This window comes from Xanthobacter autotrophicus, from assembly GCF_005871085.1.
GTDB classification, from domain to species: Bacteria; Pseudomonadota; Alphaproteobacteria; order Rhizobiales; family Xanthobacteraceae; genus Xanthobacter; species Xanthobacter autotrophicus.
This window is the reverse complement of record NZ_VAUP01000015.1, coordinates 170,902-227,199: the sequence shown is the minus strand read 5'-3', so window position 1 is coordinate 227,199 and position 56,298 is coordinate 170,902. Positions and strand designations below refer to the sequence as shown.

The window sequence follows — 56,298 nt, the reverse complement described above, 5'->3', positions numbered from 1 at the left end:
ACGCCCAGAACATCGCCATGATGGCCGGGGCCGTGGGCGAGGAGGTCGACAAGGTGGCCCGCATCCTGGTGGAGCGGGCCAGCGTGCGCATGGATGTGGCCGCCAAGGTGCTCGAAGAGGTGCGCGGCGGCTGACGCCGCGCCCGCACGACCAACAAAAACACAACAGGGAGAAGACCATGCTCAGGAAGACCACGCTCGCGCTGCTCGCGGGCGCCGCCATCCTCGCTTCAGCGCTGGTGCCCGCGCGGGCGGAGATCCCCGGCAACACCATCCGTGTCGGCGTGCTCACCGACCTCTCGGGCTTCGCCTCCGATTCCACGGGTATCGGTTCGGTGACGGCGGCGCGGCTCGCGGCGGAGGATTTCAAGAAGGAGAAGCCCGGCATCGCCGTGGAGGTGATCAGCCTCGATCACCAGAACAAACCTGATATCGGCTCCGCCACCGCCCGCAAGTGGATCGCCGACGGCACCGTGGATGCCATCCTCGACGTGCCGTTCTCCTCCGTGGCGCTGGCGGTGCAGGAGGCGGTGCGCGGCTCCAAGGTGGCCTTCATCGCCTCCGGCCCCGGCACGGCGCTGCTCACCGGGGAGAAGTGCTCGCCCAACACGGTGCATTGGACCTACGACACCTGGGCACTGGCCCACGGCACCGCGCTCGCCCTGCTCAAGCAGAAGAAGGACAGCTGGTTCTTCATCACCGCCGACTATGCCTTCGGCCATGCGCTGGAGGCCGACGCCATGGCGGTGGTGAAGGCGGAGAACGGCAAGATCCTCGGCGCGGTGCGCCACCCCACCAATGCGTCGGACTTCTCGTCCTTCATCCTCCAGGCGCAGGCGAGCGGCGCCAAGGTGGTGGCTCTCGCCAATGCGGTGGGTGACACCATCAATTCGGTCAAGGCCGCCTCCGAGTTCGGCCTGACCTCCGGCGGGCAGAGCCTTGCCGCTTTGCTCATGCAGCTCACGGACGTGCACTCGCTGGGCCTTGCCACCGCCAAGGGCCTGTTCCTGACCGAAGGCTTCTACTGGAACATGAATGACGGCACCCGCGCCTTCGCCGACCGCTTCGCGGCGCAGCTGAACGGGCGCCGGCCCACCGCCAACCAGGCCGGCGTCTATGCCGGCACGCTGCATTACCTGCGCGCGGCGGCGGCGGCCGACACCACCGACGGCCAGCAGGTGGTGGCGAAGATGAAGGCGATGCCCTCCGACGATCCGCTGTTCGGCAAGGGCGAGGTGCGGGCCGATGGCCGGCACATCCACAACATGTACCTGTTTCAGGTGAAGACGCCGGACCAGTCCAAGGGACCGTGGGACTATTACAACCTGGTCGAGACCATCCCGGCGCAGGAAGCCTTCAGGCCCATGGCCGAGGGGCGCTGCCCGCTGGTCGCCAAGCCGTGAGCCGAGGGCAGGGCGGCTGAGCCGTCTGCGGGCCCGCGAGCCCCCCCGCAACGGGCGGCCACGGCCGCCCGTCACTGCGTGAGCCCCTCACCCGATGGTGCCGCCGGCGACGAAGCAGGTCTGGCCGGTGATGTAGCCGGCTTCTTCAGACGCGAAGAAGCAGATGGTGGCGGCCACTTCCTCCTGCGTGCCCATGCGGCGCAAAGGCGTGCCCGCGAGAATATCCTCGTACATCTCCTTGCCCCATTGCTTCTCCTGCTCGGACAGGGGCTTGGGATTGCGCGGGATGGCGCGGGTGCCGTTGTCGATGGCGCCGGGGGAAACCGCATTCACGCGGATGCCGTGCTCGGCCAGTTCCAGCGCCATGCAGGTGGTCATGGCATGCACGCCGCCCTTGGCCGCCGAATAGGGCACGCGATAGATGCCGCGGGTGGCGTTGGAGCCCACGTTCACGATGGATCCCGCCTTCTGGCGCATCATCACCGGGATCACGGCGCGGCAGCTCCACAGGGTCGGCCACAGAGAGCGGCGGATCTCCTTCTCCATCTCCTCCGGCTGGTATTCCCAGAAGGGCTTCGACCAGATGGTGCCGCCCACATTGTGGACCGCCACGTCGATCCGGCCATAGGCCTCCAGCGCTGCGGCGACGCTCGCCTGCGCGCCCTCGAAGGTCTCGAGGTCGGCGGACAGGGCATGGGCGGTGCCGCCGGCCGCCGCGATTTCTGCGCGGACGCTCTCGTTGTGCTCCGCCGAGCGGTCCACGATCAGGAGCCGCGCCCCCTCGCGCGCCAGCCGCAGCGCCGTGACGCGGCCGATGCCCTGCGCCGCGCCGGTCACCAGGGCAACCTTGTCGGCAAAGCGCTTGTCTCCCACCTGTCGTCTCCTCCTGAAAAAGGGGTGGCCGCCGAATCGCGCCGGCGGCCACTGGATCACCGTGCGATCAGTGCGCTGCGGACAGCGCGCCGTCCGGCTGCGCGGAGGGCCGCGCACGGATCAGTGCCACCGCCAGTGCCGCGATGGCCAGCGGCACGGCGATGCCGAGGTAATAGCCGGGCACGCCGCCCATCTGGAGGAACCAGCCACCCGCCGCCGAGCCGACGATGGCGCCGGTGCGGCCGATGCCGATGGCCCAGCCGGTGCCGGTGGCCCGCAGCTCGGTGGGGTAGATGCCCGAGATGAGGTAATTCAGCGCCAGTTGCTGGCCACCGACGCCGAAGCCGGCCGCTGCCACCAGGATGAACACCGCAGTCCAGTTGGTACCAGCCAGCGCCAGGCCGATGCAGATGGCGATTCCCAGGGCGAACATGCCGAGCAGCAGCAGCCGCGCATTTACCTTCGGCAGGACGAAGGAGAGCGGGATGGCGCAGATGATGAAGGCGGTGTTCACGGTCACCGTGCCGAAGGCGGCGGTGGCAGCGGGCAGGCCAGAGGTGGTGAGCACGGTGGGCAGCCACAAAAGCAGCATGAACCAGGCGATCCAGTTGAAGAGGTAGGTCGCCCAAACCGCGATGGTGCGGATGCGGTAGGCAGGGGCGAACAGCGCCGCCACCGAGCCCTTGGCCACCTTCTCGGCGGGCACGAACTGGGTGCCGGCCGGCACCGGTCGCTTCAGGATCTTCTCCACCAGCGACCGGCTCTTCTCCAGGTCGCCGGGCTTGCCGCGGGACACCAGAAGCTGCGGCGATTCTGGCAGGACGATGAGGCAGACCACCAGCATCACCAAGGGCAGCGAGCCGCCCACCAGATAGATGCCTTGCCAGCCGATCACCGGCATCCAGCCCGAGGCCAGAAGGCCGCCGAGTACGGCGCCGAGCGGCAGGCCCAGCAGCACGCCGGTGAGCACGGTGCCCCGGGCGCGGCCGGGGGCGTATTCGGCGGAGAGCGCCAGCAGCACCGGGGTCGCGCCGCCCATGCCGAGGCCGGTGAGGAAGCGCAGCACCACGATCTGCGTGGGCGAGGTGGCGAAGGCGATGGCGAGCGAGAACACCCCGAACAGGAGCATGGCGCCGAGGATGGCGGTGCGCCGGCCGATCTTGTCGCCGATGGAGCCCAGCGCCATGGCGCCGATGGCCATGCCGAGGGTGCCGGAGATGAAGATATAGGTCATGTCCGCCGGCGCCATGCCAAACGCCTTGGCGATGGCCGGGCCGGTATAAGCGATACACTGCGTGTCGAAGCCGTCGAGGGCCGCCACGAAGAAGCACATGAGAAAGACCAGCCACTGGCGCCCGCGTATGGGCTCGCCGTCGAGCAGGTCCTGGATGCTCTGCTTTCCACCCGCCATTGTGTCCTCCAAACTCATTTGATCTTGCTGTTGTGGGCTGTGTTGCGATGGTGCGCGCAGGCGCGGGGAGCACCGCGCCTGCGCGTCTGAAGCGGGCTTTGACCCCGTGGTCAGGCGGCTTCCGCGCGGGGGCGCTGCACCTCGGCCGAGGGCAGGGCTGCCGCCTCGGACCGCAACTCGAAATCGAAGGCGATGCGCGCGAACGGAGCATTCAGCCCAGCCTCGGCGATGGCGTCGGGGTCCTGGTTGCGCTCCACCGCCGGGATCAACCCATCGCGGGTGGCGAAGGCAAAATCGTCGTGGAGATAGGGATCGCCGTCGATGTTGATCTGGGTGGTGAGCTTGCGATAGCCCGGCGCGCTCACGAAGAAATGGATGTGCGCCGGCCGGTGGCCATGGCGGCCGAGCTGCTTCAGCAGGGTGTCGGTGGAGCCATCCGGCGGCACCGCATAGCCCGAGGGCATGGTGGTGCGGAAACGGTAGCGGCCCTCGGCGTCGGTCTCGATGGTTCGGCGCAGGTTGAAGGGGCTCTGGCTCTTGTCGAAGAAGGAGTAATTGCCGCGCGTGTTGGCGTGCCACACCTCCACATGGGCACCGGCCACCGGACGGCCGTCGGTGTCGCGTACCTGCCCGTGCATGATGAGGATCTCGCCCTCTTCCGAGCCGTCGTCGAGCCGCGCCTCGCCCTTGCACAAAGGCGCGCCGGCGACATAGAGCGGCCCCTCGATGGTGCGCGGCGTGCCGCCGGTGAGGCCGGCAGCCTCCTCCGCAGCATCGAGCCGCACGTCAAGGAAGCGCTCGAAGCCGAGGCCGGCGGCGATCAGGCCGTATTCGTCGTTGCGGCCGGCCTGCGTCAGGTAGTTCACCGCGCTCCAGAACTCGCTTGGCTCCACGTCATATTCGTCGATGACGTAGAACAGGTCGCGGACGATGCGGTCCACGATCGCCTTCACGCGGGGCGTGGGCTCGCCGCGGGTGGGCGCCTGCATCTCCTTCAAAAGGGCATCGATGGCGGCTTTTTCCATGGGCGTTCTCCTTATGGGGTGATTTTTGGTCGCCGTGCGCTGGTGGCATCGGTCGTCGAAAGGGCAGGGGGTCTCAGGCCCCCACGGACTGGCGGACGGGGCTGAGGCGCGGGGACGGACGGTCGCGGCGGAAAAAATCCACGCGGTCCATGTCCAGCTCCACGCCGAGGCCCGGCGCCGTCGGGACGATGAGGGCGAAATCCGCATAGGCGAGCGGCGTCGCCAGGATCTCCTCGGCCAATAGCAGGGGGCCGAACAACTCGGTGCCCCAGGCAAGCGTCGGCAGGGTGGCGCAGAGCTGGGCCGACGCCGCCGTGCCGATGCCGCCCTCCAGCATGGTGCCGCCATAAAGCTCGATGCCGGCAGCGTCGGCAATGGCCGCCACCCGCTGGGCCTCGAACAGCCCGCCGGACTGGGCGATCTTCAGCGCGAACACCCCGGCGGCGCGATCCCGCGCCAGATCCATGGCCTCAGCCGGGCCCTGAAGGGATTCGTCGGCCATGATGGCCACGTCGAACCGGCGGGTGAGGCGGGCGAGCGCGCCGCGCTGCTCCCGGCTCACCGGCTGCTCGATGAGATCGACCCCGGCCGCCTCCAGCCCGGCGATGCCCCGGCGGGCCTGATGCTCGCTCCAGGCCATGTTCACGTCCACCCGCACGCTGGCGCGGTCGCCCAGGGCGGCCTTGATGGCGGCCACATGGGCGACGTCCGCAGCCACCTCGCGCTTGCCGATCTTCAGCTTGAAGATGCGGTGGCGGCGCGCCGCCAGCATGGCCTCGGCCTCCTCGATGTCTTTCGCGGTATCCCCGCTGGCGAGGGTCCAGGCCACCTCCAGCGTATCGCGCTGACGGCCGCCGAAAAACTCCGACACCGGCACGCCGAGGCGGCGCCCGTGGGCATCGAGCAAAGCCGTCTCCACCGCGCAGCGGGCGAAGCGGTTGCCCTTCACGCCCCGCTTCACGCTGGCCATCAGCCCAGCCACCCGGGTGGCGTCGGCGCCGAGCAACAGCGGGGCAATATAGGTGTCGATGGTGAGCTTGATGCCTTCCGGGCTCTCCTCGCCATAGCTGAGGCCGCCGATGGTGGTGCCCTCGCCGACGCCGACCGTGCCGTCCGAGCACGACACCTTCACCAGCACCAGCGTCTGGCTGCGCAGGGTGTGCATGGACAGGTGATGGGCGCGTATGGTTGGGATATCGACGATAAAGGTCTCGATACGGTCGATACGCACTGCGACGCCGGTCTGCATCCGTGGAGTGTCCTTATGTTCGACATAAGGAAAATCACGCTGAGGGGGCGCGCGTCAAAGACAGTCTCGGTCGGTTTGTATGCCTAAAAGGTCTGGACATGGAACTGCGCCACCTCAGGTATTTCACAACCGTAGCCCGCGAGCGCAGCTTCACCCGCGCGGCGGAGAAGCTCCACATCGCCCAATCCCCCCTGAGCCGGCAGATGCGCGAGCTGGAGGAGGATCTGGGCGTCACCCTGTTCGAGCGACCGAGCCGCCCGGTGCGCCTCACGGCGGCCGGGCGCTTCTTCAACGAGCATGCGTTGCAGATCCTCCAGCGGGCGGAGGAGCTGCGCATCACCACCCGGCGCTTCGGCGAGGCGGGGCGGCGGCAGTTTCTGATCGGGTTCGTGGGCTCGGTGCTCTATGGCGGGCTGCCGGACGTGGTCCGGGGCTTTCGCGCCTGCTATGCCGGCCTTGAAGTGGCGCTCATCGAGATGAGCACGGTGGAGCAGATCGCCGCCCTGAAGGAGGGGCGCATCGACGTGGGCTTCGGGCGCATCCGCTTCGACGACCCCGCCATAAGGCGCGAGGTGATCGCGGAAGAGCCCCTGCTGGTGGCCCTGCCGCCCGACCATCGGCTGCTCGCGTCCGAGGGGGTGTCATTCCAGGACATCGCGGGGGAGCCGCTGGTGCTTTACCCCAAGTCACCAAGGCCGAGCTATGCCGACCAGGTGCTGTCCTATTTCAGCGACCGGGGCTGCACGCCGGTGATCGCCCAGGAGGTGCGCGAGCTTCAGACCGCGCTGGGCCTTGTAGCGGCGGGTATCGGCATCACTTTGGTGCCGGACTCGGTGCGTCACCTCCATCGCGACGACGTCACCTATCGCCCGCTGCTGGAGGCGGGGATCACGTCCCCTCTCATCATGAGCTGCCGGGCCAGCGATTCCTCCGCCGAGATCGGGCAGATCTTCGACCTCATCCGCAACATCTACCAGCTTAAGCAGGACCTCGGCCGGACGCCTGCATGAGGCGATCCGGACGAAACGGTCTCGCCCTGCTGAAAAGGGCGTGAATGAATTCCCTCCCCCCTGAACCGTCAGCGCGTCCTGCCTCCCCGGGCGGCCGGCTTCGGGGCAACGTCCTTGTCCTCGCCCTTTCGGAACATGTCCGACGCGGTGAGGATGATGAGCGACACCAGGGCCACGGCAGTGGCAGTCAGGGCATAGACGATCAGGAACGGATAACCGAAGAAATAAATCATCGCGATGAAGCAAACGGCAAGATTTGCCATAAAATAATATTTGGCGTCCGGCGCTCCGTGAATGGCATCCTTGAGGAACCACCCGAAGACGGGAACACGAAGGGCGACGCGCGCGGCTGTTTCCATGGTCGAACCCGAATATGCGTTGATCTGATCTACATTCCAAACCCGGAATTGATCTATCGCAAAAATGGCCGATCCAAGTGCCCGCATCAAGCGGCCTTACTGACGCAGCGGCGGTTCAGCGGTTCAGTTTGCGGGGGGTGAGGCGCGGCGAAAGGTCGTGCGTAAGGCTGGGGGCACTGAGGTTGCCGGTCTTCCAGGTTGATTGGATGGCTTCCTGCGGCCAAGCTGTCGCAGGGCCAATCACGGTCAATTCGCGCATCTGTGCGAAAGTGAGACGTTGGTAATGAGCCGAATCAAAGAAGTTGCAATCTGGCTTGCCGAGCCGATAGCCGTTTGGGCCCTTTTGGGAACAATACTCCTCTGGCTCCTGATTGGTCCATGGTGGTCAAACTGCCTGGAGCCGCGATTTAGAGTACTTGGCATTTTATTGCAGATCTACGGAATTTGGACCGTGTACCAAGGCATCAAGGACAAGCATAAGCTATTTTCTCAACCGAGCATGCTTTGTCGCTGTGCGAACTATTTTCGCCGCTTCCCGCTTCGGAAGCGACAGATTGTGATGGGCGTGGTGGGTGCTACTGATGGCGCGGACAGTGCTGCTGCCCGCCTCATCGTGAGAGCAGGTCCGGACGCATCACTCTCGGATCGCCTGTCGCGCCTTGAAGCCAACTTCGATGGGCTCTTCAACGAAGTAGGTGACATTTCAAGCCGAGTTAATGCCCAGACCAGATCCACCGTCGAGCGCTTGGCTGCCGAAGAGGGGGCTCGCAAGCACGACGTTGAGACCGTGAACCGTAAGCTCGAGGCGGCGACGGCGGGCGGACTCCATATCGATTTGCTAGGGTTGTGGCTTGGCGTCGTTCCCGGCACCGTCATAGGCGGCATCGCAGCGGAATTATCGGCGTTGTTTGGCGATGCGGAGTGCAAGCCAGTTCCTTGGCGGAGCATGTGGACGCTCCTTGCCGGGTAGCTCGCCCGTCACCAGTTTGACTGTACGCGGTGGCGTGCCTTGCGGAACGGCACGGCGGTGGCCTGAACTCCCTCAGCAACCTGAAACAGCAGAGGCCGGACGGGTTTAGCAACTTCTGGTCGCCGCTTTTTCGCACTCGACGAGGCCATGTTGCGCAGCCGGCTCTGTTCGCCTCAGCTCCTGAAATCCGCCGCTTAGGGTATCCGGTGGTTTCCGGATACGTTTAGGCAAACGACCCCATCACATATGTCTTTGATATCGTTGGTGAGCCCGTCGGGATTCGAACCCGAGACCCCATGATTAAAAGTCACACGTTGAACGTTTCCTGGTGTTGCCTGTGAGTGGAAAGCCTGTGCTGAAACTGGTTGACAATGCACAATTTTCGGCATTGGCAAACCCGCCGATCTTTCCCTAAAATGCCGATGGTTTCGGCCCACGGTGGTTACATTCGTGGTTACCGTAGTGGGGCAGGGGAGGCAAGCATGGGCGTTCGCATCAACAAACGGCTCGTGGATTCCCTCAAACCGAAGGGCGAAGAATTCTTCGAATGGGATTCGGAGCTGCACGGCTTCGGTATCCGCGTTCGTCCGTCAGGCGCCATGAGCTACGTCGCGAAATATCGCGTCGGGCGTGGGCGAGGCGCGCCCACGCGGAGAGTGACCATCGCCCCCGTCGGCAAGGTGACGCCGGAGGAGGCTCGCACGCTCGCCAAGCGCGTGATTGCCGACGCGGTGCGGGGGCACGACACGGGGGAGGAGCGCAAGAAGGCACGGGAGGCGCCCACGCTCTCCGAGGTGGCCGACCAGTTCCTTGCCCAGCACGTTCTGGCGAAGCGGAAGACGACAACCGCAATCAGCTATGCGGGCGTCATCAAACGGGACATCAAACCCGCCCTCGGAAGCCGGAAGGCGGATAGCATATCCCGGGCCGATGTAGCACGCCTCCACACGAACATGGCGGACCGTCCGATTCAGGCGAACCGCATGCTGGCGATTATGGGCAAGCTCTTCGCCTGGGCTGGAGGCCGCGGACTTGTCGCCGAGGGACTCAATCCGGCGCGCGGCATCGAGAAGTACAGGGAGAACGGTCGCGAGCGGTTCCTGACGACAGAGGAGCTCACGCGCCTGGGCGCGGCGTTGATCGAGGCGGAAACGGTCGGTATCCCGTACGAAGTCGACGAAACGTCCCCCAAGGCGAAGCACGCGCCGAAACCCGAAAACCGCCGCGTAGTGCTCGGCCCGCACGCAGTCGCAGCGATCCGCCTCCTGCTTTTCACCGGCGCCAGGTTGCGGGAAATCCTACACTTGCAGTGGAGCCAGGTCGATTTTGAGCGGGGCATTGCCTTCCTTCCGGACACGAAGACGGGGCAAAAACGCCTGATGCTGAGTACCGCCGCGCTTCGCGTGCTCGCGGACCTGCCCCGCGTGGGCAAGTTCGTGATCGTGGGGGCTTCCGCAGGCGCAGAGAGGGAGCGACCTCGGGCGGATCTGCAGCGCCCTTGGGCGCTCGTGGCCCGGCGTGCGGGCTTCATTGAACGGGCCGCGGAGGTCACGCCAGAGGGCAAGCCCGTCGCGGATGAGCACGGCGCGCCGGTGGTGGTCGAGCGGGCGACTGTCCGGCTGCACGACCTGCGCCACTCGTTTGCCAGCGTGGGCGCCGGCTCCGGCCTCGGATTGACAATCGTCGGCAAGCTGCTGGGGCATGCGCAGCCCGCCACGACAGCGCGCTACAGCCATCTCGACGCGGATCCGCTGCGCCGCGCCGCCGACTCCATCAGCGACAAGATATCAGCTGCTATGGAGGGGAGGGCCACCGCCCTTGTGATTCCCGCATTTGGGAGAGCGCCGCAGTGACGGACGATGATCGCCCGCAAGATGGCGCCGCCGAAAAAGCCCTACGGCGCGCCGAATGGTGGTCCCTGAACGCTGCTCTGATTTGGATAGAAACCGGCGACTGGGTGTTTACAGCCGTGGCTGAATCCACATCTGGAGAACATCGAACGCGCCGGGGGCGACGTGTCCCGGCCGGCCTCATCGGCGCCATGCGCGTCGGCCTCTTGGCGCATGCAAAGAATCCCGCTCGTTTGGTGCGTGGCGAGGTTGCTCCCCCGGAAACGCTCATTGCTGGCAGCGCTGACTTTGGAGCTCGGCAACTGCTCGCGCGCCTCGCCGAAGGTGTTTCGCTTCGGATGCGCGGGCAGCGCCAAAGCAAAATCCCTGAAATCATTGCCGTGTCGGATTGGCGCGCCGTAAAAATCGTCAATGAAGAGGCTGACCTTGGGCCGCATCTCTGCCTGCAATCCATCCCCAAGCTTTGCTGGACGGAGCCGCAAGTTCATGCCGGCGACCTTCGAAAATTGTGGCCCGCAAAGAGAGGGCCAAAGTTCTCGTCTGGCCGTAAGAACATGCAGGGCGCGATACAGGAGCACATCATTTCCTTAGTAGAAATGGGACCTCCTCCCCCTGATCGCGCGGGCCTGCGCGATGAGATCCTCCGCCGTTTCGGATTTGTCGAGGACGGGGGCGGGGAGGAAACGCTAAGCCGCGTGTGGAGGCGAGCGCTTCGGGCCGCCAAGGCCAAAGGGCTGCCGCACGCTGAGGCTTGGAGTGCCCGTGGGCGGCCCCGAGGCAGGAAGAACGTCCACTCGAATTAGGGCCTTGGTTTCCCACATCCGGAACCACGCACACTGCTTTGCACCCCAGGGTTATCCCTAGGAGGGAACGCAGGAGCGAACCGGATGCAGTCCCCTGACACCTATCTCCCCCCGAAAGATGCCGCGCAGCTGCTGGGCCTGACAGAGTCGAGCTTGGCGAAATTCCGTGTCTACGGCGGCGGGCCTCCCTTTCTCCGCCTCTCCCCCCGCCGCATCGTCTACCAGGTCCGCGACCTGCGGGAATGGGCTGCAGGTCGAAAGTTTCGCAGCACGAGCGAATACCCGAGGGGGTGCGCGGCATGAATGCCCACGTCCCCCCGCCGGAGCGGGAAGAGCCGCCGGAGCCCCCCATGTGGACGGGAGCCATGGCGATGTTTTCCCACTCGCAATTCGGCCCTGTCGCGAATCTTTACATCCTGCCGGGGGCAGGGCCGCTAACGCCCCTCATCCGACGCGCATTGGAGTCGACGCCGAACCTTCAGATCGTGGTATTCGGCGACGCTCCGGACGATGTCGCTCTGTTGCCCATGCACTTCGATTCGTCGGTGCTGGACTGGGCTTTCTCCGTCGCGGCCGAAGCAGAGCTGTGCGAGCCGGACCCCCCGTTTCTGCAAGCGATAGAAGCTGGTGTGCTGAACGGCGCCCGGCATCCGCGAAAGCTAACCATCCGAGCCCCTGAGCGCCTTCACCTGGAATGGAAGAAGCTTTTGCTCGAAAAGCTTGCGGGACGGGCAGCGCGTGAGATCGGGGGCACCTCCTCTTAGCTCATCAGCAACAAAAAGCCCGACACGCCGGGAGAGCGAGTCGGGCCAGAACGAGGTTGATGCTATGGATTATCTATCACAACTTATGCCGCCTGACGAGGGCGCGCGTGCGTTTTCTGCCCCAGCGCCTGGGGGACGGCGCGCAGTGATGGTTTATCTTGCGCCGGGGAGCGGTCTTCCTCGGCGGTCTCGCCGGATCACAGAGGCAAGCCATTGGGTGTCTTTGTGCGTTCGCGGCGAAGGCACGCGCGGTCGCGTCCCGAACCCCAACGACTTCGACCAGATGACGCTCAAATGGATGGTGCGGCTCGCCGGTGGCATCATTATTTGGTCGGCGCCGGGAATGCAGCGACGCGCTGAACTTGCAGCCCTCGTCTCCGGCAGCTCGAACCGCCGCGCGCTGACCATAGAGACGACGCCGGAGGTCGCGCCGCAGTGGCGCGCCTTCGCCGAGCAGTGGAAGCGCCCCGGTGTGGTTACGTCCGAGCTGGGGCCTCTCGCGGACAATGTAGGCGCATGATGGCGGCAGTAACTTCGTTCGAGGACATCTTTGCCCTTGCCCGCCAAATCGGCCGGGAAGAGCATGCCGACAACACCTCGCGGCAAGCCACTGCGGCGATTGTCCACTACTTGGCGAATGATGACGCACCGACAGTGCCGACAATCATCGCCGCTGGTCAATCCCGCGGCGACAGCGCGCACGAAATTGCGCGGGAGCCCGTACCCCCCATGCTCGACCATGCCATCGCCGCCGCCCGGAGGGGCATCCGCGTCCTTCCGATCCCGCCGAACAGCAAAGCGCCTGTGCTCGACAACTGGCAGCGCCTGGCAACGACCGACGAAGCCACCATCCGCCGTTGGGCGGAGGAGTTCCCCGGGTGCAATTGGGGCGGCATTTCCGGCTGCACGATCGACTTCGACGTGAAGCACGGAAAGCGCGGCGCGGAGTTGTTCGAGCTCTTCAACGCGCTGTTCCCGGAGACCTACACGCAGCGCTCCGCCTCCGGCGGCTACCATATGCTGTTCCACCTCCCTGACGGCGCCGCACCCATCTCCAACGCCAACGGCCGGATGCTGGCGAAGTTCGGGAGGGACTGCGGCATCGACGTGCGCGGCGCGGCCGGCCAGGTGGTGCTGGCGGGATCGACCGTCGACGGCGCGCCGTACACGGTGCTGGACGACCTGCCGATCGCCGAGGCGCCGCCCGACTTGTTGGCATTGTGCGGAGCCGCGCGGCCGGAGAACGAAGCGCGAGATGGGGTGTCGCCTGACCACCCGGCCGACATCGCACGGGCGGTCGAGTGGCTAAGACATGGAGCTCCGCCAGCGGCCCTCGGCTCACGGGGGATCACCACCTACGAGGTGGCTTGCCGGGTGCGCGACCTGGGCGTCAGCGAAGGCGAGTGCCTTTCTCTCGTACTGGAACACTGGATTGGGCGCTGCGATCCGCCTTTGGACGCGGACGACGCGAGCACCCTTGTCGGCAACGCCTACCGATATGCCACCGGCGTGGCGGGCGAGCACAGCGTCGCGGCGCAGTTCGGGCTGGAAGCGGGGGCTTCAGAAATGGAAGACGCCGTGGCACCCGACGCCCTTCCGCCCGGCGATCGCCCTTGGCCCGAGCCGGAAGACCTGTGGGCGGACTTGCAGCCGCCGCCCCGACTGCCGGCCGGCATCTTCCCCGAGGTCCTCGATCGGTGGGCACGAGATGCCGCCTTTCGCCTTGGCGACTACGACCCCGGCTGCCTTGCGGTGCCGGCGCTGGTGGTTCTCAGCGGCTTGGCGCCGGCGGGAATGACCGTGCAGGTAAAGCAGCGCGACACGGGTTATGTTGAACGCCCGATCCTTTGGGGCCTGCTTCACGGCGCGCCGGGCGCGAAGAAATCGCCGGCACTGTCCCTCGCTTGCGAGCCGCTGAACAAGATCCAGGCACAGCTGGATCGCGAGAATGCACACACTCAAGCCCGCTTCAGTGAGGCGCGCGCCAGTTGGGCAAAGACCCCGAAATCAGACCGCACGGCGCCCGAGCCGACGCGCCCTAGGCACCGAGCTGTGTTGGTCAACGATGTGACCGTTGAAGCACTTGCCCCCGTCCTTGCGGATAATCCGAACGGTCTCGCGTGCGTGCGCGATGAGCTGTCCGGCTGGATAGGGGGATTCGACGCATACCGGCCGCGGGGGGCGAGCAAGGACCGCGAATTCTGGCTTGGGGCAAAGCAGGGCCAGCCCTTCCGCGTAATTCGGCTGTCCCGCGAGCCCGTGACAGTACCCGCGTTGGCCGTAAGCATGCTCGGCGGAATTCAACCTGATGTGCTCCGCCAGCAATACGAGGGGATCGCGGCCGATGGCATGCTCCAGCGGTTCCTGATGGTCCACATGGAGCGGACCAGCACCGATGTGGATCGCCCTCCCGATGCGGCTGCCCTGGCGGCGCTGATGGCAGTGGCGCACGCGCTGCACGACCTGAGCAGCGTCGAGTTTCTTGAGGCGTTCCGGTTCGATGCCGGCGCCGACGCCGTGCGCCAGGCAGTGAAGACGTTTGCCGATGAACGCATGGGCATAGCCGACCTTCCGGCTGGGCTGCGGGGCTGGCTCGACAAGCTGGAAGGCGAATGGGCGCGCGTTGCGCTCCTCTTTCATGTGATCGAGTGGGCCGCGAGCGGGGCCGCGAACGATTTCCCATTCGATCCACCCGATCCGATTATTTCCACAATGACCGCTCGGGCGGCGGGTGAGTTCCTCCTGCGATACCAGTTTCCCCACCAGCTATTCGTTCACCGCAGCGCCGAAGGCACCCGCGGTGAGGATACAGATTCAGCATGGATCGCGGGTTTCATCCTCGCCCATCGGATCGCTGGGATCTCAAAAAGGGACCTGTACACCAATTTCCGCCCCATCCGCCGGCTGAAGGGTCCCGCCAAAGAGGAACGCATCCGGCGCATCATGGGCGAGCTCTGTTCGGCGGGATGGGCCGCGCCGCTGGCCAACTTTGACTCCCGCTGGGAGGTGAACCCCAACGTTCACGTGCTGTTTGCTGAAAGAGCCGCGGCAGAGCGTCAAAGGCGTGGTGCTGCTCGGGAAAGCATCCGCGCTGCTGGCGCCGAGCGCGGGGCGCAGCATTCGGCTGCGGAGGATGCGGAATGACCACGTTGCTGCCACTGCTGCTTGCGCGCGTTGGAACGAACAGCGGGCCGATGAAAATGAATGTCGGAAAATCCGGGAATATTATCGAAAGGGAAGAAATGGCTTTCTTTCACATGCAAGCAGCAGTGGCAGCAAAGCCTGGGCAGGCAGCCCCGGAAGGCCTTGTGCACTGCTGCCAGTGCTGCTTGCACGCGGAAGGGGACACGGAAGTCCGCGTAGGGAAATCCAAGAATAAATTCGAAAAGGAAATTGGCTTTCTTTCACATGCAAGCAGCAGCGGCAGCACGGTCCGTGGCGCGACCGCCATTCTTCTCTGCCCATTCCCCGCTCCGAATTGGAGGGCGGCATGAAACGGGTTTACAAAGGCCAGGAATTTCTCTGCGTGGCGGCCGAGCCGTATGTACGGCGCAGCGGATTGACCGGCCATCGGTACCGCTGGGCGTCCAGCTGCGTCCAATGTGGCCGGCCCTTCACCTTCGAAAGCACCCGGAAGTATTTCCGCTGGCCCACCCGGCGTTGCGCCACTCACCGCAGTGATCCGTGGCCTCCGCCGAAACGGGCAGCCCCCGGTCGGCGCAAAAGCCAACCAGCGAACGAGGCCGCCCTGCGCTGGGCTATCGCCGAGGTGATCGCGCACCGCCTCGATCGAGCCCGCTGGTATGCCTACGCCGAAATTGTCCAAGCCATGCCGGAGGCCGATCGCGAGGCGGTTGCGGCGCTGGGAAAGCGCGCCCGCCTTGCTGCTGCCTTCAGCGGGCCTTGCCGATCCACCGAGACGCGGTTTGGCCGTCTCCATTGGTTCGCCGGCGGCAGGTGGCGTTTCCGCCTTGAGGACTTCAAACGGCTCCCCGACGGCAGAGCGGCGGACCCGTCGATCGCATTCCCCTGGCTGAACTAGGCCCGGCCGCGCCGAAGAGAACGACCCCGATGCCGAGAAACAGCGATCTGAATTATTTCGACCCCGAGGACTGGCACGCGCTCATGGAAGAGCGCGCCCGGAACTACCGGAAGCATCGCAAGCCGCGAAAGGCAGCTGCGAAGCCCCGGCCAACGGCGAGGCGCAGCCCCCCGGCCGACCCGCCCGATAGCGCCGTGCCGGCCGCGCCGAAGCGCTCCGGGTGGAACGCCTGGCATGCGCGCAAGGAGGAAGAGGAGCAGCGTCGCGCCGGGCACGCCTACCGAGAGTTCAGGAAGGCCGAGGAAGCGCGCCGGGCGAAGACGCGGGACACGCGCAGGGCAGCCCGGGCGCACCCGTGGTGGCACTCGGTGTTGCTGGCGATGATGCCGGGCAGGTGGCACACCATGCCTGCGATCGCTGTTGCCCTAGGGTCGGAGAAGCCGCACGACACGATCTATATGCGAACCCATCTTGCTCTGCGCCGGCCCCTCATCGAGCCCCATGGGTACGTCGAACGCCACGATCTGATGCCGGACGGCTGGTCGCCGGATAAGGGCCAGCGCTACGTCTACCGACTGACCGAGGCCGGCGCGGCGCTTCAGGAGGCGCTTTCATGAATCAGCGGAACTGTTTTGCGCGGGGCGGGTACCGCCTCGGATTGCCCTTCAGCGCGCTTCCCTGTCGATTTAGGGGGGCGTTGCTTGAAGCCCAGTCTTTAGCGGAGCGCCGTACATAACCGGGAAAAGGGCGGGCAGGGTGCACTCCGGGCCCAAGGGGCATTGGAGTATCCACGCCTGCCCGGATCGAATATCAAGTACAACAGCTTTCGGGTGATCTTTATATCCAGTCATGGTTGAGACTTGGAAGCGCGGCGCAACGAAGTATTGCGCGAGGGCTATACCTAAAAGCCCGGCCAGGATAGCAACCGACAGGCGTGTCATGCGAGACCTACCCTCACAGAAAACAACCAGTTTCATTTAAATTGCACGGCGCAGCAGAAAAGAAAAGACGCGCCGATGTCTATCGATCAGACAGCAGGATGCATTCGCAGAGGATCCGCCTGTTTGTCGCACCGTTTAACCGGAAAAATTAATCGGTGAAGCCGGATACAGAACATTCACTGCCTGAGCGACGCAGTGCGTCGGTACTCCATTCGGGACGTTTTTCCATGCCCGGAAATCCTGTTGGCAAAATTCACCACTTCTGCCGAATTTCGTGATGCGGGCCGCGCATAAGCGCGTCCTGAAACATTCCGCTATCCCAACGCCATCGCAGCACCCGAGCGGCGCCTAGTCCTTCGCAAAAAATCCCTTCGCTCTACGCTCTCGCGAAATATTCCAGCCTCACCCGAGCCGGTCGCCCGGGCCGACAGCAGCCGCTAGTAAATCCCGCGCCGCGCCTGCGGAGCCGGTGGCAGCTCGTCCAGAAACGGCCGCTTCGGCTTCGCGCCGGGCGCATACGAGCCCTCGCGGTTCGCCCAGTTCAGATAATCCGGATCGCCGGGCTGCGGGTGCCGCGGGAGCGGCGGGGCGCCGCGCCGCCCACGGACGAAATCGAAAGCGGAGGCACCGAGCGCGATCGGCAAGCCAACCCCGACCACCAAGGCCCCGCGGAACAGCGCGACCAACAGGGCGACTCCGAGGACGGCCAGCAGGATCCAGCCGAAGGCGAACAGGGCCGGCACGAACAAGCCCGTCAACACCAGCAGCAGGAGAACGAAAACAACCAGAAGCCTCATAGGGCGCCCCCAAAGCGTTGCCGGCGCCGATTGTGGCACGCGATGCGAGTAACGGCTACGTGGGCGACGAACCCGCCCCGGAATTGTCGGTGTCGGGATCGTCCGCCAACGGGGCGATGGGGTCGGTTTCGGGGAACAGGCGCCGAGATGCCAGCCAGCGGCCGAATGACGCTGGGTCAAGCGTATGCTCGATCGATTGAAGGCACTCCTTCGACCAGGCTACGAGCCGCTGTACCTCAGGATCTTCCATATTCTCCGCCCAATCGATGAGCGCCCGGAGATGGGCGGCTCTCGTGCCCATGTCCACGATCTCGGTCAGCAAGGCTCCCCGCTGGTCCTCCCGCTTTTTTTCGGAGCTCAGCCCTACGGTTGTTCTCCGCCTCCCGCATCCGGATCCGCTGCTCGTGCTCCGCCTCAAGGCGCAATTGCCCTTTGAGCTCGATCCAACCCTCGATCCCTTCGATGATCGCCCCAACCTGCCGTTCCAGAATGCCGCGGCTATTGTCGATCCAGTTCATCTGGCGCCGGCCCTCCCGGTTGATCACGTCCAGGGACAGGGTCAGGATTCCGGTCGGCACGTAGTCGAAGCTGGGGTATGCTTCCGGCTTATGTGGCAAATCTCCAGAAAGCAAATTCCGCCGCCTGCGGTGATGCTCCTCCGCCACCAATTCCGCGACGCTGGGCTCATGCCGCGGAGTTTCGATGCGCTCGCTCAGGAAGAAGGGAACGACTTCTCCGTCACGGTGCGCCTCGATGCGGCCGCCCACGATGGTGCAGGTGAAATCGCGCTGCTCTAGCTCTCGGGCAAGCCCGTCGAAGATCACGACCGCTCGCTCGACGGAATGGACTCCAATCCGGACGGTAAGCAAACCTGCACCTTCGACGAGGACCACACCCTGGTTTGCCTTTGCCCGCCGAAGGGCGCCTGCGGTGGGCGCCACCAACGGGTGCGGTCTATCGACCCGAGGCCATGCGATGCTTTTGGGGTCGGGCGTGCGGACCTTGCCCCTTCGGGGAGGCGGCGGCTCCGGTCGCTTTACGACCAAAGGCGGCGGCTCAAGAAATCGCGGGAGCTTCGTGGACTCGATGGTGACCAGCTCCCTTTGGAGATCGCAAGCCGGGCTGAAGGGTGTTCGCAGCGGCGCCCCTCCTGCCGACAATCCCTGCCAGTAGGCAGCGGTTGGCACCGGAATCACTTGGCTGCGGCAGAGCTCCCGCAATCGGGCCTCTGAAATGCCGAGCTTGAGCGCTGCTTGCGGCCCCTGCTCGGTCCAGACGAGGTCATAGAGTTCACGGCGAGTGAGGCGCGTCGCCATCGCACGGTCTCCAGGATCAAAAATTCACGAGAGCAGTCGCGCTTTTTCTACCGCGGAGCCGGCCGGGCGCACACCCCACGCCCTCTTCGCACTCGTGACGGTGGGCGAGGGATCCACCTCCCTCCGCGGGTGGGTGGCCGGATGTTCGGTTGTCCAGCCAAAAGCTCTCTCAGGGCATCTCGCCGCAGCCCTTCATTTCGGCTGTGTTCGGCTCGGCTGTGGTGCGGTCCAGTCGCACCTAAGGAAAATAACAGCCCGATGGATCGAATCTCCGCCGACCTCTAAGGATTTCTCACCTGCGAGCCCAGCGAACCTGTGGCCGCCATCCATCCGAAGGCCATGCCTGTGGTGCTTACGGAACCGGCCGAGCTCGATGCATGGATGCTCGCGCCGTGGGATGAGGCGAAGGTGCTGCAGCGGCCGTTGCCCGACGGCGCGCTGGAGATCGTGGCGCGCGGTGAGAGGAAGGACCAGCCGCTGGGTGATCCCGTCTAACGAGCAGAGATGACTCGGATGCGACGCACACAACTTCAGCTTTCAATGCCACATTGACTCAGCCGGCCCGCAGGCGAAACTGCAAGCCCGAGGCTGGGGCCGACTAAGGGCTGAGGTCACCCCAATGATCCGAAGGGGACGCTCGGGGGCGGCTTGCTTTATCATCGTCGCAACAAGGCCCTTCAAAAAGGCGTCGGTTGGGAGGGATGCTTGGAATGAACGACGTTTCGGAAGCTACGGTCGACTTCAATAGCCCTGTCGGCACTGTCGATTTTGCCCAGGTTATGTCCGGAGCGTCGTCGTTCAAAGACGCGGGTATCGCGAACATCACGGACACCTATCAGGGGCAGATTCTCACTCGTGGCAAAGAGCTGAAGACGGCGATCCTGAAAGATTTGGCCCCCAGGGAACTGGCAAACGAAATTCTGGCCGCGAGCCTCGCGTCAGCGCTCGGTCTCCCCGTTCCCCCTGCCTTCATCGGGGTCACAGAGCCGGGAAACCCGTGTGCGACCCGCGCGATTATGCAGGATGGTCGCGGCCTTATGTTTGCCAGCGTCAACGTGAGCAGCCCGTCCATTGCTTCGCTTGTGATAAGGCCCACCGACGAAGAGATACTGGTGTTGCTTCGGCCAATAGTCGAGCTTCTGACCAAAGAGTCTTGGCTCGGCGAGCTGTATGGCTTCGACGCGTGGGTCGCGAACGTGGATCGGCATATCGGAAACGTACTGTTCGCAACCGGAACGGGCATCTGGATCATCGATCATGGTCGATGTTTCACGGGACCAACCTGGACCCAGGTCGACCTAGTGGCGGCCGGAATGTACAGACACCGGCTACGCGAATGGGTCACCGACCTGTTGCCCCCCGCAGAACGTAAGAGACTGGCCGACGAGGCCGCCAACATGCCGATCCAACTCCGTGAAGTTGACGTAAGAGAAGCGGGCGAAAAGAACAGCGTGATTAACCTGATCGGCGCGCCAGATTTCGAGGCGCTGATCTCGTTTCTGACCCAGAGAATTCCCCATGTCCCGCGCGCCGCAGGTGACGCGCTCAACGAGCCTGTGATGGCGTGAAATGATCTCGCTAGACGCTCCGACCTTCCTGGACTTCGATCGCCTACAACGGGCGATCTGGTCTCCCGTGCTCTTTCGGCCGATCATGGGATCGCCGGAGCAATTTGTTATCGGCATTGCTGTCGCCGGTGAGAATGGCGTCCACTTAGAGCGTGCGAATCAACTTCGACGCCTCGAATGCGTCTTTTCCGATGCGTCGGAAATGGCAATCATGGTCGCCGAAACTGCTCTCAACGTAATCGAGGCCGATTTATTTAGGCGGTCGACTTCTGCGTTGACAGACTTTAAGCCGGCGATTTCTGGTGTCTTGCTGGGGGACCTCCGCGAGGCGCAAGGCATTTCGCTTAAACAGATCGCGGTATCGTGGATGACTGCGATGTCCTCACTTTATACGCGAAACGGCGCCCTTCAGCTTTCAGAGGAGCAGGAGGAGGTGTTGGAAGAAGTTGCGGAGGCTCGTGAAAGCGGTGATCGCCTGCCAGCGCTCGTATTCGAATACGTGCAGCTGGAGCGGCCAAACCTGGGACGGTTCTTCAGCAATGAAATCAGGAGCGGCCAACAACGGCGCCGGAATGCACATAGTGTAATCATCGATTTCGCCGGCTCGAAGCTCGTAGCCAACTTTGGCACGCTCGCCAGTAGCAACTTCACGGCGTCCGTGAGGCGAATCAAGACTCGTTTATGGGACCTTAAGGTAGACCGAGATAGGGAACCATCAGCTTTGGTAATGCGGGACCATGAAATGATCGTGCAACACCCGGCGATGAACGATCCTCAGTTGAGCCAGAAGCAAGTCGATCGCCTCAGAGAGGCCCTTGAAGCGCTCGAAGCGCAGGCGGATCAGGAAGAGATCAGGCTGCGTCCTCTTAACAGGGTCGATGAGATCGGCAAGCATATACTGTTGAAGGAAGCCGCGTAAGGCGCGACCACCTCCCGCCACCGCATTCGCGCTCGTTCCGCACCGGCAGCTGTGACTTCACTCCCAGTTCCCAGCCTCTTTCAGTCCCTCCGTCAACCCAATCAGCCTCAGCAGCTTCCCGTTCCACCCCGGCGAGCCCACAGCCTGGGCGTCCCGCGTCAGCAGATGCTGGGCGAGCTCCGGATCGAACATCATCCGCGTGACGAGGCGCTGCGCCGCCGAGTCCGCGTTGGCGTCCGTGCCGGCGGCCACCCGAAGCGTGCGCGCGACGCCGCCGCCCTTCAGCATGCCGAACGTCGCCTTAAGGCCTAGCTCCAGCCAGCGCCACAGGCTTTTGTTCGTACCGTCGACGGAGCCCGGCGCTGCCTTTTCCGCCTGCCGGGCGAGCGGCTCCAACATTCTCTGTGCCCGACGCAGTGCCTGCATTTTCTCCGGCTGCCCGGCATAGAGCTCGGCGAGCGCGCGCTCGTATTCGCGGAAGGTCCCGGCGAGGCGGCGGAACTCCGGCGCGAAGACCCCCTCGCTGACGGCTCCCGGATTGGCAGTCGTCACCTTCTTGATCAGGTGTTCGGTGACGGCCCGTTCCCATGCGAGCTTCGCGGTCGGGTCCCGCGAAACCGTCTGCATCACCTCCCGCATGGACCGCTCGGGATCACCACTGTTGAGCACCGCCTGCGCGGCCTTGGTCGGCTCCTTCCCCAAGGTGAGAGCGAGAGCCGAGGAGTCAACATCCGCACGCGTGCGTTGCAGGTTCGCGTTCGCCCGGGCAACGTCGGCGGCCAACCGGTTGCGGGTGATGTTGCCACTCCGCACGTCGGTGAGCAGCCGTTCGACTTCGCCCCGCACACCCGGAAATTGCGACAGCGCATCTCCCCAGCCGCTTGGGCCGTTCAGCCAGCGCGCGAGCCGCGTGTCCTGAATTCGCCCGTCGCGACCGATCGTTCGCGTCAGGTCGTCCAGGATATAGGCGCGTACCGCGCCCTCTGCGGAGGCCCGGTTCGCAGGGTCGTCGATCGACCGGACCACACGGGCGAGGGCTTCCGCCTTTTCCTGCGCGCCGGGTCCCGTTGTGAGGAAGCGGTTCGCGGTCGCCGTCGGCGGCGCCGCAGTACGGTGCAACCGGTCGACATTCAGGTCCTGACGAAATTGGTAAGCCTCCCCGGCCTGGCGCCCCCAAACCGGCGCATAGACGTTCTCGAAGTGGTCCATGGCCGCCCGCGCTTCCGGCTGCTGCATGGTGGCCCGATTGATCTCCGAACGGAGGCGCTCAAGATTATCGATGAAGGGCGGCGGCGCGCCCTCGTTCCGCGCCCGAGCAATCGCGGCCCCGAGGATCGGCCGCAGGTCGTTGATGGTGCCGAACGAAACATCCCGCACCCCGACGATCCGACCATCAGCGTCCCGCTGCAGCAGGCTTTCGAAGTCCTGCAGCCATTGCTCCGGCAGTACCTCACGGCGCGCGTTCTCCGGCAGGTGCTCGGCAGAGCGGCGGACCGTGGTCGCCGTGTCGACGAACGGCCGGCCGGGCACCTCCGCATCCCGCGGCACGGCGTTGAACGCCGCACGGCGTGCCGTGTCCATCGGTTCCAGGCTGCCCGCGACGATGGAACGGTCGAGCGTCGCGCTCGCGTCGCTCCGGCCGCCGGCGAAGGGGGCAACGATGTCCGCCGTCGCGCGCTGTGCCCTTTCGGCGTCGGCGAGCCGTGCTTCGGCCGCGTTCACATCCCCCGTAGCGGCGTTCAGCCGGGTATCAATCTCCCTGCGCATGAAGTCGGTCGCGAGCCGCGGGTCGATGTCAGGCGGCAGGTTCTTCCCGAGTTCGTTGAGCGCGGCGTCGCGCAACGCGGCGTCCTTCTGAGCGAACGCTGCCGGGTTCCGATTTCGCTCTGCGGCCTCGACCGCCGCCAGCCCGGGGTCCTGCGACAGCACGCCCGCGGTAGGGGTAGGGGCGCCCATCCGCCGGAATTCGTTGGCACCCTTACCGATGCTCTCCGCTGCGCCTTGCGGGTCGACCGCGTGCCCCTGCACATATCGGGCGACCTGGTCAGCATCGCGGTTGCGCGCCCATTGCCCCGTCGCGGCGTCGATCGGGATCTCCGGCGCACGGCCGAACCCCCTAGCGGTCGCGACCGCCTGCGGAAGCCCAGTCGCCACGTTCGCCGCGACGCCACCCACCGTCCCGCCAAGGAGCATGGAAAAGACGTCGGACAGCGCGCCACCTACGGCACCCGCTGTGCCGGATTGCCGAACGCTGTCTGGCACCAGCTCTTCCGAGACCGATTTTCCGGCGCCGGCTCCGGCACCGGCGATGCCCTCGCCGAAAACCGCCCGTCCGGGCGCCGCGGCGTAGCTCTCCAGGAGCGCATCACCCAATTTAGGCAAGCGAGCTGCACCTCCCGCTGCCCGAGCCGCCGCTACGGGGGCGAGCGCTCCGCCAGAAAGCACGCCAAGGGTACCGTATGTGTTGGCGTTGTAGACGGCGCGCTCGACCGGCGACATGTCTTTCGGATCCCGAACCTTGATGCCCGCCGAGCTCGCCAGCTGTCCCGCGTAAGCGGGGATGGTTTCCGATGGCATCTTGAAGCGGAAGCCGATTTCCGGCCCGCCGAGCTTTTGCGAGACGGTATCGGCACCGGAGAGAAGGACATTCGCGCCCATGTTCGCGATATCGGGCAGTTGCCCGAGGAACATGCCGACGCCGCGGGCGGCGCCCTGAACACCGATACCCGGGTCGAAGGCGGGCTGCACGACGCCAGAGCCGTTTGCGCCAGCGGCCGGCAGCGGAGAGGGCGGCGGGTCGAACTGGTCGAAGAAGTTGCGTTGCGGAGCCGCCGGCTCGTCGAATTGATCGAAAAAGTTAGCCATCACTGCCCCCCGAGAACACGTGCCGCGGCACCGGCGCCGTATTTGGCGTCGAACTGATCGGCGAGCTGTGAATTGTTGCGGAGCGCCTGAACGGCGCCCGGGGGGATCGCCGGAGCGGGCGCCGCCGGCGCACCGACCGCGGCGGCGGGGGCGACACCGTCCACCTGACCACGCGCAGGCGCGCCGCCGGGCGCGCGAGACTGGTCCTTGCTGACGCCGTCCGGCAACGGGGCGGCTCCTGGCAGCTGGTACTCGCTCGGGAACCCCCCCGCAGGGTCGCGCCCGCCGAGCTGGCGCTGATAGACGCTGTACCGCGCGTCGTTCACGTTCCGGATCATCTTCAGGGCGGAGCGCGCCTTGGTGTCATTGGTCCACCAGGAGTCGGGATCGCCGATTGCCGATCGCGCTGCCTCAACGTCGGCCCGGCTGATCGCTGCGCCTGTCTGCCCCTGACCACGCAGGTATGAATAGACCAGCATGCCGTAAAGCGTGTTGGTGCTGCCTAGGTCCGGATCGAAGAGCCAGGGGACCTTGTCCGCGGCGCCGTTGGCTGCCGCTTCCTCGCGGAGCTTGGTGATGGTGTTCGCCCACGCTTCGTCGCCACCGGCCGCGCCAATGACGTTCTTCGCGAGCCCCGCCGCCGCCTGCGCAGCGTTCAGCATCTTCCCCGTCGCGCCTACCAGATAGGGTTTCTGCTCGATCACCTTGTCCAGCGTGTTGATGATGGCGTTCGACTCGCGAATTCCGATCATTCCCTCCTCGGCCTTGCGGCGGGTGACGGCGTCGCCGTTGCCGTTGCCGCCGATCGTGACGACACTGCCATCCGGGTTCGTGACCGTGATGCCCTGACCTCCCGCGATCTTGCGCCGGATGAACCCGTCCAGCTCATCCCCTTGGCGTTGGAACTCATCCCGGCGCGGGTCGCCGAGCGGGAACTTGCCAGCCTCTACCCAGGCGAGGTTCCGCTCTCGCTGAAGGCGGACCATTTCGGGTACGGAATCAGCCTTGGGCGCGGCGCCGAGCGTGCGCTGCTCCGCCTCGGGCAGATCGCCGAGCCTGCCCCAGTTCTGCGCGATGTACCCGCCCTTCACCGCGCTCTCGGGCGCCAGCGGCGTCTGCCCCGGCGCCTTCGCCTGCTGCGTGTACCGCGGCCCCTCCGGGGTCATGGTCTCGATCGGCTTGTTGTCGAACTTGTAACGCTCGGTGGCGTCCGCCATCGACGCCTTCTGCAGTTCGACCTGCTGCCCGCGCTCGAACGCCGGCGCCGTGCCGGAATACGCGCCGCCGGCACCCACATAGGCGTTGGTGGTGCGCGGGTCCGCGGCGCCGAACGCGTTGGCCGCCGTATACTGCCCCGCCTGCGCCACGTGGCGCGGGTCCATGCCTCCCAGCATCGCCTGCGTCACCGCCTCTGCCATCGTCTTCGCGTCACCGGGGCGGGCAAGGACGCCGGGCGCCAACGCTCCGTATCTCTCCCGCGCCGCGTTCTCGGACGACAGGCGGTACGCCTTCTGCCGCTTCAGCTCCGGCGTCAGCGTGTCGCCGAACATGGACGCGCCGAGGCCGGTGATCGCTTTCACGAGCGGGCTCTCGTCGCCCTGGTAGGCGTTGATGATCTTGACCATGGATCAGCCTGGTACGACGGCACCAAGGGGGCAGCTGCACAAAGACGAAAGGCCCCACGCGGCCATCGCCCGAGGTTAAATTTCACTTCTATGGATGAGTGCAGCAGTCGCTCATGGGCCAGGTTGCAGATAAGGGCAACCGTCGGCGACACGGCAGTACAGCCTATGGGTAAGGTAGGCTGGAAGCCATTTCCATTCAAGCTGAAAGCGCGCGTGGCGGTCGCTGGGCTCCTATTTCAAGATCCGGCTGTCCACTCGGTGTGGCCCGGACAATTTCAGCTGATCGAAAATTGGTCGGAGCGGGTTACGCGTTTTCGGACGAGGCGATCGCCCTCCCCCCGGGAGGGTGGGGAAGGGGGTGGGGCAGGACTGATCAGGGCCGATAGCTCGCAGCAGTCCGCTTATGTTCAAAGTGTTATATAAGTCGTGTCGGATTTTGTGCAGCAACACAACGCAACAAATGCAACACAAACAAGCTATCTCATGCAATAATATTTCTATGCATGTTGACTATCTGCCCGCCATGTGCAGAATTGTCTTCGGGTTTAGCAGCTCACACACAACATCACTTGACGCCAACTCTTCGGCGCTTCAATTCGGTTACATCCGGGAGCCTCGCGCGCATGTCCAAGGCGCAAGCCTAAAGGCGTGAGGGGCTGTGGTTGTGCGGCTTGCTAACTCCCGGATCTCGCTTCCCGTAGCAAGGAACAACCGACATGACCGTTACCCAAATCGCCCTGGATCCCGTCGTTGCTCTTTTCAACGAGATGGACCGCCTCACAGCCACTTGTGGCAACCTGGCGGACGCTCAGGATGGGCTGGAAAACGACTTGATCTTCTCGTGCCTCGCGGAGGTCGAATCTGCATCCGTCCCGACGACATCGGAGGGCATTCGGCGGAAGATCGAAAGGCACTTCCCGGAACGGGCCGCAGCAGATAGCGACGCGTTCTTCCTGTGCTTCCAAGCCGGAGCGCCAAAGGGAGCGGGAGCAAAGGCCGACAGAGCTTGGCGCGAGTTGCAGGCTATCGCCCGCTCCGCAAAGGCCGGGTACCTCTCGGAAAAGGACATTGAGCGCGCTGCGCTCGTGGAACGCACCGCCGCTTCGCTGGCACAGCCCGCCTTTGCGGGCATCGCGCACGCGATCGCCGAGGGAGTACGCTTGGCAGCGTCGGGGGAAAACCTGCAACTCGTCGGCTGAATGCGTTATCGGGACAGGGCGCCGCCTCGCAAATGCGGGGCGGCTCTCACGCGTCCCCCTGCTGGGGCCCGCGGAGCCGATCATTCATGATCGAGTCGAGCAAGGCGATTAGCTCAGGGTAGCGAGCCGCATCAAGATCGCTCAACCTCTCTACGCCCATGGCCTGCAGCAGCTGCTTTGTAAGGTCGGGCGGCCCTCTGTCGGCCGCTTTGACCAATTCATCTCGGACCCTTGTGAACGTCCACGGTGCGTCGACCAAAGCACCCTTGGCGTTCTTTACCTTGCGGCGTGGCTGCTCGGGCCAAAGTGGGGCGTCGGCCGCCGGCGTCTCCCCCGACGAAATAGGCGCCTGGGGCGCTGACGGAGCGGGGGGATTCGCCGCGGGCGCGTTCACAGGGTCCGCCGGCGAGTCCGGCGATGGAAACTCCGCCTTCACCACTGAGAATGCTGGACCTACAGGCGGAATGATCACTTTCCCCGCATGGGTGAGGCCCAAGGCAGCAAAAAGCTTGGCGATCTCGTCAGGTTCGCCGGTTATCCGAATTTCGACAGCCATGCGCCCGCCTCCCGTCGCGACGCCGGGATACCCGTTTAAGGGCGAAATCCCGCCGCGGTGGTTCCTGCGTGGTTCCCGAGTGCCCGCCGAGAGCGGCCGACAGGCCTTAAGTCTTTGATTTCATTGGTGAGCCCGTCGGGATTCGAACCCGAGACCCCATGATTAAAAGTCACGTGCTCTACCGGCTGAGCTACGGGCTCACTCGACGCTGTGGTTAGGATGCCAAGGCGGCAGGGTCAAGGCCGGCAGCGGCAGGGCCTTTGGAAAGATGCGCGGGGTGGCGTGGGCTGTGCATATCCCAAGCCCATTGACCGGCAGGCGGCCCGTGCCCACCATGGCCCTTCATTGCTCCTGGAATTGCCATGCCCGTCCATAATCACATTGCCTCCGGCGCCGACGAGATTGCGGCCTGGCGTCAGGATTTCCATCGCCATCCCGAGCTCATGTACGATCTGCCCCGCACCAGCGCCGCGGTGGCCGAGAAGCTGCGCGCCTTCGGCTGCGACGAGGTGATCACCGGGCTCGGGCGCACCGGCGTGGTCGGCATCGTGCGTGGACGCGGCGATGGGCCCATGATCGGGCTGCGGGCCGATATGGACGCCCTGCCCATCACCGAGCAGACCGGCGCCGCCTATGCCTCGCAGGCCCCCGGCGTCATGCATGCCTGTGGGCACGACGGGCACACCGCCATGCTGCTGGGCGCGGCACGCCATCTGGCGGAAACCCGCGGCTTCTCCGGCACCGCCGTGCTCATCTTCCAGCCGGCGGAGGAGGGCGGGGCCGGCGCCAAGGCCATGATCGACGACGGCCTGTTCGCCCGCTTCCCGGTGAGCGAGGTCTACGGCATGCACAATCTGCCGGGGCTGCCCGTGGGCCGCTTCGCCATGCGGCAGGGTGGCATCATGGCCTCGTCCGACCGCATCGAAATCCTGGTGGATGGCCGCGGTGCCCATGCGGCCCGGCCCAACCAGGGGGTGGACGTGGTGCTCACCGGCGCCGCCATCATCACCGCCCTGCAACAGGTGGTGTCGCGCAATCTCGATCCGCTCGCCGCCGCGGTCATCTCCATTCCCGTGTTCCATGCGGGGGAGGCGGACAATGTGCTGCCGCCCAGCGCACGGCTCGCCGGCACCATGCGCGCCCTCGATCCCCATGTGCGCGAGGTGCTGCGCGCCCGCATCGTCACGGTCGCGGAAGGGGTGGCCGCCGCCCACGGCGCCACGGCGACGGTGAGCTTCTCACAGGGTTATCCCGTCACCCGCAACCACGCGGCACAAACCGCGTTCGCGGCCGAGGTCGCAGCCGACGTGGCCGGCCTGTCGGAGGTGGATGCCGGCGCCCCGCCGCTGATGGCGGCGGAGGATTTCGCCTTCATGCTGGAGGAGAAGCCGGGCGCCTACATCTTCATCGGCAATGGCGCGTCCGCCGACCTGCACCATCCGGAATACGACTTCGCGGACGCCGCCATTCCCTTCGGCGCGTCCTATTGGGTGCGGCTGGTGGAACGGGCGCTGCCGCTCTCGGTCTGAGGCGGGAGCTGTCCGGGCTTCAGCCCGGAAACTCCAGCAGTTGCCGAACCTTCAGCTCGGCTTGCGCAAAATGAAGGTGAGGAGGCCCTCCGTCACCGTACGCTCTTCCAGCGCGGCGCCGGTCTCGTGCGCCAGATGGGGGATGTCGATCACCGCCATGGGATCGGTACAGGTGACCACGAGGCGCGTTCCGGCGGCCGCTTCCTTCAGCGCCTTGCGGGTGCGCAGGGCGGGCAGGGGGCATTTCAGACCCCTGAGATCCAGTTCCACCGTCTCGGGCGGGCGCGTCTTCAAGCCGCCTGGTCCTTCAGCCGCGCCAGGCTCTCGGCGCGGCCGAGCACCGTGAGCACGTCGAAGATGGGTGGCGAGGTGGGCTTGCCGGTCAGCGCGGCCCGCAGCGGCTGCGCCACGGCGCCAAGCTTGACGCCCTGAGCCTCCGCATAGGCGCGCACGGCGGCCTCTGTGGCGGCGGCGGTCCATTCCACCTGCTCCAGCGCCGGCAGGAGGCGGCCCAGATGGGCGCGCGCCTCCGGCGTGAGCAAAGCGGCGGCCTTGTCGTCCAGCGGCAGCGGGCGCTCGACAAAGATGAACTCCGCGTTGTCCACCAGCTCCACCAGCGTCTTGGCGCGCTCCTTCAGCCCCGGCATGGCGGCGGCGAGCTGGGCGCGACGCTCCGGCGTCATGCGGGCGAGACGATGCTCGGCATCGGGCAGGTGCGGAACCAGCGCGTCGATGGCCGACAGCAGCTCGGCGTCGCTGGAGGCGCGCATATAGTGGCCGTTGAGACTTTCCAGCTTCTGGAAATCGAACCGGGCGGCGGAGCGGCCCACCTTGTCGAGGTCGAAGAAGCCGATCATCTCCTCGGTGGAGAAGACTTCCTGGTCGCCGTGGCTCCAGCCGAGCCGCACCAGATAGTTGCGCAGGGCTGCCGGCAGGTAGCCCATGTCGCGATAGGCATCCACCCCCAGCGCACCATGGCGCTTGGAGAGCTTGGCGCCGTCCGGCCCGTGGATGAGCGGAATATGGGCCATGCGCGGCACCTCCCACCCCAGCGCCCGGTAGATCTGGGTCTGGCGCGCCGCGTTGGTCAGGTGGTCGTCGCCGCGGATCACATGGGTGACGCCCATGTCGTGGTCGTCCACCACCACCGCCAGCATGTAGGTGGGATTGCCATCCGAGCGCAGCAGGACAAGGTCGTCGAGATCCTTGTTGGGGAAGGTCACGGTGCCCTGCACCATGTCGTCGATCACGGTCTCGCCCTCCTGCGGCGCACGCAGGCGAATGACGGGGGCGCGGTCCTTGGGCGCCTCGGACGGGTCGCGGTCGCGCCAGCGGCCGTCATAGCGCGGGGGGCGGCCCTCCTTGCGGGCCAGCTCGCGCATCTCGTCCAGCTCCTGGGGCGTGGCATAGCAACGATAGGCGTTGCCCTGCGCCAGCATCTCCTCCACGGCGGCGCGATGCCGCTCGGCGCGGGCGAACTGGTAGATGGGCTCGCCATCCCAGGTGATGCCCAGCCACTCCAGCCCCTCGATGATGGCGGCGATCGCCTCCTTGGTGGAGCGCTGGCGGTCGGTGTCCTCGATGCGCAGCAGCATCTTGCCGCCGGTGTGGCGGGCATAGAGCCAGTTGAACAGGGCCGTGCGCGCCCCGCCGATGTGCAGGAAGCCGGTGGGGGAGGGGGCGAAGCGGGTGACGATCTGCGACATGGGGAACTCGACGAGGCTCGGTCCAAGGGATGGACGGGGCGGGGCAGTGCGCGGGCGGTGCACGGGGCGGCAGGCGAAAGCCTCTCTGCCGACCGCGCGTGAAGACACGCCATGGCACGCGGGAGGCGCCCGTGTAGCATAGGCGCCGGGCACAAGGAACACGGCCGCCGTCCCCGGCGGACCCGGCACCGGATGCCCTCGGATTGGAACGACCCACAGCGGGGCATCTGGGGCGACATGACGCAGCAGGACCAGCGCCCGGCGCGGAGCAGCGGACGGGCCGCCGTTCTCGGCGGTGCGCGCACAGCCGCGCGCCGGGCGATGCCCCCCGGCCTTGCCCGCGTTCTGGATGTGCTGCGCGCCCGCCTTGCTGCGGACCTTGCTGCCGAGGCGACCTCCGGCCGGCTGATCCTCTGGCTTCCGGCGGCCTTCACTCTCGGCATCCTGTTGTATTTCGGGGCGGCGCAGGAGCCGTCCCTGTCCGTCGCCGTCGCGCTTTTTGCCGTGCTCTGCGGGGGCGCGGTGCTGCTGCGGGCGCGGGCGGTTGCGTTCGGAGCGGTGGTGGGCGTGGCGGCGGTGGCGGCAGGCTTCGCCACTGGCAGCGTCCGCACGGCGCTGGTGGCGCATGAGATCGCCGCCCCAGGCAAGGGACCGGTGCGCCTGTCGGGCTTCGTGGAGCGGGTGGAGCATCGCCCGAAGGGGGACCGCATCCTGCTGCGGCTCGACACCGGCCCGGTGAAGGGGATGGACCCGGTGCCGCGCCTGGTTCGCCTCACCTTGCGCAAGGGATGGGCGCCGCCCGTGGGCACCCATGTCACCCAGTTGACCCAGTTGCTGCCGCCGCTCGGCCCCGCGATGCCCGGTGCCCATGATTTCGGGCGGAACCCCTGGTTCGCCGGCATCGGCGGCGTGGGCTACGGCCTCGGCAAGCCGAAGCTGGCGGAGCCCGCCGAGCCGCCGCTTTCGGTGCGCCTCGCCATGGCGGTGGAGGCGGTGCGCGACAGCCTGTCCCGCCGTATCCGCGCCTCCCTCGCAGGCACGCCGGCGGAGATCGCCGTGGCTCTGGTGGCGGGTGACCGCTCGGCCATCGCGCCCGAGGTGGAGGAGAGCATGCGCGTGTCCGGGCTCACGCACATTCTCTCCATTTCCGGCCTGCACATGGCGCTGGTGGCGGGCACCCTGTTCGTGTTCGTGCGCGGCGGCCTTGCACTGGTGCCGGCGCTGGCGCTGGGCTTTCCCATCAAGTCACTGGCGGCCATCGTCGCCCTCACCGGTAGCGCAGCCTATCTGGTGCTGTCCGGCAATGACGTGCCGGCGCAGCGCTCGTTCGTGATGACGGCCCTGGTGTTGAGCGGGGTACTGGTCGGTCGGCCGGCGCTGACCCTGCGCACCGTCGGCGTGGCGGCGGTTCTCGTGCTCGCCTTCACTCCCGAGGCGGCGCTTGATCCCGGCACGCAGATGTCGTTCGCCGCCACCCTCGCCCTTGTTGCCGCCTATGAGCGCCTGCGGCCCCTGCGGGTCCTGCCGCGTCCGGATGGATGGGTGGGGCAGGGTGTGGTCTGGCTCGCGGTGCTGGTGGGCGGAACGGCGCTGACCTCCCTGGTGGCGGGGCTGGCAACGGCGCCTTACGGCATCTTCCACTTCCAGCGCGTGGCGCCCTATGGCCTCTTGGCCAATCTCGCCGCCATGCCGGCAGTGTCGTTCCTGGTGATGCCGTTCGGCCTGCTGGGCGTGCTGCTGATGCCGTTCGGCTTCGATCATCTGGCCTGGCCGGTGATGGGCAAGGGCATCGAGATCATGGTGGCAGTCTCGGACGCCATCTCGATGCTGCCGGGGGCGGACGGCAGGGTCGATACGGTGGGTGCGCCGACGCTGGCGCTGTTCAGCCTGGGCCTTACCGCGCTTTGCCTGCTGCGCGGCCTGCTCACGACGGTCGCCATCGTGCCGTTCGCCCTCGCCCTGCTGCTGTCCGGCGCGCCACCGCGTCCGGACATTCTCATCGCGCCCGATGCCCAGACGGTGGCCGTGCGTGGTCCGGACGGGCGGCTCTCGGTCCTCGGGGCGCGCAGCCAGCGGCTGGTGGTGGAGCAGTGGATGACGCGGGAGGGCGACATGCGAAAGGCTGGCGCCGAAGGGCTTGCCGCGCTGTTCACCTGCGATCCGCTCGGCTGCACCGCGCCCCTGCCGGGCGGCGGAACCATCGCCGTATCGCGGCGGGCGGAAAGCCTGGAGGCCGATTGCCTGGAATCGCGCATCGTCGTGACGCGGGACATGCCGCCCCGGCACTGTCCGGCCCAAGTGGTCACGCCTGAAACGCTGCAACGCACTGGAACGCTCGCTTATCATTTCCGAAAGGGGACGAGCGGCGGGGAGTGGCAGGTGGAGCCCACCCGCCGACCACACGTCCAGCGACCCTGGATGCAGCCCTTGCCGCCGGAGCCGGCCCCATCGCGCCCGGCAACCGATGACCCGGAAGCCGACGCCGCCTCGGAGTGATGCGGCCAAAAGCATCGACGGACCAAAAAGCAGGGGTGAGAAGCGTCGCTCCAGAAGAGCCGGCCCCGTTGAGCATGGTGACCGCCACGCCCCTCACCCCGTCCCGGCCTCCCCGCTGGGGAGGAAACGCAAATCAGTAGCGGCGCATGAGGCCGATGAGGCGACCCTGGATGCGCACCCGGTCAGGGCCGAAAATGCGGGTCTCATAGGCGGGATTGGCGGCTTCGAGGGCGATGGAGGCGCCTTTCTTGCGCAGGCGCTTCAGCGTTGCTTCCTCGTCGTCCACCAGGGCGACGATGATGTCGCCGGTGTCCGCCGTATCGCACTTGCGGATGAGAACCGTGTCGCCATCCAGGATGCCGGCCTCGATCATGCTGTCGCCCCGCACCTCCAGGGCGAAATGTTCGCCGCTGCCCAGCATCTCGGGCGGAATGTTGAGGGTGTGGCTGCGGGTCTGGATGGCGGATATGGGCGAGCCTGCCGCGATGCGGCCCATGACCGGAACGGTAACCACCTGGCCCGCGCCTTCGTCATCGTCAGAGGCCGGCCGCACCTTGCCGAGGCTGCCCTCGATCACCGACGGGGAGAAGCCGCGACTTGCGGCACGTGGGGTGGCGAGGCCGGGGGCGACGCTGTCAGGCAGGCGCACCACTTCAAGGGCCCGCGCCCGGTTCGGCAAGCGACGAATGAAGCCGCGCTCTTCCAGTGCCGTGATCAGGCGATGGATACCGGACTTGGACCGCAGATCCAGCGCTTCCTTCATCTCGTCGAAGGAGGGGGGTACGCCAGTCTCCTTCAGCCGCTCATGAATGAAGCGAAGCAGGTCGTATTGCTTGCGCGTCAGCATCTCTCGCCCCCTCCGGCGCCAGCCTGTGCGCCGCGAAACAAATCATGAACAGGTTCTATCTGTTCCTTTTGTGTTCCGCAAGGGGTGAAGGCCGGGTTAAGCCTGCTCAATCATCGAAAGGGATGATCTCGCAGGGGTCGCCTGCCGTCGCGGCGGGGGCGAAAGGCGGGCGGATGAGCAGGCAATCGGCCCCCGCCAGTACGCTCAACATGGCGCTGTCCTGGGAGCCGCAGGGGGTCACATGAACCGATCCGTCGGCGTGCCGGTCCATGCGGGCGCGCATGAAATCACGCCGCACGTCATTGGCCGGAACGGCTACGGCGAGGCGCGCCGGTGCGGTCACAGGACCGGGCCGGGCGTCGCCCTGAAGCGCGCGCAGCAGCGGGACCAGGAACACCATGGCGCAGACATGGGAGGAGACCGGATTGCCCGGCAGCCCCAGCACCCGCACGCCGCCCTTGCCGCCGAACATCAGCGGCTTGCCGGGGCGCAGCGCGATCTTGTGTACGAACAGCTCCACCCCTTCCGCGCGCAGCGCCGGAGCCATCAGGTCATGATCGCCCACGGAGGCGCCGCCGGAGGAAATGACGAGGTCGAATTCGCCCGAGAGCGCCTGCGCCACCACGGCGCGGATGGCGGGAAGGTCATCCCGTACCAGGCCGAGGTCCGTCACTTCCGCGCCGGCGCGGCGGGCGAGGGTGGCGAGGCCGAAGGCGTTGGAGACGACGATCTCGCTGTCCTGGCCCGTGCCCTGCCCGGGCAGCACCAGTTCGTCGCCGGTCTGCAGCACCGCCACACGCGGACGCCGGGCCACGGGCAGGAACGCATGGTCCATGGCGGCGGCGAGCATGATATCGCGGCCGGTCAGGCGCCGCCCGGCGAACAGGCCCGGCGTACCGGCGGTAAAATCACAGCCCTTCTTGCGCACGTTGCGCAGGGCAGCGGTGGGGGCGGTGGTGGTAATGGTGTCGCCGTCGCGGCTGATGTTCTCCTGGATCACCACCGTGTCGGCGCCCTCGGGCACCACCGCGCCGGTGAAGATGCGCACCGCCTGGCCCGGCCCCACGGAACCGGTGAAAGGCCGGCCGGCGGCAGATTCGCCGATCACGGCGAGGCGGGCGGGGGTCTGCGCGATATCGCCGCCGCGCACGGCATAGCCATCCATGGCCGACATATCGGCGGGCGGCTGGGTGCGGCGGGCAGGCAGGTCCTGCGCCAGCACGCGCCCATCGGCCAGTGCCACGGGCACCTGCTCGACGCCGAGGGCCGACGCGCCGGCGGTGACCAGGCCGATGGCCTCCTCGACGGTCATGAGGGGCGCCTTCTTGCCGGCCGGCTTTTCGACGCCCGCTGTCATGCTCGGTTCCATCAGTGATTCCGCCGTCTCAGTCTGTGGGCTGTTCCGCGCGGAAATGCCCGCTGGCGCCGCCGGATTTCTCCAGCAGCCGGATACCCTCGATTCGCATGCCGCGATCGGCCGCCTTGGCCATGTCGTAGATGGTGAGGCAGGCCACCGATACGGCGGTCAATGCTTCCATCTCCACCCCGGTCTGGCCCGTGGTCTTGGCCCGCGCCGTCACGTAAAGGCCGGGAAGGGCGGGATCAGGGACGACCTCCACCTCGACCTTGGTGAGCATGAGCGGGTGGCACAGGGGAATCAGCTCATGGGTGCGCTTGGCGGCCATGATGCCGGCGAGGCGCGCGACGCCCATCACGTCGCCCTTCTTGGCGTTGCCGGAGACGATCAGCTCAAGGGTCGCCGGCGCCATGGCCACGCGGCCCTCGGCCAGGGCCTCGCGGGCGGTCGCGGCCTTGTCGGACACGTCCACCATGCGGGCCGAGCCCTCGGCATCGATATGGGTCAGGCTCGCCATGGCCGTCGGTGCGTCCCGGAATCGTTTCGTGCGGGACGGAAGATGGGGCCCGCGGCGGGTCCTGTCCACCTCGGGAAGGGCGGGCAGGCGTTCGCCGGGGCGTTCGTGAGGTGGCGGAGGTGGCGCCTCAGCGCAGGCGGGTCCAGGTCTGCGTCTTGCAAAGCGGCGCCACCACACAGCCGCGCAGCTTCAATGTGTCGTCGCCGTCGAGGGTGATGGAGCCGGAATAGGTCTTGCCATCCTCGGCGTTATAGATGCTGCCGCCGCTCCATTCCTTTGGCCCGCCCGAGAAGCCGGTGAGGATGCTGATGCCCTTTACCGGCCGGCTGCGGAGGGACGCGTTGGCATTGTTCACGTCCTTGAGGTTGGGATCGGCCTTGATGCCCTCGGAGGAGACGAGGCGGCCGCACAGGCTGGCGCCGCACTTGGAAATCTCCACCTGGCCACCCCGCGACGGGGTCTGCCACAGGCCGACGGGGTCGGCGGCCAGGGCCGGGGCACAGAACAGTCCGGCGATGGCGATGCCGGCGAACAGGCGCAGTCTCATGAAAGTCCTCCCATGGGTGCGGCCCACTTGCGGAGCCGTCGCGCCCATTAAGGCCGAACTTTACGTATACGGCAAGCTTAGCCCGCAAGGAGCTGTGACGTAGCGGATGCGACATCATCCTGCCGCATCAGGCTCTCGCCCACGAGGATGGTGCCGATGCCCACCTTGGCGAGCCGGGCCACGTCCTGCGGCGTGAAGATGCCGCTTTCGCCGATGGCGATGCGGTCCTTCGGCACGCGGGGGGCGAGGCGCTCGGAGGTTTCGAGCGACGTCTCGAAGGTGCGCAGGTTGCGGTTGTTGATGCCGATGAGCCGGCACGGCAGGTCGAGCGCCCGCTCCAGCTCGGCGTCGTCGTGCACCTCCACGATGGCATCCATGCCGTAGGCGGCGGCCGCATCGGCGAGGTCGCGGGCGAGCAGGTCGTCCACCCCGGCCATGATGATGAGGATGCAGTCCGCCCCCCAGGCGCGGGCCTCCGCCACCTGGTAGGTGTCGTACATGAAATCCTTGCGCAGCACCGGCAGGTCGACTGCCGCGCGGGCGGAGCCGAGGAATTCCGGCGCGCCCTGGAAGGAGGGGGTGTCGGTGAGCACGGACAGGCAGGTGGCGCCGCCGCGCTGGTAGGCGCGGGCCAGCGCCGGCGGATCGAAGTCAGCCCGGATCAGGCCCTTGGAGGGGCTCGCCTTCTTGATCTCGGCGATGAGCGCGGTGCGCCCTTCCGCCAGGCTGGCAGCGATGGCCTCGGCAAACGGCCGCACACGCGGCGCGGCGCGGGCCGCGGCCTCGATCTCCCCCAGCGGGCGGGCATGCTTGGCGACGGCAATCTCGTCGCGCTTGTAGGCTTCAATCTTCTTCAGAATGTCGATCATTGGGCCGCCTCCGGCGCCAGTTTCTCAGATACGGCCACGAGGTGCTCCAGCCGCGCGCGGGCAGAGCCGGTGTCGAGGCTGACCCGTGCCATCTCGACCCCCTCCTTCAGGTCCTTGGCCCGGCCCGCCACCACCAGGGCAGCGGCGGCATTGAACAGGGACACGTCGCGATAGGCACCCTCGCCGCCGTCCAGCACGGCCCGAAGCGCCTTGGCGTTATGCACGGCGTCGCCGCCCTTCAGGTCCTCCGCCGGATGGCGCTTGAGGCCCACATCCTCCGGCGTGATGGTGAAGGTGTGGATGCGGCCCTCGTCCAGCACGGCGATGTCGGTGTCGCCGGAGATGGTGATCTCGTCCAGCCCGTCGGACCCGTGCACCACGAAGGCCTTCTCCGATCCGAGCGTGCGCAGCACCTCGGCCAAAGGCACGATCCAGGACTTGGCGAACACGCCCACCATCTGCCGGGTGACGCCGGCCGGATTGGAAAGCGGCCCCAAGAGGTTGAAGATGGTGCGCGTGCCCATCTCCACCCGCGTCGGCCCCACATGCTTCATGGCCGGATGGTGGGAGGGGGCGAACATGAAGCCGATGCCGGCCTCCGCGATGCAGCGGGAGATGCCGGCCGGATCAAGGTCGATACGCACCCCCAGCGCCGCCAGCACGTCCGCCGCCCCCGACTTGGAGGAGAGCGCCCGGTTGCCGTGCTTGGCCACCGGCACGCCGGCCCCCGCCACGATGAAGGAAGCACAGGTGGAGATGTTGTAGGAGCCCGAGGCGTCGCCGCCGGTTCCCACCACGTCCACCGCCTCGTTGGGCGCCTCCACGGGCAGCATCTTGGAGCGCATGACGGAGACCGCGCCGGCGATTTCCTCCACCGTCTCCCCGCGCACGCGCAGGCCCATGAGCAGCGCGCCCATCTGGGAGGGGGTGGCCTCGCCCGACATCATCTTGTCGAACACGTAGGCGGCCTCGTCGCGGCTGAGGCTCGCGCCGGTGGCCACCTTGCCGAGGAGGGGTTTGAACTCATTCATGTCTCGTCCTCAGCCTCTCGTGCTCAGCCTTTGGCCTTTTGCGCATTGAAGGCGGCCGCGATCTCAAGGAAATTGCGGATCAGCGCGTGGCCGTTCTCCGAGGCGATGCTCTCGGGGTGGAACTGCACGCCATGGATGGGCAGGCTCTTGTGTGCGAGGCCCATGATCAGCCCGTCCGCCGTGTGCGCCGTCACCTCCAGCGCGTCGGGCAGGGTGTCGCGCTCGACGACGAGGGAATGGTAACGCGTCGCCTGGAACGAATGGTTGAGCCCGCGGAAGACGCTTTTGCCCTCGTGCAGGATCTCGCTCAACTTGCCGTGCATGGGGGTGGGCGCGCGCACCACGTCGCCGCCGAACACCTGCCCGATAGCCTGGTGGCCGAGGCACACGCCGAAGATCGGCACGCTCTCGCCGGCCTTGGCGATGAGGTCGAGGCAGATGCCGGCCTCGTTGGGGGTGCAGGGGCCGGGGGAAAGCACGATGGCGTCGGGCTTCTCGGCCAGCACCTCCTCGATGGTCACCTTGTCGTTGCGATGGACGGTGACGTTCGCGCCCAGCTCGCCCAGGTAATGCACGAGGTTGTAGGTGAAGCTGTCGTAATTATCGATCAGCGTGACGTTGGTCATGGGCACTCCAGGCCCCGAGGATCTCGGGATTTCCGGGCTTAATGCGTGGCCCGGCGGGTGGTCAAGCAAGGGCGGCGAAGGGGGTGCGGCGCTGCCCACGCCATCGGGCCGCCACGACGCCGGCCATGCTCGCGCGCCCATTCCGAACCAGCGGCGACGCGGCCTGTGCATTGAACTGGCGCGCATCCATGGCCTTCACTGCCCCTTGCCGGCGCGGGCGGCGAAGCGCACCGCCTCTTCCCCGGCGCGGAACAGGGCCTTGGCCTTGTTCACGCATTCCTGCTGCTCGCTCTCGGGCACCGAGTCGTAGACGATGCCGGCGCCGGCCTGCACATACATGCGGCCGTCCTTCACCACGGCGGTGCGCAGGACGATGCAGGTGTCCATCTCGCCATTGGCACCGAAATAGCCGATGGCGCCGGCATAGATGCCGCGCTTGTCCTTCTCCAGCTCATCGATGATCTCCATGGCGCGCACCTTGGGCGAGCCGGAGACGGTGCCGGCGGGGAAGCCGGCGGCCAGCGCATCCACCGCGTCGAAGCGCGGGTCCAGCGTGCCTTCCACGTTGGAGACGATGTGCATCACCTGACTGTAGCGCTCGATGAAGAAGCTGTCGGTCACCTTCACCGTGCCGATCTGCGAGACCCGCCCGGCATCGTTGCGGCCGAGGTCCAGCAGCATGAGGTGCTCGGCGCGCTCCTTGGGATCGGCGAGAAGCTCGGCGGCCAGAGCGTCGTCCTCCACATGGCTGGCGCCGCGCTTGCGGGTGCCGGCGATGGGACGGATGGTCACCTGCCCGCCGCGTAGCCGCACCAGGATCTCAGGTGAAGAACACACCACGGAGAAGCCGTCGAAGTTGAGATAGACCAGGAACGGCGCCGGGTTCACGCGCCTGAGCGCCCGGTAGAGGGCGAAGGGCGGCAGGGTGAACGGGCTCTCGAAGCGCTGCGACAGCACCACCTGGAAGATGTCGCCGGCGCGGATGTAGTCCTTGGCCTTGTCCACCATGGCGCAGAATTCGTCGGCATCGGTGTTGGAGACCGGTACCACCTCGCCGTGGAACGGCTCCGGCGCAGGATGGGCGATGGCACGGTCGAGCCCCGCCACCACCTGGTCGAGCCGCTCCAGCGCCGCCTCATAGGCCGCGCGGGGGGAGACGCCCTCCTTCGGGCGCACCGGGGTGACGGCGGTCAATTCGTCCTTCACCGCGTCGAACACCACCATGAGGGTGGGGCGGATGAGCAGGGCCTCGGGCACGCCGATGGGATCGGGCTTGGCGGGGGCCAGCTTCTCCATCTGCCGCACCATGTCGTAGCCGAGATAGCCGAACACGCCCGCCGCCATGGGCGGGGCGCCGGCCGGCAGGTCGATGGCCGATTCGGCGAGGAGGGTGCGCAGCGCCTTCAGCGGCGGCTCGGGGCAGAGGACGAAAGCGTCCTTGTCCGTCGCCGGCGTGCGGTTGATCTCCGCCGTGTCGCCGGAGGCGCGGAAGATGAGGTCGGGCGCGAGCCCGATCATGGAATAGCGCCCGCGCGTCTGCCCGCCCTCCACCGATTCGAGGAGGAAGGCGTTGGGGGTGTCACCGGCGAGCTTCAGGAAGGCCGAGACCGGGGTTTCCAGGTCGGCCACCAGGGTAGTGGAGACCACCTGCGCCTCGCCCTTCAGGTAGCGCGAGGTGAAGAGGTCGAAATCGGTGGGTGCGTTCACGCTGTGGCCCACCTTCAGTTGGTCGCGCCCGCGCCCGTGGCCTGGGCGAAGAGCTTGTCGTTGATCTTCACGCCGATGTCCTTCTGGATGGCGGAAAGATACTGCAGCAACACGTCGTTCTCGATCTGGCGCGACAGCTCGGCCGAGGCGCGCGAGGTGTCCATGTCCGGCGGCGGCACCATGATCTTGGTCACCTCGAAGACGATGCGGTCGGGCTCGGTGGCACCGAGCGCGACACCGAAGCCGCCTTCCTTCACGTCGAACACGCTGGCGATGCTCTCGGCGCTGAACGGCCCGGCGGCACGGCCGCGACGCAGGCTGTCGGCGATCTGGAGCGGCAGGTCCGCCTCGGCGGCCACCTGGGCCAGCGGGGTCCCGGCCTTGGCCTTGTCGAGGAGGGCGGTGGCCTTGGCCTCCACCGCCTTCTCGGTCTCCGCCTCGGTCCAGCGGACGGTGACGGCGGCCTTGGCCTCCTCGAAGGTGCGGTCGCTGGCTGCCGTGATGGCATTGGTCTCGTACCAGACGAAACCGCCGTTCTGCGGCAGCTGGACGGTGTCGGTCTCGACCCCCGGCTGGGCAGCGAAGGCGCCGGACAGCACGTCCGCGCCGCCGGGCACGTCGGCCGGGTCACCGGCCGGGGTGTGGCCGGAGCGGTCCACCGCGTCGAAGGTCTGGAGCTTGAGGCCGAGCTTCTGCGCCACTTCGGCGAGGGTGGAGCCGGAGGCGCGCTCGTCCTCCACCTGGTCGTGCTTGTCGAGCAGAGCCCGGCGGGCGCGATCAAGGCGCAGGTCGGCGATGATCTGGTCCTTCACGGCCTCGAACGGCTGGCGGGCGCCGGGTTCGATCTTGGTGACATGCACCAGCACGGTGCCAAAGCGGCCCTCAACCACACTCACCGCGCCCTCGGGCATGGCGAAGGCGGCATCGGCGATCTTCGGATCGAGGATGGCGGACTTCGCCACGAGGCCGAGGTCGGTGTCCTTGGCGGTCAAGCCGCGCCCGGCGGCGATATCGGCGAAGCTCGCGCCGGCCTTGATCTTCTCGTCGGCCGCCTGGGCATCGGCGGCGGAGGTGAAGACGATCTGCTGCACCTCGCGGCGCTCGGGCGTGCCGAAGCGGGCGAGGTTGCGCTCGTAATCGGCCTTGGCGTCGGCGTCCGTCACCGTCTCGGCGGCGGCGAGCGTCACTGGAGTCAGCGCCAGAACGCTGATCTTGCGGTACTCCGGGGCGCGGAAGGTGACCTTGTGAGCGTCGAAATAGGTGCGCAGCACCTCGTCCGTGGGAGCGGCGAGGGGGCCGGCGGCCGCCGGGGTGACGCGCACGTAGGAGGCGGTACGCGTCTCGTTCTCAAAGCGGCCCACCGCTTCGATGAGCACCTGCGGCACCGCCACACCGGCGCCCAGCGACTTCAGCAGCTGGTCGCGCACGGCGCGCTGGCGCTCGGAGGCCACGAAACGCTGTTCGGTGAGATTGTTGGAGCGCAGCAACTGCTGGAAATAGGCCGGATCGAAGCTGGTCGCCCCAGGGCGGCGGAAATTGGGGTTTTCGGCGATCTCGCGCGCGATCTGCTCGTCTGACACGGCGAGGGCGAGGCGGGAGGCCTGTTCGTCCAGCGTGGCGTCGGCGATCATCTGGTTGAGGATCTGGCGGTCGAGGCCGAAGGCACGGGCCTGGTCCGGCGTGATCGGACGGCCGGCACGGCGGCTGATCTGCTGGAGCTGATCGAGATACTGGCGCCGGAACGCATCGGCGGAAATCTCGGTGGAGCCGACGCTCGCCACCGCAGTCGCGCCCATGCCACGGAACACGTCCGCGATGCCCCACACCAGGAAGCTGAGCGTGAGGATGACGAGGAAGATCTTGGCGATCCAGCCGGACGCGCCCTTACGAAGGGTCTGAAGTACCATCGACGGTTCGTTCTCGTTTTGGCCGGGTCCGGCGCGAAGCGGCGCATGATAGTGAGGCCGCCATGCTCCCGCAACGGCGCATCTTGATGCCTTTTGGCCGGGAAAGGGCTCTGATAGAGCGGACCCCGATCAACCTTAAAGGAGAGCTGAACCATGCCCGCTTCCCGCCGCGTCCTGATCGCCGGCAATTGGAAAATGAACGGGCTCAAGAGCTCCCTCACCGAGATTGAGGCCTTGGCCGCAGGCTATGATGGCGACCTCAAGGCCAAGCTGGACCTTCTGGTCTGCCCGCCGGCGACGCTCCTGATCTCCGCCGCCGAGCGGCTCGCCGGCTCCGGCGTGCAGCTCGGCGGCCAGAATTGCCATCCGGCCCCAGCCGGTGCCCACACCGGCGGCATTTCCGCCGAGATGCTGAAGGATGCCGGCGTCACGTCGGTCATCGTCGGCCACTCCGAGCGCCGCACCAACCTGTCGGAGAGCGATGCGGTGGTGATGGCCAAGGTAAAGGCCGCCTGGTGCTTCGGGCTGCTGCCCATCGTCTGCGTCGGCGAGACCGCCGAGGAGCGCGATGCCGGCGAGGCCGTGGGGGTGGTGACGCGCCAGGTCCACCAGTCGCTGCCGGAAGGCTGCACGGCGTCCAACCTGGTCATCGCCTACGAGCCGGTCTGGGCCATCGGCACCGGCCGCACGCCCACCCCGGAGGACGTAGCCAACATTCACGGCACCATCCGCTCCGTGCTCAGGTCGCAGTTCGGCGTCGAGGCGGACGGTATCCGCATCCTTTATGGCGGCTCGGTGAAGCCGGACAATGCGGCCACCCTCATGGCGGTCGCCGATGTGGATGGGGCCCTGGTGGGCGGCGCCAGCCTGAAGGCGGCGGATTTCCTCGCCATTGCCCGGGCCACCCCGGCGCGGTGAGAAGGCCCTCTGCGGTCAGTCCTTGCGGAACCCGGAAGTCCGGGTTCCGGCCAGGCCCGGTGCCGACGGTCAGAAGGTGATGAGGCCGATCATCTGCTTGATGAGGCTCAGCTCCTCGCCGCTGGTGGGCGTGGTCTGGGACACGAAATCAAACACCTTGCCGTCCTTCAGCCCGTACTGGGCGACGCGGCTGACGCGCTTGTTCTTGTCGAAATAGATGGCCAGCACCTTCTGCTCGGTGATCTCCGGCTTCAGGAACGCCACCTTCTGCGCGGTCTGCGAGATATAGAAGAAGGCCTCGCCGTTCACCGTCGCGACGGTGGAGGGGGTGCCGAGCACAAGCAGCACCTGCTCCTGGCTCGATCCCACCGGAACCTGCTCCAGAGCGCCCTCGGCCAGCACATAGCCGCGCTGGTAGGTGCGGGTCATGCCGGAAATGGTGGTACCGCTGCCGCCCACCATGTCGCCGCAGCCGGCCAGCCCCAGGGCGGCGAGGAGCAGCGCCGTGGTGGCGGCCCTGGATCCGGAAACGGAGTTCGCGGAACCCGCGCTGTTGGAATTCATGCCGCCCCGCATGTCCTTCAATTCATGTGACGCCACACGCTTCCCCATATGTTCGCCCGCCGTGCCCCGAGAGGCCGGCGCCTGCCGCCGCCGCATCACCGCCGTATCGCCGCCCCTTGCCACAGGGCCGGCGGCGCGTTACGCCGCTTGGCCGAATGCCAGTCCCACCGCCTGGACCGTCTCGCCCCGGATTTGCGATGTTCAACCTGTTCCGCTCGTCCAAGACCCGCGCGATGTCGCGCGCGACCATTGAGCGCCTGTATGGCGCGATCGTGGCACAGTCGCGGCGGGCGGACTTCTACACCGACTTCGGCGTGCCCGATACGCTCGAAGGCCGCTTCGAGATGGTGGTTCTCCACACCGTCCTCGCCTGCCGCCGCCTGAAGGGCGGCGACGCGCTTGAACGGGCCATGTCGCAGGATATCTTCGACGCCTTCGCCGCCGACATGGATGCCGCCATGCGCGAGATCGGCATCGGCGACCTGACCGTACCCAAGAAGATGAAAAAAATCGGCGAGGCCTTCTTTGGCCGCGCCGCCGCCTATGACGCGGCCCTGGCCGAGGCGGACGACGCCGCGCTGGCCCAGGCCGTATCGCGCAATATCCTTTCCGCCGGCGAAGCTGAGCCTTCGCCTGAAGCCGTTGCGCTCGCCGCCTATGTGCGCGTCGCCGCGGCGACGCTCGATGCAACGCCGTTCGAGGTCCTTGCCCGCGGCGTGCTGGAGCTGCCCGACCCCGCCGTGCGGGAGAACGAGACATGACCGATCTACCCTATTCCTATCCCTTCTCCGTGCTCGATCTGCCCGCCGGCGGTTTCGACCTGGCACTTTCCCCGGATGCGGCCACCTGCGCCGCCATCGCCAGCCTTGCCGGGGTGATCGCGGTGGAGGACGTGAAGGCGAACCTTCATCTCGCGCCCGAGGGCGGGGCAGGGGCCCATGTGACCGGCCTCGTCACCGCCACCATCCGGCAGGAATGCGGCGTCACGCTGGAGCCATTCGACGCGCCGCTCTCCGAGGAGATCGACGTCCATTTCGTGCCGCCTGGCACCTACAAGCCCGCGCCGACCGACGAGGAGAACGGGATCGACCCGCCCGACGAGACCGAGGATGGCCATATCGACGTCGGTGCGCTGGTCTGCGAATTCCTGATCCTCGGCATCGATCCCTATCCCCGCAAGCCCGGTGCGGTGTTCGAGCCGCCGGCCGAGGACCCCGCCGCCTTGCCCTTCGCTGCCCTGGCGCGGCTGAAGGACAGCGAGTGACATCAATTTCTCCGAGGCGCCTGCCATCGTGGCGCCCGTCGAACGCCGCGCGCCAGTTGCGATGCGGGCGCGAGACGTTATTGTCCGCCCGCCGAAGCGCCGGCCGTCATGCGGGGAGCCTCTTCACCCCCGGGGCGCCGCCGCCTTTGAACCCGCAAGAAAGCCCAAGGGACACCTGCCTGAGATGACCGCACCCGTCCGCATCGCCCTCGACGCCATGGGCGGCGACCATGGACCCGAGACGGTCCTTGCCGGGGCGGAAATCTCCCTCTGGCGCCATCCGGACACCTCTTTCGTCCTGTATGGCGACGAGGAGCGGGTGACCAATGTGCTGAAAAGCCATCCCAAGCTCGCCGCCGTCTCCCGCATCGTCCACACCGACGTGGTGGTGGGCATGGACGACAAGCCGAGCCAGGCCCTGCGTCGCGGCCGCTACAAATCGTCCATGTGGCGCGCCATCGACGCGGTGAAGCTCAAGGAAGCGGACGTGGCCGTCTCCGCCGGCAATACCGGCGCGCTCATGGCCATGGCCAATTTCAACCTGCGCACCATGCCGGGAATCAGCCGCCCGGCCATCGCCGCCATCTGGCCGACCCTGCGCGGGGAAAGCGTGGTGCTGGACGTGGGCGCCTCCATCGGCGCCACCGCCAAGAGCCTGGTGGAGATGGCCATCATGGGCTCGGCCATGGCCCGTGTCCTGTTCGACCTCGAGGCCCCCACCGTGGGGCTGCTCAATGTGGGCGTCGAGGAGATCAAGGGCGTCGAGGAGGTCAAGGAGGCCGCCCGCATCCTCCGCGAGGAGGTAGTGGGGGTGAACTATCGCGGCTTCGTCGAGGGTAACGACATCGGCGCCGGCACGGTGGACGTGGTGGTGACCGAGGGATTTTCCGGCAATATCGCGCTCAAGACGGCCGAAGGCACCGCCAAGCAGCTCGGCTCCTACCTCCGCGCGGCCATGGGGCGCACGTGGAGGGCGCGAATCGGCTATCTGCTCGCCCGGGACGCCTTCCGCGTGCTGCGGGAGAAGATGGACCCGCGCCGGGCCAACGGCGGGGTATTCCTCGGCCTCAACGGCATTGTCATCAAGAGCCACGGCGGGACCGACGCGGAGGGATTCGCCGCCGCCGTTGATCTCGCCTACGACATGGTGCGTAACGAGCTTCTCGCGCGCATCGAAAAGAGCCTCGTCGGCCGCCAGCCGCAGGTCGTTGCAGTATCCCGGCCGCAGGCCGCAGGGGTGGAAGGGCAATCGTGAGCGGAATCAGGTCCGTCGCCCGGGGATCCGGGTCCTATCTGCCCGAGAGGGTGCTCTCCAACGACGATCTCGCGCGGCGCATCGACACGTCCGACGACTGGATCGTGCAGCGCACCGGCATCCGCCAGCGCTATATCGCCGCCGAGGGTGAGTTCACCTCACATCTGGCCCTGAAGGCCGCCGAGCGGGCGCTTGCCGACGCGGGCTTCGCCGCGCGCGACATCGACCTCATCATCCTCGCCACCGCCACCCCGGACCAGACCTTTCCCGCCACCGCCGTGACGGTGCAGGCGGAGCTCGGCATCACCCGCGGGGCGGCGTTCGACATCCAGGCGGTGTGCTCCGGCTTCGTGTTCGGCCTCGCCACCGCCGATGCCTATCTGAAGAGCGGCGCCTTCGAGCGCGCGCTGGTGATCGGCGCCGAGACCTTTTCCCGAATCCTCGACTGGGAGGATCGCGGCACCTGCGTGCTGTTCGGCGACGGGGCAGGGGCCATGGTGCTGGAGGCGGTGCGGGAAGACGACGCCCACGGTGCCGGTCTCCTCACCTCGCATCTGCGCTCGGACGGGCGGCACCGCAGCAAGCTGTTCGTCGATGGCGGCCCGTCCAGCACGGGAACCGTGGGCCACCTGCGCATGGAAGGCCGCGAGGTCTTCAAGCATGCCGTGGGCATGATCACTGACGTGATCGAGGCCGCCTTTGCCGCCACGGGTGAAAGCGCTGCGAGCATCGACTGGTTCGTGCCCCACCAGGCCAACCGGCGCATCATCGACGCCAGCGCGCTGAAGCTGGGCATCGCCCCCGAAAAGGTGGTGACCACGGTGGACCAGCACGGAAATACCTCAGCCGCCTCCATTCCGCTGGCCTTCGACCTTGCGGTCAAGGACGGGCGCATCAAGAGGGGCGATCTGGTGCTGTTGGAGGCCATGGGCGGAGGCTTCACCTGGGGATCGGCACTGCTGCGCTGGTAATTGATTTAAGTCGTTGACCGACCTTGGCAAGCGCGGCTAGTTTGCGTTGCACATCCTTCGCCAGTACTGGGTAGCCATGGAGTGTGCGGCAATCGCACCGTCACATTCCTGAAGCGTGCTCTGTTAAAATTGCCGAAGTTCTGCGATCCGCGTCCGTTGAACGGGGCTTCGAGCGGTTCGCTTTCTTTCTGGGGCCGGGGTGACAAATGGCTGGTCGGACCGTAACGCGGGCGGATCTGTGTGAGGCCGTCTATCAGCAGGTGGGGCTGTCTCGCACCGAATCCGCCCAGCTGGTGGAGATGGTTCTGAAGGAGATCGCCGACTGCCTGGCCCGCGGCGAGACGGTTAAGCTCTCGTCGTTTGGCTCCTTCGTCGTGCGCGAGAAGGGCGAGCGAGTCGGCCGCAATCCCAAGACCGGCGAGGAAGTGCCCATCGAGCCGCGCCGGGTCATGGTGTTCAAGCCCTCCAGCATCCTCAAGCACCGCATCAACGGCACCGTGGGTGACGAGGCGGACGAGGACTGACCTGCCTAAGGGCAGGGGACAAAGGGCAGGGGACAAGGCGCGACCCGCCGCCGCGCAATGAGCCGCCACAACTTCCCGCCCGCCGCGATCACCCGTATGATTCCATCAGGACTTCGGGGCGATTCGGTCGATTGAGGCGGGAGACACGGTGGACGCGCGCGACACGGAGAAAGCTCCGGACGCCTTCCGGACCATCAGCGAGGTCGCCGAAGACCTGGCCCTTCCGCAGCACGTCCTGCGGTTCTGGGAGACGCGATTCCCCCAGATCAAGCCCATCAAGCGGGCTGGCGGCCGGCGCTTCTACCGCCCGGAGGACGTGGACCTCCTGCGTGGCATCCGCCACCTCCTTTATACAGACGGCTTCACCATCAAGGGCGCGCAACGCATCCTGAAGGATCAGGGCGTGCGCTACGTGCAGGACCTCGGCATTGAGCGCGAGGTGGCCGTCATGCGTTCGGCCAAGCCGGCGCGCGGCGAGGCCGGGGACGGCGTCACCTTCGGCGGCCTGCTGGGCCTTTTGCCGAGACGCCGGCCAAAGCCGGGGCAGGGTGGCCGGGCCGGAGAGGACGACCTCCTGCCCGAACTTCCCGAAGTTGCGGAACTGCCCCTGCCCTTCCCTGACGCCGAGACCGATCGCGAGCTTGCCGACGAGCCGCCCGAGCCCCCCATCGCCTTCAGGCCGGCTGGCCGCCCCCGCGACCGCGAGCCGCAGCTTCGGGACGAGCGCCGCAACGCGGCCTTCGAGGCGCCCGGCCAACGGCGCGAGCCGTCCCTGGGCGATGAGTTTCCCCACAGGCCCACAGGCGACCTCCATGGTGCGCCGCACATGAACCCAGAAGCGCCCCGAACGCGTGAGCGGCTGGAACCCATCCTCGCCCCGCAGCGGCCGACCCGGGGGCCCGCCGCGCGCGTCGCTCAACGGGACGCCGAAGGCATCACGCACACGCCCCATTCTCCCGCCTTCGACGATCCGCTGCTGCCGTTCCTCGACGACATCCCCCCGACGACCTTGACCGTGTCCGAGCCCATCGAGGCGCGCATCCAGCGTCTGCGTGCGCAGGACCGCCGGCCGGTGCGCCCGCACGAGGCCCTGGAACACGCAGCCCCGGAAGACGAGGGGCTGGCCGAGGGTCATTTCGCCCCCCGCGCCCGTCGCGCCGCGCCATCGCATGACCTTACGGAGGGGGAGGTCGAGAGCGGGCGTCCCGCCGCGCGCCGTCCTCCGGCTTCCGCCGAGGCCCGGTCCCCGGCCTGGAAAGACGATGACCGGCTTGAGGACGAGCGGCGCGGCGATCCGTTTGCTCCGCGTGCCCGACACCGCCCACCGGTCCAGACCTATGACGATGCCGAGGCGTATGAGGCTGCCGGGGACGACGGGCAGGATGCGTCGCCCGCACCCGTGCCGCAGCGGGCCACGGCTCCCGCCGCTCGATCCGACCCGCCGTGGGGCCACGAGGCCGAGCGCAACCAGCGCCAAGATTCTCGCCAAGATCCCCGCCAAGACGCGCGCCAGGATTCGCGCCAGCGCCGCATCGTGCAGGACGGGGAATGGCGGCAGACCGACTGGGTGGAGGCGGCATGGCAGGGCGCGGCCGAGGATCGCGCCGGGCCGGCGACATCGGAGTTGCAACCCGAAGACGACGAACCGCCTTATCGCCCCCTCGAACGGCCGGCGCGCGCCCCGCGCCATGGCGCCATGGCCGCCGATCCGGAGACCGAGATGATGAACGAGGAGCGGCGACGGCCCCCGCTTTCGCCGATCCGCGGGGAACGGCGCGAACCATCCATGAGCGGGCCGCCCATGGCTGCCCCCATCAGTGCGCCGCCCGTGGGCTCACCGGCGGCTCGCGCGCCCATGGCTCATGCCTCCGCCGCTGCGGGATCGGCCGCTACGTCCCATGCTCGCCCTCCTTCAGGCTGGGCGGACGAGGAGGTGCGGCGAGTGTGGGATGAAGGCTGGGGCGAGGGCGCCCCGCAATCCCTGCCGCGCGCGACCCGGGTTGGCCCCCTCATCGGCCCCATTCATGACGAGGACGACCCTTCCTCTGGCGTGCTTCCCGAGGCCGAGCAGCGCCGGATCGCCGACCGCATGGCTGGCCGCGCCGTTGCTGCCGACCCCTATGTGGCGCAGCGCCGTGGACCGCCGCCCTGGAGCCGGGCCGAGGCGCCGGTGGATCTGCCCAATCCGGCATTCCGCGACGGATCAGCGAGGGCGGAGGCGCCACCCTATGCAGCCGAACCGGAGCCGCCGACGCAGCGGGTGCCGCGCGAGCCGCTCCGCCCGGGTCCCCCCGAGCAATATCTGCCGCCGCACCTGCGGTCGGAACCACGGTTGATGGGCCAGCCGCCCATGGCCGCGCCCGTGCTGTCTCGAGACGACGTGCATCGCATGCAGTCGGCGCTTTACGAGCTCGGCGAATGCCGGCGGTTGATGGAAGAGGTGCTGGCGCCCCGGGATACCCAGCGCTCGGGGGAATGAGCGGCCGGCGCTGGAGCGCGTGAGCCGTCGCGCGGAGCCCGGCCGCATCTGGCAGGGCGCGATCCGCGCGACGTCCTGTCGTCTTCAGGAAGGCACGAGGCCGCGCCGGAGAGAGCCTCCATCCTGGCGCGCTGCCTCGTACGGACTGGAGCGGTCCGCGTATGCAAGGCACACGGCGATTGCTCCAGAATTGCGTGACGCATTTTCGTCGTGCGAAGCGGACATCCGTTCGCCCGACAACGCCCTACAAGCTACCAATCCCTGCCGCGGGTCAGTCCATCACGGCGAGGGCAACCCGGGTGACGCCCGAGCCGGTGAAACCCAGTTCCGAGGCGGCGGCACGGGACACGTCGATCACCCGGCCGCGGATGAAGGGGCCGCGATCATTGATGCGCACCACCACGGTGCGTCCATTGCGCAGATTTGTGACACGCACCTTGGTGCCGAATGGCAACGAGCGGTGCGCCGCCGTCATGGCGGAGGGGTTGAAGCGCTCACCGCTCGCGGTGCTGCGGCCTTGCCAATAATAAGAGGCGATGCCGGTGGAGGTGTCCGCCTTTGCGGTGTTCGAGACGGCCATTCCGGCCGAGAAGGACAGGGCGAAGCAGGACAGGACCACGCGTATCTTCATGCAATCAATCTTCCGTGTCATTTCGGATGATTGCCGAATGGCGTCGCAATGGGGCGATAGCGTCCCAATTTGCCGGCGAAACGGTGACGATTCGGGTGTCCTGATCACAATCCTGCCGGATTTCGAAGCCCAGAAAGCAACTCCAAGCTGTAGCTTGGCTGGAAATTTGCGGCTGGAAACCACGGCGCTGGGGAGAGCATGGGATACCTGCGCAGGGGGGCTTGCCCACGCCGGAGCGATGGTCTAAGCCTCCCATCCTCAGTCGGAGCGTAGCGCAGCCCGGTTAGCGCACTAGTCTGGGGGACTAGGGGTCGGAGGTTCAAATCCTCTCGCTCCGACCATTCAAACCCCGAATTTAAATCCCATCCCTGTCGAGACGGCGCCGGTGCGATCCGGCGGCGGGGCGCCCGTTGGGGCCTGCCCATTGCGGATGGGTTTCTGTCTAATGATTGCCGATTCAGCCGGGCACGCCCCCGGAACGCCCTCCCGCGTGCGGGGCAGGGCGGGGCGACGCCGAAAGGCAGATCTCCTTCACTCGTCGATACCCGCGCAGAGCCGTCGCCGCCCTCAGCGGGCTTTTCCTCTCCATCATGCCCGGGGCCTCCCGGAGCAGTAGAGATTTGGCACTTGGGGATGGATCTTCACCTGAAGAAATAAGCGAATCGCGGGCCGTAAGTGGCGAACGCGACTCAAATATCTGGTCCAGCCCTCAGCAGGTTGTCACACGCGCAAACCCCCGTCATTCGCGGCGCGGTTCTGGCTTGAAATCCCCAATTTCAGCCGCACTGAATGATTTTGAGCGCTCTCGGGTGTGACTCCGGCGCAAATTTGGATCAGGCTGCGCGCCGATTCCGCCCTGACCCATGGTCCGAGCAACACATGGTCCGAGCAACAGACGCAGCGAGGTCGCGAGAGCCATGCCGTTGCCCAGCGAAACCGGCGCAAGCCTGACCTTTACCATCCTGGGATGCGGCTCGTCCGGCGGTGTGCCGCGGGTGGGGCAGGGGTGGGGCGCCTGCGATCCCCTCAACCCCCGCAACCGTCGCCGTCGCTGCTCCATGCTGGTGGAACGCTTCGGGCCGAACGGGAAAACGACTGTTCTCGTCGATACTTCGCCGGACCTGCGGGAGCAGCTTCTCGGCGAGGGCGTGACCCAAATCGACGCCGTGCTCTACACCCACGAGCACGCTGACCACACCCACGGCATCGACGATCTGCGTCCACTGGCCATCCATCATCGCAGCCGGGTGGATGTTTATGCGGATGAAGATACCTCCCGCATGTTGCATCAACGCTTCGGCTATTGCTTCTCCACGCCGCCCGGCAGCGCCTATCCGCCCATCATCACAGAGCATCGCTTTCGGGAAGGCCGGGAGATCGTGGTTGCAGGGGCAGGCGGTTCCATCAGCGCCCTGCCATTCCGCCAGCGCCATGGGGACATCGATTCCTTCGGGTTCCGCTTCGGCGACGTGGCCTATTCCAGCGACGTCAACGGGCTTTCCGAGAACAGCCTGGCGCGGCTGCACAATCTGGATGTGTGGATTATCGACGCGCTGCGCGAGACGCCCCATCCATCTCACTTCACCCTTCAGGAAGCGCTCGACTACGTGGCGCTCATGAAACCGAAGCGCGCGATCCTCACAAACCTCCACACCGACCTGGACTATGCCACGCTGGAAGCACGGCTTCCCGACGGCATCGTGCCGGCCTACGACGGCATGCACTTCGAGTCCCATATCCGGTCGCCAGCGGCATCGGCCGACGCCGCCGCGAACGGCTGACACGGCTGACATTGCACATCACCGGCGACCGCCAGCGCCAATGCAGGACTTGAAGTGATTCGCGCCCTGGATTCAGATACCCATATAACTCACTGATAAAAGTAGATTATTTTGTAAATGTTCAGGTCCATTGAAGGGTGATGGCGGCAGCGCCCATGGCGGATCAGGCATCCCCCCTTCCCGGTCGGACTCGCCAATGAGTTCCATAATATCTCTTCTGCGACTCTTCGATGGGCCGTCGATATAACGGCTGGACCCACGCCCCGGCCTTCGCCACGACGGTCGGTTCGGGTCCCGCTCGGTTCTCCGAACCGCCGACTCAGTCGTGCTGCACCTTGAGGTCTATGAGTGGCGTGCCGTCGAGACAGTCGAGCCCGCGCACCTGTACCCTCAGGCCGTCGACACCCACCAGCCGCACCACGGACGAGGCAACCGGATTGGGCCGCACCGGCGAGCGCAAGGCGAAGGTGCCCCGCGTGTCGCCGTCGTGGCGCGGGCTCTGGAGCACCAAGTCGCGCCGTGCCCGGTTCATCCAGTAGAGCACCTGCAGGCGCGGGCAGTCGGCGACGCCAGTCAGCGCCTCGGCCCAGCGCGGATCGATCTCCAGCGTGCAGACGGGGCCCTCCTCCGCGTCACCGCGCCGGGGGCAGCTGCCGCGCTCGGTCCAGGGTGTGCGGATGCGGCCGATAAAATAGAGGCCGGCGTCGAAGCGCTCCGGCAGCGCGACGGCCTTTTCACCCGGCCGCATGTCATCATCAATGGGGCCGGCAGGCGCGATCTCGACCATGGTCTCTTCCTCTTCCTGGCTGGGCGGAGCATAGGACGGCCCAGCCTGCGGTAAAGATCGCACTCGAGCTTGGAGAACCCCATGGACGCCTCCCGCGACATCGCGCGCCTCATCGAGATCATGGCCGCCTTGCGCACCCCGGGAACCGGCTGCCCGTGGGACCTGGAGCAGAGCTTCGCCACCATCGCGCCCTACACGCTGGAGGAAGCCTATGAGGTGGCCGATGCCATCGCCCGCGCCGACATGGGCGACCTGAGGGAGGAACTGGGCGACCTGCTGCTGCAGGTGGTCTTCCACGCCCGGATGGCGGAGGAGGACGGCGCCTTCGATTTCGGCGGCGTGGTGGAGGCCATCACCACCAAGCTCATCCGCCGCCACCCCCATGTGTTCGGCACCGCGCGGGACCTGTCACCGGAGGCGGTAAAGGGCTTGTGGGCGCAGATCAAGGCGCAGGAAAAGCGCGAGCGGGCGCAGGCACGGGCGGCGGCGGGCCTGCCGGCGGAGGAGGCGCAGCAGGGCGCCCTTGCCGGCGTGCCCCTGCCCCTCCCCGCCCTCACCCGCGCGCTGAAGCTTCAGGAGAAAGCCAGCCGCGTGGGGTTCGACTGGAACGATGCGCGCCAGGTGCTGGCGAAAATCCGCGAGGAGACGCAGGAAGTCGCCGAGGCCTTGGAGGAAGGCGGCACCGCGGCCATCAGGGACGAGATGGGCGACCTTCTGTTCGCCGTGGTGAACCTTGCCCGCCACGCCGGCGTGGACCCGGAGGACGCCTTGCGCGGCACCAACGACAAGTTCACCCGCCGCTTCGGCCATGTGGAGCAGCGGTTGGCCGCGGACGGCCGCCGGCCGGACCAGGCGAGCCTGGACGAGATGGAAGCCCTCTGGCAGGAGGCAAAGCAGAAGGAACGGGAAGGCGCGTGAGCGCGACGCCAGTCTGCCCCCTGCCCTGTGCGCCCGGCACCTGCCCGCGAACGGCGCAGCAGGATGCATGCTCAGGTGGATGATGGCTCAGGTGGGATGCACGCGCCGCGCGCCGAACCGCCGGGTGACAAGGCCGGCGCGGTCGGGCGGAATGCGCAGGGCCACGTGGACGGCCCCATCCTCGTCGGTGGTGCGCTCCAGCACCTCGCCGTGGCGATAGAGCCAGCCGAGCCCCTCGCCGTCTTCCGCCGCTAGCGTTACGGAAACCGTGACCCGGCCGGCGGTGATGCGGCGCTCGATCAGGCCGAGAAGGTCGCCGGTCCCCTCCCCCGTCAGCGCGGAAACCGGAACCGGCGCTTCCGCACCGCCACGGGCGGCCCGGTTTTCCACCTGTTCGCGCTCCTCCGGTGCCAACCGATCGATCTTGTTCCAGACCTCGATGACGCGGCCACCCGGCTGGGGATCGACGCCCAGATCCTCCAGCACGTCGGAAACGTCGGCGGCCTGCGCGTCGGTGTCCGGATGAGAGATGTCGCGCACGTGCAGGATGAGGTCGGCTTCCAGCACCTCCTCCAGCGTGGCGCGGAAGGCGGCGACGAGCTGGGTCGGCAACTCGGAAATGAAGCCCACCGTGTCGGAGAGGATGATGCGGGTGCCGTGGGGCAGGTCCACCGCTCGAAGTGTCGGATCGAGGGTGGCGAACAGCAGGTCCTTGGCCATCACCTCCGCCCGGGTCAGGCGGTTGAATAGCGTGGACTTTCCGGCATTGGTGTAGCCCACCAGCGCGACGATGGGATAGGGCACGCGCTTGCGGCTGGCGCGGTGCAGGCCACGGGTGCGCTTGACCTGCTCCAACTCCTTCTCGATGCGGACGATGCGCTCGCCGATGAGCCGGCGGTCGGCCTCGATCTGCGTTTCGCCCGGACCGCCGAGGAAGCCGAAGCCGCCGCGCTGACGCTCCAGATGGGTCCAGGAGCGCACTAGGCGCGAGCGCTGGTAATTGAGGTGGGCAAGCTCCACCTGTAGCGCGCCTTCCTTGGTGCGGGCGCGCATGCCGAAGATTTCGAGAATCAGCGCAGTTCGGTCCACCACCTTGGCGGACCAGGCCTTTTCCAGGTTGCGCTGCTGTACCGGGGAGAGTGCCGCGTCGAAGAAAACGAGGTCCACCGCCTCGGCGCGGACCACGCCCTCCAGTTCCTCCACCTTTCCCGAGCCGAGATAGGTGGCGGGGCGGATCTCCGACAAGGGGACGATGGCGGAATAGACAACGTCGAGGTCGATGGCGGCAGCAAGGCCGACCGCCTCCTCCAGCCGGGACTGGGCGCTCCGCCGCTCCGGTACGCCACGGGTGGCGCGTTTCGCCAGGGCCGGCGTGATGACGGCGCACCGCGTCGGTGGCGCGCGACGGTCAATGCCGCCGCGGCCATCTTCGCGCGAAGGTGCGGGTGAGGACATGTCGTCCGGCGTTCCCGAGGAAGCTCCGGTCACCGAGGCTTCTGCCTCGATCTCATGGATTTCCTGCG

Annotated in this window: 51 protein-coding genes, 2 tRNA genes and 1 pseudogene (1 of these 54 only partly in view); 27 read left to right on the top strand and 27 right to left on the bottom strand. The window is 66.9% G+C overall.

Going from position 1 to position 56,298, the window contains the following annotated elements; translation table 11 throughout:
• On the top strand, positions 1–134 hold the end of the coding sequence (locus FBQ73_RS05750; RefSeq protein ID WP_138398537.1) for a hydroxymethylglutaryl-CoA reductase, degradative. 1,150 nt of this gene lie to the left of the window's left edge; the window shows 134 of its 1,284 coding nt (coding positions 1,151–1,284); its start codon lies beyond the left edge, outside the window; its stop codon occupies positions 132–134.
• A 44-nt stretch (positions 135–178) separates the two neighbouring features.
• Positions 179–1,402 carry an ABC transporter substrate-binding protein gene (locus FBQ73_RS05745; RefSeq protein WP_138398536.1) on the top strand — a complete coding sequence of 408 codons (1,224 nt, stop codon included), beginning with the start codon at positions 179–181 and terminating at the stop codon, positions 1,400–1,402.
• 87 nt (positions 1,403–1,489) lie between these two features.
• Here FBQ73_RS05745 and FBQ73_RS05740 read toward each other — a convergent pair whose 3' ends face one another.
• From FBQ73_RS05740 to FBQ73_RS05725, 4 genes are all read right to left on the bottom strand, one after another.
• On the bottom strand, positions 1,490–2,275 hold the full coding sequence (locus tag FBQ73_RS05740) for a 1,6-dihydroxycyclohexa-2,4-diene-1-carboxylate dehydrogenase (protein ID WP_138398535.1): 786 nt from the start codon (positions 2,273–2,275) through the stop codon (positions 1,490–1,492).
• A gap of 67 nt (positions 2,276–2,342) precedes the next feature.
• Positions 2,343–3,686 (bottom strand): MFS transporter, encoded by a 1,344-nt coding sequence (locus tag FBQ73_RS05735; protein WP_138398534.1) that lies wholly within the window; start codon positions 3,684–3,686, stop codon positions 2,343–2,345.
• Between the two features lie 110 nt (positions 3,687–3,796).
• Positions 3,797–4,711 carry a catechol 1,2-dioxygenase gene (catA, locus tag FBQ73_RS05730; RefSeq protein ID WP_138398533.1) on the bottom strand — a complete coding sequence of 305 codons (915 nt, stop codon included), beginning with the start codon at positions 4,709–4,711 and terminating at the stop codon, positions 3,797–3,799.
• Positions 4,712–4,784: 73 nt separating this feature from the next.
• A complete protein-coding gene (locus FBQ73_RS05725; RefSeq protein ID WP_138398532.1) occupies positions 4,785–5,960 on the bottom strand; it encodes a muconate/chloromuconate family cycloisomerase in 1,176 nt (391 codons plus the stop codon).
• Between the two features lie 98 nt (positions 5,961–6,058).
• Between FBQ73_RS05725 and FBQ73_RS05720 the strand changes: the two genes are divergently transcribed.
• Positions 6,059–6,970, top strand: coding sequence for a LysR family transcriptional regulator (locus tag FBQ73_RS05720; RefSeq protein ID WP_138398531.1), 912 nt, complete (start codon positions 6,059–6,061; stop codon positions 6,968–6,970).
• Between the two features lie 68 nt (positions 6,971–7,038).
• Here the strand turns inward: FBQ73_RS05720 and FBQ73_RS05715 are convergent, their stop codons facing one another.
• Positions 7,039–7,329: a hypothetical protein gene (locus FBQ73_RS05715; RefSeq protein WP_138398530.1), complete on the bottom strand. Its 291-nt coding sequence runs from the start codon at positions 7,327–7,329 to the stop codon at positions 7,039–7,041.
• 283 nt (positions 7,330–7,612) lie between these two features.
• On the opposite strand from FBQ73_RS05715, the gene FBQ73_RS05710 reads away from it, so the two are divergent.
• Positions 7,613–8,299 (top strand): hypothetical protein, encoded by a 687-nt coding sequence (locus FBQ73_RS05710; RefSeq protein WP_138398529.1) that lies wholly within the window; start codon positions 7,613–7,615, stop codon positions 8,297–8,299.
• Positions 8,300–8,781: 482 nt separating this feature from the next.
• Positions 8,782–10,152, top strand: coding sequence for a site-specific integrase (locus tag FBQ73_RS05705; protein WP_138398528.1), 1,371 nt, complete (start codon positions 8,782–8,784; stop codon positions 10,150–10,152).
• 41 nt (positions 10,153–10,193) lie between these two features.
• On the opposite strand, the gene FBQ73_RS05700 is transcribed toward FBQ73_RS05705, so the two are convergent.
• Positions 10,194–10,637 (bottom strand): hypothetical protein, encoded by a 444-nt coding sequence (locus tag FBQ73_RS05700; protein ID WP_138398527.1) that lies wholly within the window; start codon positions 10,635–10,637, stop codon positions 10,194–10,196.
• 680 nt (positions 10,638–11,317) lie between these two features.
• Between FBQ73_RS05700 and FBQ73_RS05690 the strand changes: the two genes are divergently transcribed.
• From FBQ73_RS05690 to FBQ73_RS05665, 6 genes are all read left to right on the top strand, one after another.
• Positions 11,318–11,716: a hypothetical protein gene (locus tag FBQ73_RS05690; protein WP_138398525.1), complete on the top strand. Its 399-nt coding sequence runs from the start codon at positions 11,318–11,320 to the stop codon at positions 11,714–11,716.
• 148 nt (positions 11,717–11,864) lie between these two features.
• Positions 11,865–12,236, top strand: coding sequence for a hypothetical protein (locus FBQ73_RS22685; protein WP_170218759.1), 372 nt, complete (start codon positions 11,865–11,867; stop codon positions 12,234–12,236).
• On the top strand, positions 12,233–14,860 hold the full coding sequence (locus FBQ73_RS05680) for a DUF3987 domain-containing protein (protein WP_138398523.1): 2,628 nt from the start codon (positions 12,233–12,235) through the stop codon (positions 14,858–14,860). Before FBQ73_RS22685 ends, FBQ73_RS05680 begins: the two co-directional genes overlap by 4 nt.
• The gene (locus FBQ73_RS05675; RefSeq protein WP_138398522.1) at positions 14,857–15,210 is read left to right on the top strand and encodes a hypothetical protein; all 354 of its coding nucleotides are present in this window, start codon (positions 14,857–14,859) and stop codon (positions 15,208–15,210) included. The genes FBQ73_RS05680 and FBQ73_RS05675 overlap by 4 nt, the downstream gene beginning before the upstream one ends.
• On the top strand, positions 15,207–15,758 hold the full coding sequence (locus tag FBQ73_RS05670; protein ID WP_138398521.1) for a hypothetical protein: 552 nt from the start codon (positions 15,207–15,209) through the stop codon (positions 15,756–15,758). The genes FBQ73_RS05675 and FBQ73_RS05670 overlap by 4 nt, the downstream gene beginning before the upstream one ends.
• 29 nt (positions 15,759–15,787) lie before the next feature.
• Positions 15,788–16,375 carry a hypothetical protein gene (locus tag FBQ73_RS05665; protein ID WP_138398520.1) on the top strand — a complete coding sequence of 196 codons (588 nt, stop codon included), beginning with the start codon at positions 15,788–15,790 and terminating at the stop codon, positions 16,373–16,375.
• A 761-nt stretch (positions 16,376–17,136) separates the two neighbouring features.
• Here the strand turns inward: FBQ73_RS05665 and FBQ73_RS05660 are convergent.
• Positions 17,137–17,496 carry a hypothetical protein gene (locus FBQ73_RS05660; RefSeq protein WP_138398519.1) on the bottom strand — a complete coding sequence of 120 codons (360 nt, stop codon included), beginning with the start codon at positions 17,494–17,496 and terminating at the stop codon, positions 17,137–17,139.
• Between the two features lie 236 nt (positions 17,497–17,732).
• Positions 17,733–18,812: a hypothetical protein gene (locus tag FBQ73_RS05655; RefSeq protein WP_138398518.1), complete on the bottom strand. Its 1,080-nt coding sequence runs from the start codon at positions 18,810–18,812 to the stop codon at positions 17,733–17,735.
• Between the two features lie 339 nt (positions 18,813–19,151).
• Between FBQ73_RS05655 and FBQ73_RS05650 the strand changes: the two genes are divergently transcribed.
• From FBQ73_RS05650 to FBQ73_RS05640, 3 genes are all read left to right on the top strand, one after another.
• Complete coding sequence (locus FBQ73_RS05650; RefSeq protein WP_210236674.1) at positions 19,152–19,307, top strand: hypothetical protein; 156 nt, start codon at positions 19,152–19,154, stop codon at positions 19,305–19,307.
• Between the two features lie 215 nt (positions 19,308–19,522).
• Positions 19,523–20,380: a HipA family kinase gene (locus FBQ73_RS05645; RefSeq protein WP_138398517.1), complete on the top strand. Its 858-nt coding sequence runs from the start codon at positions 19,523–19,525 to the stop codon at positions 20,378–20,380.
• Position 20,381: 1 nt separating this feature from the next.
• The gene (locus FBQ73_RS05640; protein ID WP_138398516.1) at positions 20,382–21,299 is read left to right on the top strand and encodes a hypothetical protein; all 918 of its coding nucleotides are present in this window, start codon (positions 20,382–20,384) and stop codon (positions 21,297–21,299) included.
• Between the two features lie 57 nt (positions 21,300–21,356).
• On the opposite strand, the gene FBQ73_RS05635 is transcribed toward FBQ73_RS05640, so the two are convergent.
• Positions 21,357–24,164 (bottom strand): hypothetical protein, encoded by a 2,808-nt coding sequence (locus FBQ73_RS05635; RefSeq protein WP_138398515.1) that lies wholly within the window; start codon positions 24,162–24,164, stop codon positions 21,357–21,359.
• On the bottom strand, positions 24,164–25,789 hold the full coding sequence (locus tag FBQ73_RS05630) for a hypothetical protein (RefSeq protein ID WP_138398514.1): 1,626 nt from the start codon (positions 25,787–25,789) through the stop codon (positions 24,164–24,166). The genes FBQ73_RS05635 and FBQ73_RS05630 overlap by 1 nt, the downstream gene beginning before the upstream one ends.
• Positions 25,790–26,505: 716 nt before the next feature.
• On the opposite strand from FBQ73_RS05630, the gene FBQ73_RS05625 reads away from it, so the two are divergent.
• Positions 26,506–26,988: a hypothetical protein gene (locus FBQ73_RS05625; RefSeq protein ID WP_138398513.1), complete on the top strand. Its 483-nt coding sequence runs from the start codon at positions 26,506–26,508 to the stop codon at positions 26,986–26,988.
• A 46-nt stretch (positions 26,989–27,034) separates the two neighbouring features.
• Here the strand turns inward: FBQ73_RS05625 and FBQ73_RS05620 are convergent, their stop codons facing one another.
• On the bottom strand, positions 27,035–27,544 hold the full coding sequence (locus tag FBQ73_RS05620; RefSeq protein ID WP_138398512.1) for a hypothetical protein: 510 nt from the start codon (positions 27,542–27,544) through the stop codon (positions 27,035–27,037).
• A 124-nt stretch (positions 27,545–27,668) separates the two neighbouring features.
• Positions 27,669–27,744 (bottom strand) — tRNA-Lys (locus FBQ73_RS05615).
• Positions 27,745–27,906: 162 nt separating this feature from the next.
• Here FBQ73_RS05615 and FBQ73_RS05610 point away from each other — a divergent pair.
• Positions 27,907–29,073: a M20 aminoacylase family protein gene (locus tag FBQ73_RS05610; RefSeq protein ID WP_138398511.1), complete on the top strand. Its 1,167-nt coding sequence runs from the start codon at positions 27,907–27,909 to the stop codon at positions 29,071–29,073.
• 51 nt (positions 29,074–29,124) lie between these two features.
• Here the strand turns inward: FBQ73_RS05610 and FBQ73_RS05605 are convergent, their stop codons facing one another.
• The gene (locus FBQ73_RS05605) at positions 29,125–29,367 is read right to left on the bottom strand and encodes a sulfurtransferase TusA family protein (protein ID WP_138398510.1); all 243 of its coding nucleotides are present in this window, start codon (positions 29,365–29,367) and stop codon (positions 29,125–29,127) included.
• Positions 29,364–30,779, bottom strand: coding sequence for a glutamate--tRNA ligase (gltX, locus tag FBQ73_RS05600; RefSeq protein ID WP_138398509.1), 1,416 nt, complete (start codon positions 30,777–30,779; stop codon positions 29,364–29,366). Before gltX ends, FBQ73_RS05605 begins: the two co-directional genes overlap by 4 nt.
• A gap of 192 nt (positions 30,780–30,971) precedes the next feature.
• Between gltX and FBQ73_RS05595 the strand changes: the two genes are divergently transcribed.
• Complete coding sequence (locus FBQ73_RS05595; protein ID WP_170218758.1) at positions 30,972–33,275, top strand: ComEC/Rec2 family competence protein; 2,304 nt, start codon at positions 30,972–30,974, stop codon at positions 33,273–33,275.
• Positions 33,276–33,408: 133 nt separating this feature from the next.
• Here the strand turns inward: FBQ73_RS05595 and lexA are convergent, their stop codons facing one another.
• From lexA to FBQ73_RS05550, 9 genes are all read right to left on the bottom strand, one after another.
• Positions 33,409–34,122, bottom strand: coding sequence for a transcriptional repressor LexA (lexA, locus tag FBQ73_RS05590; RefSeq protein WP_138398507.1), 714 nt, complete (start codon positions 34,120–34,122; stop codon positions 33,409–33,411).
• Between the two features lie 106 nt (positions 34,123–34,228).
• Positions 34,229–35,479 (bottom strand): molybdopterin molybdotransferase MoeA, encoded by a 1,251-nt coding sequence (locus FBQ73_RS05585; protein ID WP_246089585.1) that lies wholly within the window; start codon positions 35,477–35,479, stop codon positions 34,229–34,231.
• Between the two features lie 28 nt (positions 35,480–35,507).
• Positions 35,508–35,996: a cyclic pyranopterin monophosphate synthase MoaC gene (gene moaC, locus FBQ73_RS05580; RefSeq protein WP_138398505.1), complete on the bottom strand. Its 489-nt coding sequence runs from the start codon at positions 35,994–35,996 to the stop codon at positions 35,508–35,510.
• A gap of 127 nt (positions 35,997–36,123) precedes the next feature.
• On the bottom strand, positions 36,124–36,543 hold the full coding sequence (locus FBQ73_RS05575; protein ID WP_138398504.1) for a DUF2147 domain-containing protein: 420 nt from the start codon (positions 36,541–36,543) through the stop codon (positions 36,124–36,126).
• Between the two features lie 77 nt (positions 36,544–36,620).
• On the bottom strand, positions 36,621–37,412 hold the full coding sequence (trpC, locus tag FBQ73_RS05570; protein WP_138398503.1) for an indole-3-glycerol phosphate synthase TrpC: 792 nt from the start codon (positions 37,410–37,412) through the stop codon (positions 36,621–36,623).
• Complete coding sequence (gene trpD, locus FBQ73_RS05565; RefSeq protein ID WP_138398502.1) at positions 37,409–38,443, bottom strand: anthranilate phosphoribosyltransferase; 1,035 nt, start codon at positions 38,441–38,443, stop codon at positions 37,409–37,411. The genes trpC and trpD overlap by 4 nt, the downstream gene beginning before the upstream one ends.
• A 23-nt stretch (positions 38,444–38,466) precedes the next feature.
• Complete coding sequence (locus tag FBQ73_RS05560; protein WP_012116347.1) at positions 38,467–39,069, bottom strand: anthranilate synthase component II; 603 nt, start codon at positions 39,067–39,069, stop codon at positions 38,467–38,469.
• 195 nt (positions 39,070–39,264) lie between these two features.
• Positions 39,265–40,776: an anthranilate synthase component I gene (trpE, locus tag FBQ73_RS05555; RefSeq protein ID WP_138398501.1), complete on the bottom strand. Its 1,512-nt coding sequence runs from the start codon at positions 40,774–40,776 to the stop codon at positions 39,265–39,267.
• Between the two features lie 14 nt (positions 40,777–40,790).
• Positions 40,791–42,683 (bottom strand): peptidylprolyl isomerase, encoded by a 1,893-nt coding sequence (locus FBQ73_RS05550; protein WP_138398500.1) that lies wholly within the window; start codon positions 42,681–42,683, stop codon positions 40,791–40,793.
• 153 nt (positions 42,684–42,836) lie between these two features.
• Between FBQ73_RS05550 and tpiA the strand changes: the two genes are divergently transcribed.
• Positions 42,837–43,601, top strand: coding sequence for a triose-phosphate isomerase (gene tpiA, locus FBQ73_RS05545; protein WP_138398499.1), 765 nt, complete (start codon positions 42,837–42,839; stop codon positions 43,599–43,601).
• A 69-nt stretch (positions 43,602–43,670) separates the two neighbouring features.
• Here the strand turns inward: tpiA and FBQ73_RS05540 are convergent, their stop codons facing one another.
• On the bottom strand, positions 43,671–44,165 hold the full coding sequence (locus FBQ73_RS05540) for an outer membrane protein assembly factor BamE (RefSeq protein ID WP_138398498.1): 495 nt from the start codon (positions 44,163–44,165) through the stop codon (positions 43,671–43,673).
• 197 nt (positions 44,166–44,362) lie between these two features.
• On the opposite strand from FBQ73_RS05540, the gene FBQ73_RS05535 reads away from it, so the two are divergent.
• From FBQ73_RS05535 to FBQ73_RS23075, 6 genes and pseudogenes are all read left to right on the top strand, one after another.
• Positions 44,363–44,926, top strand: coding sequence for a ubiquinol-cytochrome C chaperone family protein (locus FBQ73_RS05535; protein WP_138398497.1), 564 nt, complete (start codon positions 44,363–44,365; stop codon positions 44,924–44,926).
• Positions 44,923–45,429 carry a YceD family protein gene (locus FBQ73_RS05530; RefSeq protein WP_138398496.1) on the top strand — a complete coding sequence of 169 codons (507 nt, stop codon included), beginning with the start codon at positions 44,923–44,925 and terminating at the stop codon, positions 45,427–45,429. The genes FBQ73_RS05535 and FBQ73_RS05530 overlap by 4 nt, the downstream gene beginning before the upstream one ends.
• Before the next feature lie 184 nt (positions 45,430–45,613).
• Positions 45,614–46,684, top strand: a complete 1,071-nt coding sequence (gene plsX / locus FBQ73_RS05525) for a phosphate acyltransferase PlsX (protein WP_138398495.1) — start codon at positions 45,614–45,616, stop codon at positions 46,682–46,684.
• The gene (locus FBQ73_RS05520) at positions 46,681–47,655 is read left to right on the top strand and encodes a beta-ketoacyl-ACP synthase III (protein WP_138398494.1); all 975 of its coding nucleotides are present in this window, start codon (positions 46,681–46,683) and stop codon (positions 47,653–47,655) included. The genes plsX and FBQ73_RS05520 overlap by 4 nt, the downstream gene beginning before the upstream one ends.
• A gap of 206 nt (positions 47,656–47,861) precedes the next feature.
• Positions 47,862–48,179, top strand: coding sequence for an integration host factor subunit alpha (locus FBQ73_RS05515; RefSeq protein ID WP_138398493.1), 318 nt, complete (start codon positions 47,862–47,864; stop codon positions 48,177–48,179).
• 148 nt (positions 48,180–48,327) lie between these two features.
• A pseudogene (locus tag FBQ73_RS23075) lies at positions 48,328–48,603 on the top strand (MerR family transcriptional regulator); the annotation flags it as partial.
• Between the two features lie 2,326 nt (positions 48,604–50,929).
• Here FBQ73_RS23075 and FBQ73_RS05505 read toward each other — a convergent pair.
• Entirely contained in the window at positions 50,930–51,289 is a 360-nt protein-coding gene (locus FBQ73_RS05505; protein WP_138398492.1) for a septal ring lytic transglycosylase RlpA family protein, read from the bottom strand.
• A 263-nt stretch (positions 51,290–51,552) separates the two neighbouring features.
• Between FBQ73_RS05505 and FBQ73_RS05500 the strand changes: the two genes are divergently transcribed.
• Positions 51,553–51,630, top strand: a tRNA-Pro gene (locus FBQ73_RS05500).
• 576 nt (positions 51,631–52,206) lie between these two features.
• A complete protein-coding gene (locus FBQ73_RS05495; RefSeq protein WP_138398491.1) occupies positions 52,207–53,070 on the top strand; it encodes an MBL fold metallo-hydrolase in 864 nt (287 codons plus the stop codon).
• A 319-nt stretch (positions 53,071–53,389) separates the two neighbouring features.
• Here FBQ73_RS05495 and FBQ73_RS05490 read toward each other — a convergent pair whose 3' ends face one another.
• Positions 53,390–53,857, bottom strand: coding sequence for an SAM-dependent methyltransferase (locus FBQ73_RS05490; protein ID WP_138398490.1), 468 nt, complete (start codon positions 53,855–53,857; stop codon positions 53,390–53,392).
• An 81-nt stretch (positions 53,858–53,938) separates the two neighbouring features.
• Between FBQ73_RS05490 and mazG the strand changes: the two genes are divergently transcribed.
• Complete coding sequence (mazG, locus tag FBQ73_RS05485) at positions 53,939–54,775, top strand: nucleoside triphosphate pyrophosphohydrolase (protein WP_138398489.1); 837 nt, start codon at positions 53,939–53,941, stop codon at positions 54,773–54,775.
• An 87-nt stretch (positions 54,776–54,862) separates the two neighbouring features.
• Here the strand turns inward: mazG and hflX are convergent, their stop codons facing one another.
• Positions 54,863–56,230, bottom strand: a complete 1,368-nt coding sequence (gene hflX / locus FBQ73_RS05480) for a GTPase HflX (RefSeq protein WP_138398488.1) — start codon at positions 56,228–56,230, stop codon at positions 54,863–54,865.
• Positions 56,231–56,298 lie beyond the last annotated feature (68 nt).

Coding starts and splice junctions, on each gene's coding strand:
- FBQ73_RS05745 (WP_138398536.1), top strand. CDS start 179: ATGCTCAGGAAGACCACGCTCGCGCTGCTCGCGGGCGCCGCCATCCTC.
- FBQ73_RS05675 (WP_138398522.1), top strand. CDS start 14,857: ATGACCACGTTGCTGCCACTGCTGCTTGCGCGCGTTGGAACGAACAGC.
- FBQ73_RS05700 (WP_138398527.1), bottom strand. CDS start 10,637: ATGAACTTGCGGCTCCGTCCAGCAAAGCTTGGGGATGGATTGCAGGCA.
- FBQ73_RS05670 (WP_138398521.1), top strand. CDS start 15,207: ATGAAACGGGTTTACAAAGGCCAGGAATTTCTCTGCGTGGCGGCCGAG.
- FBQ73_RS05735 (WP_138398534.1), bottom strand. CDS start 3,686: ATGGCGGGTGGAAAGCAGAGCATCCAGGACCTGCTCGACGGCGAGCCC.
- catA (WP_138398533.1), bottom strand. CDS start 4,711: ATGGAAAAAGCCGCCATCGATGCCCTTTTGAAGGAGATGCAGGCGCCC.
- FBQ73_RS05610 (WP_138398511.1), top strand. CDS start 27,907: ATGCCCGTCCATAATCACATTGCCTCCGGCGCCGACGAGATTGCGGCC.
- FBQ73_RS05725 (WP_138398532.1), bottom strand. CDS start 5,960: ATGCAGACCGGCGTCGCAGTGCGTATCGACCGTATCGAGACCTTTATC.
- FBQ73_RS05625 (WP_138398513.1), top strand. CDS start 26,506: ATGACCGTTACCCAAATCGCCCTGGATCCCGTCGTTGCTCTTTTCAAC.
- FBQ73_RS05540 (WP_138398498.1), bottom strand. CDS start 44,165: ATGAATTCCAACAGCGCGGGTTCCGCGAACTCCGTTTCCGGATCCAGG.
- FBQ73_RS05710 (WP_138398529.1), top strand. CDS start 7,613: ATGAGCCGAATCAAAGAAGTTGCAATCTGGCTTGCCGAGCCGATAGCC.
- FBQ73_RS05505 (WP_138398492.1), bottom strand. CDS start 51,289: ATGAAGATACGCGTGGTCCTGTCCTGCTTCGCCCTGTCCTTCTCGGCC.
- lexA (WP_138398507.1), bottom strand. CDS start 34,122: ATGCTGACGCGCAAGCAATACGACCTGCTTCGCTTCATTCATGAGCGG.
- FBQ73_RS05575 (WP_138398504.1), bottom strand. CDS start 36,543: ATGAGACTGCGCCTGTTCGCCGGCATCGCCATCGCCGGACTGTTCTGT.
- FBQ73_RS05690 (WP_138398525.1), top strand. CDS start 11,318: ATGGCGATGTTTTCCCACTCGCAATTCGGCCCTGTCGCGAATCTTTAC.
- FBQ73_RS05560 (WP_012116347.1), bottom strand. CDS start 39,069: ATGACCAACGTCACGCTGATCGATAATTACGACAGCTTCACCTACAAC.
- FBQ73_RS05585 (WP_246089585.1), bottom strand. CDS start 35,479: ATGACAGCGGGCGTCGAAAAGCCGGCCGGCAAGAAGGCGCCCCTCATG.
- plsX (WP_138398495.1), top strand. CDS start 45,614: ATGACCGCACCCGTCCGCATCGCCCTCGACGCCATGGGCGGCGACCAT.
- moaC (WP_138398505.1), bottom strand. CDS start 35,996: ATGGCGAGCCTGACCCATATCGATGCCGAGGGCTCGGCCCGCATGGTG.
- FBQ73_RS05550 (WP_138398500.1), bottom strand. CDS start 42,683: ATGGTACTTCAGACCCTTCGTAAGGGCGCGTCCGGCTGGATCGCCAAG.
- FBQ73_RS05490 (WP_138398490.1), bottom strand. CDS start 53,857: ATGGTCGAGATCGCGCCTGCCGGCCCCATTGATGATGACATGCGGCCG.
- FBQ73_RS05515 (WP_138398493.1), top strand. CDS start 47,862: ATGGCTGGTCGGACCGTAACGCGGGCGGATCTGTGTGAGGCCGTCTAT.
- FBQ73_RS05630 (WP_138398514.1), bottom strand. CDS start 25,789: ATGGTCAAGATCATCAACGCCTACCAGGGCGACGAGAGCCCGCTCGTG.
- hflX (WP_138398488.1), bottom strand. CDS start 56,230: ATGTCCTCACCCGCACCTTCGCGCGAAGATGGCCGCGGCGGCATTGAC.
- FBQ73_RS05635 (WP_138398515.1), bottom strand. CDS start 24,164: ATGGCTAACTTTTTCGATCAATTCGACGAGCCGGCGGCTCCGCAACGC.
- FBQ73_RS05495 (WP_138398491.1), top strand. CDS start 52,207: ATGCCGTTGCCCAGCGAAACCGGCGCAAGCCTGACCTTTACCATCCTG.
- FBQ73_RS05620 (WP_138398512.1), bottom strand. CDS start 27,544: ATGGCTGTCGAAATTCGGATAACCGGCGAACCTGACGAGATCGCCAAG.
- FBQ73_RS05535 (WP_138398497.1), top strand. CDS start 44,363: ATGTTCAACCTGTTCCGCTCGTCCAAGACCCGCGCGATGTCGCGCGCG.
- FBQ73_RS05595 (WP_170218758.1), top strand. CDS start 30,972: ATGCCCTCGGATTGGAACGACCCACAGCGGGGCATCTGGGGCGACATG.
- FBQ73_RS05650 (WP_210236674.1), top strand. CDS start 19,152: ATGCCTGTGGTGCTTACGGAACCGGCCGAGCTCGATGCATGGATGCTC.
- trpD (WP_138398502.1), bottom strand. CDS start 38,443: ATGAATGAGTTCAAACCCCTCCTCGGCAAGGTGGCCACCGGCGCGAGC.
- FBQ73_RS05640 (WP_138398516.1), top strand. CDS start 20,382: ATGATCTCGCTAGACGCTCCGACCTTCCTGGACTTCGATCGCCTACAA.
- FBQ73_RS05720 (WP_138398531.1), top strand. CDS start 6,059: ATGGAACTGCGCCACCTCAGGTATTTCACAACCGTAGCCCGCGAGCGC.
- FBQ73_RS05665 (WP_138398520.1), top strand. CDS start 15,788: ATGCCGAGAAACAGCGATCTGAATTATTTCGACCCCGAGGACTGGCAC.
- FBQ73_RS05645 (WP_138398517.1), top strand. CDS start 19,523: ATGAACGACGTTTCGGAAGCTACGGTCGACTTCAATAGCCCTGTCGGC.
- FBQ73_RS05715 (WP_138398530.1), bottom strand. CDS start 7,329: ATGGAAACAGCCGCGCGCGTCGCCCTTCGTGTTCCCGTCTTCGGGTGG.
- FBQ73_RS05680 (WP_138398523.1), top strand. CDS start 12,233: ATGATGGCGGCAGTAACTTCGTTCGAGGACATCTTTGCCCTTGCCCGC.
- gltX (WP_138398509.1), bottom strand. CDS start 30,779: ATGTCGCAGATCGTCACCCGCTTCGCCCCCTCCCCCACCGGCTTCCTG.
- FBQ73_RS05655 (WP_138398518.1), bottom strand. CDS start 18,812: ATGGCGACGCGCCTCACTCGCCGTGAACTCTATGACCTCGTCTGGACC.
- FBQ73_RS05530 (WP_138398496.1), top strand. CDS start 44,923: ATGACCGATCTACCCTATTCCTATCCCTTCTCCGTGCTCGATCTGCCC.
- tpiA (WP_138398499.1), top strand. CDS start 42,837: ATGCCCGCTTCCCGCCGCGTCCTGATCGCCGGCAATTGGAAAATGAAC.
- FBQ73_RS05660 (WP_138398519.1), bottom strand. CDS start 17,496: ATGAGGCTTCTGGTTGTTTTCGTTCTCCTGCTGCTGGTGTTGACGGGC.
- FBQ73_RS22685 (WP_170218759.1), top strand. CDS start 11,865: ATGGTTTATCTTGCGCCGGGGAGCGGTCTTCCTCGGCGGTCTCGCCGG.
- trpC (WP_138398503.1), bottom strand. CDS start 37,412: ATGATCGACATTCTGAAGAAGATTGAAGCCTACAAGCGCGACGAGATT.
- FBQ73_RS05705 (WP_138398528.1), top strand. CDS start 8,782: ATGGGCGTTCGCATCAACAAACGGCTCGTGGATTCCCTCAAACCGAAG.
- mazG (WP_138398489.1), top strand. CDS start 53,939: ATGGACGCCTCCCGCGACATCGCGCGCCTCATCGAGATCATGGCCGCC.